The sequence below is a fragment of the Pseudonocardia sp. MH-G8 genome, from assembly GCF_002262885.1.
GTDB lineage: Bacteria > Actinomycetota > Actinomycetes > Mycobacteriales > Pseudonocardiaceae > Pseudonocardia.
On sequence record NZ_NKYF01000012.1, the window covers coordinates 170,257 to 227,265 of the forward strand.

Consider the following 57,009-nt stretch of genomic DNA (forward strand, 5'->3'; position numbering starts at 1 on the left):
GTCAGCAACCCGAACAGCACGAGCTGCAGGACCCCGCCGGCACTGGTGGGTCCCCCTGTCCACCCCGTCGCCATCCCGACCATCGCCAGGCTCATGAGCAGGTGCGACAGCTCCGCGAGCCGGTCGCCGCCCGGCCCGGCCCCGGCGGTGAGCAGCGCGAGGCGCACCAGCGAGTAGGCGCCGGTCACCACGAACACGACGGTGAACACCAGCGACAGCGCGGTCGATGCGAACACGTCCCCTCCTCCTGCTCCCGAGAGGAGAGGTCGTTCGCGGGCACGCGGTGGTTCCCGGGACCCGACCGCCCGCAGGAGCCGGTTCCGCATACGAGGGCATACAGCTGTGTCCGGACATCGTGATGGCGGTCGACCACCTGCTTCCGGCCGTGCTCGCGGCCGAGATACGGAGCCGATGACCTGTGTCGGCCGTCCTGTATCCTCCTGCATACGCGGAGCGATCGGGCGCTCCGGGAAGGCGAGGTGACCGTGGCCGGGGCCGTGCGTGGCGGTAATGCCCTCGATCCCTACGCCCAGCTCAAGGAATCGATCTACCTGGGTGATCTCCAACCCGGCGAGCACCTCGTCGAGACCTCGCTCGCCCAGACCTTCCGGGTCAGTCGCACCCCCATCCGCCAGGCCCTCACCCGGCTCGAGCAGGACGGTCTCGTGCTCCGCACGGCGTCCGGGCTCGTGGTGCGAGACCGTACGCCCGGCGAGGTGCTCGACATCTACGAGGTGCGCATCCTGCTCGAGGCGCAGTGCGGCCGCGCCGCCGCCGAGCGGCGCACCAACAACGACATCATCGCGCTGCACCAGGCCCACCGGCGCTACGTGAACGCCACCGAGCTCGACGCGCGTGGCCGGGTCGCCGCCAACCGGAGCTTCCACAGCATCGTCTGGCAGTCCACCCACCAGCTCGCGCTCATCGACCTGCTCCAGCGGGTCGAGGTGCAGCTGGGTCGCTTCCCGCTCACCACGCTCTCTTACGAGGGGCGCTGGGAGGAGACGGTGGAGCAGCACGCCGAGCTCGTCGCCGCCATCGAGGCGCGCGACGGCGACCGCGCCGCCGAGGTGGCGGGCCGGCACTTCAGCGAGGCGCGCGACATCCGCCTGAAGCTCTGGGAGAACGAGGACTGAGTTCCCGCCTGCCGCCGACCTGCACCGCCGGTCGGCGGCATCGTCATGCCCTTTCCTGCTCGCCGTCCGGGCTCGCCCCGCGGCGCACGGCAGCATCCGAGCGTGTGCAGATGTATACCGAGCTGTTAGGCTCCGCCCACCACGCCGCCGAACGCGGGCGGACCGGAGACGACGACGTTGACGAGTTGGTGAGGTGGATGTCGGTGAGCCGAACCGTTGCGGCAGTGGTCGCCGAGTACCTGGCCGAGGCCGGGGTCTCGCACGTGTTCACCTATCCCGGCGACCCCACGGTGGAGTTCCTCGAGGCGCTGCGGCTGCAAGGCACCGAGATCGTGCTGGGGCGCCGCGAGGGCACCGCCGCGTTCATGGCCGAGGGCATGGCGCAGGCCACCGGAGACCTCGGCGTGTGCGTGTCCACGCTCGGCCCGGGTTCGACGGCGCTGGTCAACGGGGTCGCCGCCGCCCAGTGGGACCGCGTACCGATGCTGGCGATCTCCGGACAGATCGAGGCGGCCCGCGAGCAGTTCTTCACCCACCAGGTCGTGGACCACGGGCGGCTGTTCGGGTCGATCACCAAGTGGGCGGGGAGGCTGGAGACCGCGGCCGTGGGGCCCACGCTCCGCAAGGCGATGCGCACGGCGGTCGCCGAACGTCCGGGCGCCGTGCACCTCACCGTCGGCGGCGACGTCTTCAAGGCCCAGGCCCCGGACGAACCGGTGGCGCTGCCCCCGCTGGAAGCGCGCTCCCTGGGCGTCCAGGTGCACGGGCACGGCGGCGACACCCCGGATCCGGTGGCCCGCCTGGCCCGCAGCCGCAGGCCCGTGATCCTGGCCGGGATCGGCGCCGTGCGGGGCGAGGCGACCAAGGAGCTCGTCGCCCTCGCGGAGACCGTCGGTGCCCCGGTCGTCGTGTCGCCGATGGCCAAGGGCGTGGTGCCCGAGGACCACCCGTACTTCGCGGGCGTGCTCGACATGGCCTGCAACAAGGTCATGTGGGACCTGCTCGCCGCGAGCGACCTCGTGGTGGCCGTCGGCTTCGACGCCGTCGAGCTGATCAAGCCGTGGTCGCTTGCCGTGCCGGTGCTGCACGTCGACGCCGTGCCCAACACCGACCAGGTCTACCAGGCCGACCTCGAGCTGGTCGGTGGCATCGCGGACGTCCTGCGGTGGATGGCCGACGAGTGGCGCGGCGAGCCCCGCACGGACCCCGGCGACGTCGCGGCGCACCGCGCCCGCCTGCGCGAGGTCTACTACTCGGGGCGCGTGACCGATCGCCTCAACCCCACCGACGTCCTCGACGTCGTGCGCGGTGCGATGAACGACGATGCCGTCGTCGCGTGCGACGTCGGTTCGCACAAGCTGCTCGTCGGGCAGGGCTGGGCCACGCCGTCGCCGCGGGGCGTGCTCATGTCCAACGGGCTGTCGTCGATGGGGTTCGGCGTTCCCGCGGCGATCGCGGCCAAGCTGGCCTTCCCGGACCGGCCCGTCGCCGGTCTCGTCGGGGACGGCGGGTTCGCGATGGCCGCTACCGAGATGAGGCTGGCGGCGAGCGTCGGGGCGAACCTCGCGGTGGTCGTGTTCGTCGACGAGAGCCTCAACCGCATCGAGCTCAAGCAGGCGGTGGCCGGCTACCCGAGCACGGCCACCCGGATCGAGGCGACCGACCTGGTGAAGCTCGCGGAGTCGATGGACTGCGACGGCGTGCGCGTCACCTCGGTGGCCGAGCTCGAGCGCGCCACCGCGGGCATCAACGACCTCACCCGCCCACTCGTCGTCGAAGCCGTCATCGACCCCGCCCAGTACGAGGCCCAGTTCTGATGCCCCTTCCCACGCAGGCACTCCTGTTCTCCGACGGCGCGTGGCGCGAGGGCGCGAGCACGCAACCGCTGCACGACAAGTTCGACGGCGCGGAGCTGGCGCAGGTCCACGTCCCGGACCGCGCGCAGGTCGACCGGGCCGTGCGTGCGGTCGCGGCGGCCCAGGCGTCCGTGCGCCAGACCGGGTACGAGCGGGGCGCCGTCCTGATGGCCGCCTCGGCGCTGATGCGGGAGCGGCGCGACCGCCTCGTCGACGCGGTGGTGGCCGACACCGGGTTCACCCTCACCGACGCCGGGCGCGAGGTCGACCGGGCCATTGAGACGTTGCAGCTGTGCGGCGAGGAGGCCAAGCGCCTGGCCGGGCGCATGGTGCCCGTCGAGGGCGGGCCCGGCGTACGCGGCCGGATCGGGTTCACCCTGCGCAAGCCGCTCGGCGTGGTCTGCGCGATCACGCCGTTCAACGCGCCGGTCAACACGGTGTGCCACAAGGTCGGCCCCGCCCTCGCGGCGGGCAACGGCATCGTCCTCAAGCCGGCGCCGGAGACACCGCTGACGGCGGTGCTCCTGGTGGAGCTGCTGCTCGACGCCGGCGTGCCGGAAGGGCTGATCGCGCTGCTGCCCGGGGGCGCCGAGGTCGGTCAGGCGCTGCTCGAGCACCCGGTACCCGCCTTCTACGCCTTCACCGGCAGCACCCGGGTGGGCGAGCACATCGCCCGCATCGTCGGCATCCGCCGCACCCAGCTGGAGCTGGGCAGCCTCGCGAGCACGATCGTCTGCGCGGACGCGGCGCTGGAGGCCGCGGCCGGGCTGTGCGTCAACGCCGCCTTCCGCAAGGCGGGCCAGGTGTGCACCTCGGTGCAGCGGCTCTACGTGCAGCGCGAGGTCATGGCGGAGTTCGGCGCGCTCGTGGCCCGCGGCGTCGCGGACCGGGTCGTGGGTGACCCGCGCCTGCCCGAGACGTTCGTCGGGCCCGTGATCTCGACCGGTGCGGCGGACCGCATCGAGTCCTGGGTGACCGCGGCGGTCGAGGGCGGCGCCGAGCTCGTGCACGGTGGCACGCGCGAGGGCTCGGTGATCACGCCGACGATCCTCGGGAACGTCTCGCGGGACATGACGGTGATGACGAACGAGGTCTTCGGGCCGGTGGTCGTCCTGCGCCCGTTCGACACCCTGGCCGAAGCGGTCGCGGAGGCGAACGACACCCCCTTCGGCCTGGCTGCCGGCGTCTTCACCGCGGACCTCGACAGCGCCCTCACCGCGGCTCAGCAGCTGCGGGTGGGCACGGTGCACATCAACGAGACCTCGAGCAGCCGCGTGGACCTCATGCCGTTCGGCGGGGTCAAGGCCAGCGGCACCGGGGTGGAGGGCCCGCGCTACGCCATCGAGGAGATGACCGAGGAGACGCTGGTGACCGTGGGCCCGGCCCGCCCCTGACACAGGAGGAGATCGCATGACCATCGTCGTCGGGTTCGTCCCCACCCCGGAGGGGCGTGCGGCGCTGGACGCGGCCGCCGTCGAGAGCAGGACGCACGGCGAGTCCGTCCTCCTGGTCAACGCCGTGAGCGGGGACCAGCGCATCGACCGCCGGATGGCCTCGGACGCGGACCTCGCCGCCGCACGTGCGGTGCTCGACGAGGCTGGCGTGCCCTACGAGGTGCGTCAGGAGGTCGGCGCAGGCGACGGCGCCGACGGCGTCCTGCGGGCCGCCGAGCAGGCCGGTGCGGCCGCGATCGTCATCGGCCTGCGCCGCCGCACCGCCACCGGCAAGCTGCTGTTCGGGAGCACCGCCCAGCGGATCCTGCTCGAAGCCGAGTGCCCGGTGCTGGCGGTGAAGGCCCCGCGGGAGTAGCGAGGACGGTCACTTCCCGCGCGGCTCCAGGTGTCGCGGCGGTGGGCCCGCGTAGGCGGCGAGCTGGTCGCGCGGCACCGGGCCCTTGTTGCGGGCCCCCGAGCCCGATTCCTCCCACGCGTGGGCCAGCGCGCCCACGGCGCGGGACAGGACGAACAGGCCGCGGCCGAGCGCGGGCGCGAACCCGAGTTCGGCGTAGATGATCGCCGTGGCGCCGTCGATGTTCATCGGCACCGCCCGCTCCCGGCCCTCGGACAGCTGCCGCTCGATCTCGAGCGCGACCCGCAGGTGCCGCCCCGCGACCACGCCGTCGGTGACGGCCCGGGTCACCGCGCCCACGAGCGGGTCCCGGCGGGGGTCGCGCGGGTGGAACCGGTGCCCGAAGCCAGGGATGTAGCGCAGCCGTCCGCGCACGTCCGCGACAGCGGCGGGGAGGTCGTCGGCGTCCACCAGGTCGGCGAGGAGCTCCATGAGCTGCTCGCCCGCGCCGCCGTGCACGTCGCCGAGCACGTTGATCGCGGACGCCATCGCGTTGTTGACGCCGACCCCGCACGTCATCGCCATGCGGGCGATCGCGATCGATGGCGCCTGCGGTCCGTGGTCGGCGCCCGCGACCAGCGCGCGCTCCAGCAGCCGCGCCTGAGCGGGGGAGGGCAGCTCGCCGCGCAGCAGCAGCCAGATCGTCGACGCGAACGACGCCCCGTCGATGACCTCCTCGACCGGATAGCCGCGGTAGCGGATGCTCCCGGGCTCGATGTCGCTGACGGCCGTCGTCCACCACGTCGAGCGCTCCATTACACCGGACCTCCTGCCGGGACGAGGGCATCGATCTCCGCGGGCGTCCAGCCGAGCTCGGCCAGGATCTCGCGGGTGTGCTCCCCGAGACGCGGTGGAGGGGCGGTGGGCTGCACCGGCGCGCCGTCCACGTGCACCGGACCGCCGAGCACCTGCACGCTGGTCCGCCCGGCGACCGGCAGCGGAAGCTCGGCCACCAGCCCGCGCGCCGCCAACTGCGGGGACTCCAGCGCCTGGGCGACCGTCGCCACCGGCGCGGCGGGCACCCCTGCTGCGGTCAGCAGTGCATCCCACCGGGCCGCCGACCGTGCGAGCAGGGTCTGCTCCAGCTCGGCTTTGAGTGCGGTGCGGTGCTTCTTGCGCTGCTCCCGGGTGGTGAACCGCGCGTCGATCAGCAGATCGGGCCGTCCCAGGACGGCGCACAGCGCCTCGTACTGCTCCTGCTTGTTCGCGGCGATGTTGAGGTGCCCGTCGGCGGTGGCGAAGGTGCCCGACGGCGCCGCGGTGCGGTTCTCGTTGCCCATCGGGACCGGTTCCTGACCGGCGACGAGCTGGTCGGAGACCACCCAGCCCATCGCCGTCAGGCCGGCTTCGAGCATCGACACGTCGAGGTGGGCGCCCTCCCCGGTCCGTTGCCGGCGTACGAGTGCGGCCGCGATGCTCATGGCGGCCGCGAGGCCGCCGAGCGTGTCGCACACGGGCGCGCCGACGCGCAGCGGGGCCGCCTCCGGGGTGCCGGTGACGGACATGAGCCCGGAGAGCCCCTGGACGATCTGGTCGTAGGCGGGCCTGCCGCGCATCGGACCGGTCTGCCCGAACCCGGAGATCGCGCAGTAGACGAGCGACGGGTTGATCCGGCGCAGCTCGTCGGCGCCCAGGCCGAGGCGCTGCATGACGCCGGGGCGGAAGTTCTCCACGACGACCGCGCTGCGCTCGACGAGCCCGCGGAAGGCCGCCTTGCCCCGCTCGTCCTTGAGGTCGAGCGCGATCGAGCGCTTCGCGGCGTTCTGGGCGAGGAAGGAGGCGCCCATGTCCGCGTCGCTGAGCGCGGGGGAGGCGCCGAGCCTGCGGGCCAGATCCCCGCCGTGCGGCGTCTCGACCTTGATGACGTCGGCGCCCATCAGGGCCAGCTGGTAGGCGGCGTACGGCCCGGCGAGGACGTTGGTCAGGTCCAGCACGCGCAGGCCTTCGAGCAGCCCGGTGCCCGGGCCCGAGTTCGGTGTGTCGGTCACAGCAGCCCTTCGACGTGTCCCATGCCCGCATCGGAGACGGTCCGTGCCGCCGCGCGCAGCCCGGCGAGGCCCGCTTCCCGCCGTTCACCGGTGAACCGCGAGCTCGGCCCGGACATCGACAGGGCGGCGAGCACCCGCCCGTCGCGCCGCGAGTGCACGGCGACGGCCGCGGCTGCGGCGCCGATCTCCCGGTCGCCGTCGCTGATCGCGTAGCCGTTCCGGGCAGCCCCGGCCACCCGCTCGCGCAGCCGGCCGCCGTCCAGCTCCGGGTCGGCCGCGACGAGGCGGTCGACGACCTCCGGGTTCGCCGCGAGGAGCACGTACGACGCGGCTCCGGCCGTGAGCGGCATCGGCCTGCCCACCTCGACGACGTTGCGCACGGTCGCGGTGCCCTCCTCCTGGGCGATCGACACCCGCGTGAGGTCCTGGCGGACGTACACGTTGACCGTCTCGCCGTGGCGGTGCACGAGCTCGCGCATCACCTCGGTCGTCTGCTCGTCGACCCGCCACAGCGTGGCCGACAGCCGAACCCACCCGAGCAGCGTCGCGCCCACCGTGTAGTGGCCGTCCGGGGAGATCGCGACGACGCCGCGCTCGACCAGGTCGGCCAGCAGCCGCACCGCGGTGGTCTTGGGGAGGCCGCTGAGCTCGGCGATCTCCTTCAGTCGCAGGTGGGGCCTGCGGTGGTCGAAGAGCTCGAGCAGGTCGAAGGCACGTGCGACCGACCGCACCCGGGGTTCCACGCCGATGAGTGAACCATAGAGTGGTCCATGAGGACCACCACATGGTTCAAAGCGGGTGAACGGGCCCGTGCGGACGCGCGCTGTTGACCGAGCGTGGACACCGTGCAAGCATCTGGCATCCTGTTGTACACAGCTGGCTACACGTGTCCGCAATGATGGCGACGGCGGCACGGCACCAGCGCCCGGACCCGCTCAGCGAAGAGTGCAGGAGGTGTGGCGCATGGAACGCGTGCATACCGGCCCGTCGGCCGGCGAGGCGCCCGCACCACCGCCGTCCGATCCACCGGCGAGCGGTTCGCGGGTCGCGGAGCTCGTGGCCGCCACCGCCGTACTCGTCCTCGGGCTCGGTGCCTTCGTCGGCGCCCTCGCGCTGGGGTACTGGGACCGGGGACCGGGCCCGGGATTCTTCCCGCTGTGGCTCGGGGCGCTCCTCGTGCTGCTCGGCGTGATCTGGGGGGTGCAGGCCGCCCGCGGCAGGAACATCCACGCCGCCGAGCCCGTGCCACCCGGCGGCCGGCTCGCGGTCGGGCTCGTCCTCGGTGGGCTGCTCGTCGCGATCCTGCTGCTCGACGTGGTCGGCTACCAGCTGGCGATCACCGCGCTCGTGCTGTTCCTGCTGCTCGTGGTCGGGCGCAGGCGCTGGCTCGAGTCGGTCGTGGTGGCGCTCGTGGCCGGGTTCGGCATCTACACGGTGTTCGCCAACGTCCTGCAGGTCTACCTGCCGACCGCCTCGGTGCCGTTCCTGTCCCAGTGGGGGTTGTGAGACGTGGACATCTCGCACCTCCTCGCCGGGTTCGCCGCCGTACTGACGGTCGAGAACCTGCTCCTGGTCGTGGCCGGCTGCATGCTGGGCACGCTCATCGGTGTGCTCCCCGGAGTGGGTCCGGTGGCCGGCACCGCCATCCTCATCCCGCTCACGATGGAGCTCGATCCGACCGGCGCCATCATCATGCTGGCGGCGATCTTCTACGGGTCCCAGTACGGCGGCACGATCACGTCGGTCCTGATCAACACGCCGGGTGAGGCGTCCTCGGCCATCACGGTCCTCGACGGCTACGAGATGACGAAGAAGGGCCGCGCCGGCATCGCGCTGGGGATCGCGGCCATCGGCTCGTTCGTCGGTGGCACAATTGCCACGATCGGTCTGGTCATCGCGGCGGCGCCGCTCGCGTCGCTGGGCCTGCGGATCGGGCCGCCGGAGTTCTTCGCGCTGATGATCCTGGGCATGTCCCTGCTCGTGGGGCTCGCCGGGAAGTCGATGACCAAGGCCCTGATCTCCGCGGCCGTCGGCCTCCTCCTCGCGATGGTCGGCATCGACCCCGTCGAGGGTGCGCCCCGGTTCACCTTCGGCATCGCGCACTTCTTCGACGGTGTCGAGTTCGTCGCCGTGCTCGTCGGGTTGTTCGGTCTCGGCGAGATCCTCGCGACGCTCCTCGAGAAGCGCCAGGCCAGCGCCCAGGTCACGGTCGGCAGGCTGCTGCCGGGCCGCCAGGACCTGCGCGACAGCGCCGGCGCCATCGGCCGCGGCAGCCTCATCGGCTTCCTGCTGGGTCTGGTTCCCGGCGTCACCGGATCGGCCAGTTCGCTGCTGGCCTACGGTGCCGAGCGCAAGCTCGGGCGCAACAAGGAGATGCTCGGCAAGGGTGCGATCCAGGGCGTCGCCAGCCCGGAGTCGGCCAACAACGCCCACGCGAACGCCGCTCTGATCCCGCTGTTCACCCTCGGGATCCCGGGTTCGCCCACGATCGCCGTGCTCATGGGCGCGTTCCTCATGAACGGGCTGACGCCGGGACCGACGCTCTTCCAGACCGATGCGCACGTGGCGTGGGCGGTGATCGCCAGCCTGTTCATCGGCAACATCGTCTGCCTCGTCCTCAACCTCCCCCTGATCCGCATCTGGACGATGATCCTCAAGATCCCGCAGCCGTTGCTGACCGCGATCATCATCGTGTTCCTGGTCGTGGGCTCCTACAGCATCAACAACAGCACGGTCGATGTCGTCGTGATGTTCGTGTTCGGGATCCTCGGGCTCGCCTTCCGGCGCCTGGACGTCCCGCTCGCCCCGCTGGTGCTGACGCTGATCCTGGGCCCGTTCATGGAGAACTCCCTGCGGCAGTCGCTCGACATCTCCCGGGGCGACATGACGGTCTTCCTCACCCGTCCGATCTCGCTGGTCCTGCTCCTGGTCGCCGTCGCGATCATCGTCGTCCCGGTCGTGCAGGCCGTGCGTCGGCGAGGCGAGCAGCCCGGCGGCCTCGCGAGCCGTCTGCGCGAGGACGCCGAAGTCTGACCCACGGGTCACCGATGACCCATCACAAGGAGAACCACCGTGCAGAAGCCTCAACGCCTCGCCGCCGCCGTCGCGGGGGTCCTCGCCCTCGCCCTCTCCGGGTGCGCCCAGCAAGGGGGTGGCGGTGCCACCCCCGACGACTGGCCGGCGGGCGAGACGATCACGCTGCTCGTGGGGTACGCCGCGGGTGGCACGACCGATGCGATGGCCCGGTCGCTCGCCGGAACCCTCGAGGAGGAGCTCGACGTCCAGGTCCAGGTGGAGAACCAGGACGGCGCCGGCGGTCAGGTCGCCTACACCGAGCTCGCGAACTCCGAGCCGGACGGGCTGACCATCGGCACCCTGAACTACCCGACGATCCTCACGACGATCCTCGACGAGGAGAAGGGTGCCACCTACACCCTCGACTCCTTCCAGCCGCTGGCCAACCACGTCAACGACCCGCGCATCACGATCGTCCACCCGGACAGCCCCTTCCAGACCGCTCAGAACCTGGTCGATCACGCCACGGCCAACCCGGGGGAGCTGCGGGGAGCCACGTCAGGACTCAGCGGCGGCGGCCACTTCTCGATGATCAAGCTCGAGCAGGCCACCGGGGCCGACTTCACGCCCGTGCACTTCAACACCGGGCAGGCCGACGCCAAGGCCGCGTTCCTCGGGAATCACGTCGACGTCTACTTCGCCTCGATCGGCGACGGCCTCGAGGTGATCAAGTCGGGCGGCGGCCGGGCCGTCGGCGTCATGGACGACGAGCGCAGCTCGCTCCTGCCCGACGTCCCGACCTACGCCGAGCAGGGCATCGACGTCCAGGAGGCGGGGATGCGCGGCTACGCCCTGCCCGCCGGGGTGCCCGAGGAGCGCGTGCAGAAGCTCGCCGGGGCGTTCGAGAAGATCATCACGAGCGAGCAGCACCAGAAGGAGCTCGCCGACCTCGCCCTGCAGTCCGACTTCATGGGCCCTCAGGACTACACGGACTGGCTCAAGGCGCAGGAGCCCGCCGTCACCGAGGTCAACCAGATCTCCAAGTCCGACGGGTGAACGAGCCGATCCGCGTCGTCGTCCTCGACGACTACCTCGACGCCGTCACACGCAGCGCCGACTGGTCGGTGCTGGCGGCGGACGTGGTCACCGTGACGCGGCACATCGCGGACGAGGACGAGCTCGTCGCCGTGCTCCGCGAGGCCGACGTCGTGGTCGCCACGCGCGAACGCACCCGCCTGGGCAGGTCGGTCCTCGAGCGGCTGCCCCGGTTGCGGCTGCTCGTCACCACCGCCATGCGCAACGCTGTGATCGACCTCGACGCCGCCAGCGAGCGCGGTGTCCAGGTCTGCGGCACGCGGGGCAACAAGCGTTCTACTGTCGAGCTGACCTGGGGTCTCGTCCTCGCGCTCCTGCGCGACATCCCGGGCCAGCAGCAGGCCCTGCGCGAGGGGCGCTGGCACACCCGACTGGGCGTGGGGCTCGAGGGCAAGTCGCTCGGCCTGCTCGGCCTGGGCACCACGGGCAGCCAGATGGCGGCCATCGCGCGGGCGTTCGACATGGACGTCCTCGCCTGGAGCGCGAACCTCACCGCGGAACGTGCCGCCGCCTGCGGTGCCCGGCGGGTGGAGCGCGACGAGCTCTTCGCCCGCGCCGACGTGGTGTCGGTCCACCTCGTGCTGTCCGACCGGACCCGGGGCCTGGTCGGGGCCCGCGAACTCGCGCTCATGCGCCCCAGCAGTTACCTGGTCAACACCTCCCGGGCCGGGATCGTCGACCAGGCTGCGCTCGTCACGGCGCTCGAGACCGGCGCCATCGCCGGCGCCGCCGCCGACGTGTTCGAGGTCGAACCCGTTCCCGCGAGCACGCCCCTGCTGGCGGCCCCGCGCACGGTCCTCACCCCGCACATCGGCTACGTGACAGCCGAGGAGTACCGCCTGTTCTACGGCGACGTCGTCGACGACATCGCCGCCTGGCTGGCCGGGTCCCCGGTGCGGACGCTCAACGACCCCGCACCCCCGCACGAGAGGAAGCCGTGACCGTCACCCCCGCCGAGGAGCAGATCGACCTCCGCCGCAGCGTGGAGGCATTCGCCCGCGACGTGCTCGCCCCGGACGCCCTCGCGCGCGCCCACTCACCGGAGTACCCGTGGGACGTCGCGAAGCGGCTCGCCGAGATGGGCCTCCTCGGGATCACCGTGCCCCAGGAGAAGGGCGGCCAGGGTGGGACGCTGCACGACGCCGTCATCGCCATCCAGGCGGTGGCGTCGGCGTGCCCGCGCAGCGCCGACGTCGTCCAGGCGGGCAACTTCGGCCCCCTGCGCACCCTCGCGGAGTACGCCACCGCCGAGCAGCGCGACCGGTTCCTCCGCCCGCTGCTCGGCGGTGAACAGGTGATCTCCCTCGGCATGACCGAGCCGGAGGCCGGCTCCGCGCTCACCGACCTGCGCACCTCGGCCACCCCGAAGGGCGAAGGCTTCGTCCTCGACGGCACCAAGGTCTTCTCCACGCACTCGGCCGAGGCCTCGGTGTTCCTCGTCTACGTCCGGTTCGGCCCGGGCGTCGGCGGGATCGGCTCGGTGCTGGTCGAGCAGGGTGCGGCCGGGTTCAGCCGGGGGAGGCCCTCGGCCTTCATGAACGGCGAGCAGTGGTGCCAGCTCTACTTCGAGGACTGCTACGTCCCCGCCGAGAACGTCCTGCTCGGGCCCGGCGGGTTCAAGAAGCAGATCGCCGGCTTCAACGCCGAGCGCATCGGCAACGCCGCACGCTCGCTCGCCGTGGGGCGCTACGCGTTCGAGGCGGCGCGGCGGCACGCGCTGGAGCGGGAGCAGTTCGGCAGGCCGCTGTGCGAGTTCCAGGGTCTGCAGTGGAAGTTCGCCGAGGCGGCAGTCGACCTCGACGCCGCTCAGCTGCTGCTGGAGCGGGCCGCGACCGAGCTCGAGAACGGGCTCCCGAGGGGCTACGACACCGCCGTCGCGAAGTACGCCGCCAACAAGGCAGGCTTCGCGGCCGCCGACATGGCCGTGCAGGTGATGGGCGGCACCGGCTTCAGCCAGGAGTCGCTCGTCGAGTACTGCTTCCGCCGCACCCGGGGATGGATGATCGCCGGGGGCTCCTCGGAGATCCTCAAGAACCGGATCGCCGAGTCCGTCTTCGACCGCAGGTTCTCCCAGCGCGGGGGGAGCAGGTGACGCGGACGCACGATCTCGCGGCCCTGCGCGGCGCCTTGCTGGCCCCCCGCAGCGTCGCACTGGTCGGCGTCTCCGACGACGTCCGCAAGACCGGGGCCCGGCCCCTGCAGTACCTGCGCCGCGCGGGGTGGGCCGGCACCGTCTACCCCGTCAACCCGAACCGCCCGCTGGTCCAGGGAGAGCGGGCCTGGCCCTCGGTCGAGGCGCTGCCCGAGGTGCCCGAGCACGCCTACGTCCTCGCCGGGCCCGACGCGGCGGTGGAGGTCACCCGCGAGTGCGCCCGGCTCGGCGTCCAGGTCGTGACGATCATGGCCGACGGGTTCGTCGGTCCGGACCCGGCGAGCGTGGCCCGCGCACGTGCGCTGCAGGACATCGTGGCCGCGCACGCCGTGCGGGTGGTGGGGCCGTCCAGCCTCGGTGTGGTCAACGTCCACGAGCGGCTGACCCTCACCGCGAACGCCGCGTTCGGCGAGCCGGACCTGCCCGAAGGCGGCGTGTTCGTCGCCTCCCATTCGGGCAGCGTCATCGGCGCGCTGGTCTCGCGGGGCAAGGAGATGGGCGTCGGCTTCGCCGGGCTGGTCTCGACCGGTGGTGAGGTGGACCTGTCGCTCGGCGAGATCTGCCTGTCGACCCTCGACGACCCCGGCGTCGAGGGGTACGCCCTGTTCCTGGAGTCGCTCGCCGGCGCCGCGAGCCTGCGCGAGTTCGCCGCCGCCGCGGCCGAGCGCGGCAAGCCGGTGCTGGCCTACAAGCTGGGCCGTTCCGACGCCGGCGCCGAGCTCTCGGTCTCGCACACCGGCGCCCTTGCCGGCGACGACGCGGTGGCGAGCGCCTTCCTCGCCGACATCGGGATCGGGCGGGTGGACAGCTTCGAGGCGCTGCTCGAGGGGCAGCAGCTGGTGCGTTCGGTGCCGCTGCGTCCGCGGGCGGCGCGCGCCCCGCGCGTCGGGGTCGTCACCACGACCGGCGGGGGCGGGGCGATGGCCGTCGACCGGCTCGCGGTCGCGGGCGCCGTGCCCCAGCGCCCGAGCGAGGAGACGCGGCGGGCGCTGGCCGAGCGCGGCATCGCCGCCGACCACGGCACGCTCGTGGACCTCACCCTCGCCGGCACGCGCTACGAGGTGATGTCGGCCGCCCTCGAGGTGATGGTCGCCGCCCCGGAGTTCGACGTGGTCGTGGCAGTGCCGGGCTCCTCGGCCCGGTTCCACCCCGACCTCGCGGTGCGCCCGATCGCGGACCGAGCCCACACCGGGGCACCCCTGGCCGCCTTCGTGGTGCCGGAGGCCCCCGAGGCGTTGCGGCTGCTGCGCTCCGCGGGCGTGTCCGCGTTCCGCACACCGGAGTCGTGCGCCGACGCGATCGTCGCGGCCTTCTCCCGCCGCGCCCCCCGCCCCGCCGGGTCGCGGGCACCGGCCGCGATCCCCGGCCTCCCCGACGCGGCCGGGGTGCTCGACGAGGTCGCCTCCTACGCGGTGCTGGACGCCGTCGGCGTGCCGCACGCGCCGTTCACGCTCCTCGCGCCGGGCGGCGACGTCCCGGACGTCGCCGGGCCCAGCGTGGTGAAGGCGGTGTCGGCGCGGCTGCCGCACAAGTCCGACGCCGGCGCCGTGGTCCTCGACGTGCGGGACGCCGACGGCGTCCGCCGCGCGGTGGCGGACATCGGCGCCGCTCTCGCCGCCACCGTCCCGGACGTGGCGCTCGAGACGGTGATGGTCGCGCCGATGGTGCGGGGTCTGGCCGAGGTGCTCGTCGGCTACCGGCGCGATCCCGACGCCGGCCCGATCATCGTCCTCGCCGCCGGGGGCGTGCTCGCCGAGCTCTACCGCGACCGGTCCGTGCGCACCGCCCCGGTCGACCTCGCCACCGCCGAGGAGATGGTGGCGGAGGTGCTGGCCCTGCGGGCGCTGGCCGGGTACCGCGGCGCTGCGCGCGGTGACCTGCCGGCCCTCGCCCGCGCCGTCGTCGGGTTGTCGCAGCTGGCCGCGTCCCCGCGGATCGCCGAGGCCGAGGCCAACCCGGTCATGGTGCTGGCGCAGGGTCGGGGCGTCGTGGCGGTGGACGCACTCGTGCGGATCGAGGAGGAACGGTGAGCGACCGGGAGCTCGTCATCGACGTGCACGGGCACTACACGACCTACCCGCCCCAGGTGGCCGAGTGGCGCTCGCGCCAGGTGCGGGCCTTCGAGAACGGGCAGCCGCTGCCCGACCCCGAGGACCTGGTCGTCACCGACGCCGAGCTCGTCGAGTCCGTGGCGACCCACCAGCTGGCCGGGATGGACGCGCGCGGCATCGACGTCACGCTCTTCTCCCCGCGCGCGAGCCGGATGGCCCACCACGTCGGGAACCTGGAGGTCAGCACCGCGTGGGCACGGGTGTGCAACACGCTCGTCGCCCGGATCTGCGCGCTGTTCCCGGACCGGTTCCAGCCGGTGGCGATGCTGCCCCAGAGCCCCGGCGCACCACCCGCGAGCGTGCTGCCCGAGCTCGAGCGCTGCGTGCGCGAGCACGGCGTCGTCGGGGTGAACCTCAACCCCGACCCGTCCGGCGGTGCGTGGGGCGGTCCGCCGCTGGGCGACCGGGCCTGGTACCCGGTCTACGAGGCCCTCGTCGCGCAGGACCTCCCGGCGATGATCCACGTGAGCGCCAGCGCCAACCCGGCGCTGCAGACCACGGGGGACTGGTACCTCGGCGCGGACACCACCGCCTTCGTGCAGCTGATGCGCTCGGACGTCCTCACCGACTTCCCCGGCCTCAGGTTGATCATTCCCCACGGCGGGGGCGCGGCGGCGTTCCACTGGGGCCGCTTCCGGGGCATGGCGCAGGACCAGGGCCGGCCGCCGCTGGAGGAGCACCTGCTGGGCGGGCTCCTGCTCGACACCTGCGTCTATCACCAGGCCGGCATCGACCTCCTGTTCGGCGTGGTACCCATCGAGAACATCCTGTTCGGCTCGGAAGCGGTGGGCGCGGTACGCGGGATCGACCCCCGGACCGGTCACCACTACGACGACACCCGCCGCTACGTCGACGCCGCGGGCCTCGGGGCCGCGCAGCGCGCGCTCGTCTACGAGGGGAACGCGCGGCGCACCTACCCGCGGCTCGACCGGGCGCTCGGGAGCGGACGCACCGCGACCGCGCGCTGACCCGCGGACGTGTCGAAGGTCGGGAGGGCGACACTGCCTCCCTACTTCCTGGTCACCGCGGTGACCACGATGATGCTCGTGACGGGGATGAACATCCTCGTCCCGGTGCTGCCCGGCTACGCCAGCTCGTTCGGGGTCGGCGCCACCGAGGTGGGCCTCGTCGTCTCCGCCTTCGCCCTCGGCCGGCTGCTGTTCGAGGTGGCGGGCGCCCGGTGGGCCGAACGCGTCGGGCCCCGGGCGGTGTGCGCGGTCGGCGCGCTGGTGATCGCGGCCGCCTCGGTGGTCGGCGGCCTCGTGGAGAGCTTCCCGGTGCTGCTCGCGGCCCGGCTGGTCCAGGGCATCGGCTCGGCGCTGTACATGAGTGCCGCGACCCTGCTCGTCGTCTCGCTCGTGCCGCAGGGATCGGCGGGGCGGTGGATGTCGCTCTACCACGGGATCTTCCTGCTCGGCCTGGCCGTCGGACCGCTCGTGGGCGGCGGTGTAGCGGAGCTGTGGGGCCTGCGGGCACCCTTCTTCGCCTACGGCGCGATGGCCGTCGTCGGCGCGGTGCTGTCCGTCGTCCGCCTGCCCGGCCCGGCGGCGCTGCAGCCCGCCGAGGGCAGCCGTGCGGCCCCCGGCGGCGCGCGGCGTTCCGGGGTCCTCGCCCTGCTCGGGCACCGCGCCTTCGCGATCTCGCTGCTCGTCATCCTGGTGATGTTCATCGTCCGCACCGGGCTCCGGAACACCGCGGTGCCGCTCTACGCGGGCGAGGTGCTCGGGATGACGGCCGGGGGGATCGGCCTGCTCGTCACGGCCGCGGCGGTGGGGCAGATCGTGGTGCTCTGGCACGCGGGCTCGGTCCTCGACGCCCGCGGTCCCCGGTGGGTCCTCGTGGTCAGCCTCGCCGGGGCCGCCGCGAGCGTGCTGCTGTTCACCGTGGCGACGACGCCGCCGGTGCTCGCCGTCTGCATGGTGCTCCTGGGCCTGGTCACCGCCTACTCCACGGCCGCGCCGACCGTCGTGGTGGTGGACGTGGCCGACCCGCGGGCACGCGGCACGGCCATTGGTATCCAGCGCATGGTCACCGACGCAGGCCAGCTGATCGGGCCGGTCCTCGTCGGCCTGGTGCTGGACCACGCGACGTTCCTCGTCGCGTTCGTCACCATCGGTGTGCTGGTGGCGCTCACCGCGGCGTGCACGCTCGCCATGCCGGACACCCGGCGCGCCGATCGCGGCTGAGGAGCGTCAGTCCTGCGGCAGCACGTAGGGAGCGCCGGTGCGGGCGCAGATCTCCCGGAGACGGGCTCGCAGGCTCGCCGGGAGCGGGATCCCGTGCGCCGTCCGATCGGCGCGGGCGCGGCTCTCCGGCTCGCCCGCCACCAGCACCTCGGCGCCGTCGGCGGGCCGGGTGGCGTGCTGGGAGTCGATGATCTGGTCGACGGAGTCGAGGACGTCCCCGGCGTCGCGGAACGCGCCCGGGTCGATCGCCAGGCAGAAGTGCCCGATGTTGTCCGGGCTGCCCTGCTCGCGGGTCGCCGACGCGGTGCCGCCGGACAGCGCCGAGCTGAGGATCTCGACCATGAGCGACAGCCCGTAGCCCTTGTGCCCGCCTCCGGTCGTGCCCGGCCCGCCGAGCGGGGTGAGGCCGCCGCCCAGGCCCTCCCATGCGGCGCGCAGGGCGGCGCCGGCGTCGGTCACCGCGTCGCCGGCCGGGTCGACGAACCAGCCATGCGGGAGCGGCTGGTCGGCGAGGTCGTAGACCTTGATCTTGTTGATCGCCACCGTCGAGGTGGCCATGTCGAGGAGGAAGGGTTCGTGGCGGCGGGCCGGTGCGGCGAAGGCCAGCGGGTTCGTGGACAGCCGCGGCTCCGCGCCGCCAGTTGGCACGACGGCGGTCGTGCGCGCCGAGGTGGTCACGAGCCCCAGCAGGCCCGCCTCGGCCGCCATCGCCGCGTAGTAGCCGGCGGCGCCGAAGTGGTGCGAGTTGACCACCGAGACCGCGGCGAGCCCGGACCGTCCGGCCTTGTCGATCGCGATCCGCATCGCCTCCGCGGCGGCGGGGTGCCCGAAGCCGTGTTGGGCGTCGACGAGCGCGGTCACCGGGCTCTCGCGCAGCACGGTCGGGCGGGCACGCGGGTTCAGGTGCCCGGAGCGGAACAGCCGCTCGTAGCTGACGAACATCGAGATCCCGTGGGAGTCGATCCCCGAGAGGTCGGTGTGGGTCATCGCCTCGGCGGTCACCGCGACCGCGTCCTCGGCGAGGCCCCAGGAGCGCAGGATCTCGCTGATCTGGCGGTGGACGTCGTCGGCGGCGACCCGGTCGCGCATGGCGGCTCCCGTTCGATCTTGTGAGGACACGGCGGTGTGCCTGTGTATACACTACGGGCTGTGTTGGATGCCGGGCTGCGAGAGCCCGGCCCGTCTGCGGGAGCCGATGACGTGACTCACGAGAACGCCGACCTCAGCGCGACCCGGGCCCTCGCCCGCGGTGCGGTCGCCGCGCGCGACCGGCCGCTGCCCGAGCCGGCGGTCCGCGCGGCGCTCGCCGCGATCGTCGATTGGACGGCGGTGACGGTCGGCGGGGCCGTGGCCGAGCCCGCCACCGCACTGCGGCGGGGCCTGCTCACCGGGACGGGCCCGTGCCGGCTGCCGGGCACGCGCGACGGCGCCTCCGCCGAGACCGCGGCCCTCGTCAACGGCACGGCCGCGCACACCCTCGAGCTCGACGACATCTACGCCCCGGGGCTCTACCACCCCGGTGCGCCCACCATCGCGGCCGCGCTCGCGGCGGGGGAGCGCGGCGGCGTCGGCGGAGCGGACCTGGTGCGCGGCGTCGTCATCGGGTACGAGGTGGGCAACCGGGTGGCCGGCACGCTCGGCGCCGCGCACTACCGGTACTGGCACAACACCGGCACGGCGGGAGCCCTCGCCGCGGCCGCCGCGGCCGCCGAGGTGCTGCGGCTCGACGTCGAGCGGTTCGCGCACGCCCTCGCGCTGGCGGCCACCACGGGGGCCGGGCTCCAGCAGACCTTCCGCAGCGACTCGATGGGCAAACCGCTGCACAGCGGCCACGCCGCCCAGGCGGGCACGGTCGCGGCCTTCGCCGCGTCCGCGGGGTTCACCGGCACCCCCTCCGTGCTGGACGGGGAGATCGGGATGGGTGCGGTGATGTCCGACTCGCCGTCGTGGGACGCCGCCGCGGCGCCCTTCGGCCCGGGGTTCCTCGTCGAGAGGACCAGCGTCAAGCCCTACCCCTGCTGCGGGCACGTCTTCGCCGCCATCGACGCCGCGCTGGAGTTGCGGGAGGCGGGTGTGCGCGCCGAGGAGGTCACCAGGATCGAGGCCGAGTCCTACTCGACCGCCTTGACGGTGGCCGGGAACCCCGCCCCGACCACGCCGTTCGAGGCGAAGTTCTCCATCCCGTTCGTCGTCGCGCACGCCCTCGTGCACGGCGAGGTGGCCGCCGGCGCCTTCACCGACGACCGGCTGGCCGACGCGCGCGTCACCGCCGTCATGAACCGGGTGACGTTGCGCCCGGGCGCGGAGTTCGACGAGGCCTTCCCGGCGCGCCGTGGCGCCCGCGTCACCGTCGTCGAGCGCGACGAGCGCGAGCGTGCCGTCACCGTCGCCGACCGCCGCGGCGACCCGGCGAACCCCGTGACCCGCGAGCAGCTCGACGCGAAGTTCCGCTCGCTGGTCGAGCCGGTGCTGGGGGCCGAGCGCGCCGCCGAGCTCCGGGAGCTGCTGTGGGACCTCACGGGTGTCGCGGACGTCCGCTCCCTGCCGCTGGAGCCGGTGTGAACGAGAGCTGGACGGTCTTCGTCACGGCCCCGGCGCTCAGCGAGCCGGGCCTGGGCATGCTCACCGACGCCGGCTGCGAGGTGATCCTGCTGAGCGGCAGCAAGGACGAGGCCGAGGTCGCCGAGACGCTGGCCACGCGGCCCGTCGACGCCGTCCTCTCGCGGACGCTCACCCTCGACGGCGCCGCGATGCGCTCGTGCCCGACCCTGAAGATGATCTCCAAGCACGGTGCCGGTGTGAACAACGTCGACGTCGCCGCGGCCACCGCACTGGGCATCCCCGTCACGTTCACCCCCGGCGCCAATGCCCGGGCGGTCGCGGAGCTGGCGATCGGGCTGATGCTCGCCGCCGCCCGCCGGATCACCTGGTTCGACACGCAGCTCAAGGCCGGGCGCTGGACCCCCGTCCCGGACGGCGTCGAGCTGGCCGGTCGCACCCTCGGCCTGGTCGGGTTCGGGAACGTCGGGAGCAAGGTCGGAGCGCTCGGAACGGCGTTGGGGATGGACGTCGTGGCCTACGACCCGATCCTCACCGGCGCGCCCGACGGTGTGCGCGTGGCGTCGTCCCTGGAGGAGGTGCTCCGGGTCGCCGACGTCCTCAGCCTGCACGTGCCCCTGACCGCAGACACCCGCGACATGATCGGTGGCCGGGAGCTCGACCTGCTCCCCGACGGCGCCATCGTGATCAACACCGCGCGCGGTCCGGTGCTCGACGACGCCGCGCTGGTCGCGGCGCTGCGCGGTGGCAGGCTGCGGGCGGCGGGGATCGACACCCTGGCGCACGAGCCCATCCGGCCCGACGATCCGCTGCGCGCGCTCGAGAACGTGGTCCTCACCCCCCACGTCGGCGGCTCCACCGTCGCCGCCCTGCGGACCGTCAGCGCGATGGCCGCCCGCAACATCCTGACCATGATGCGCGGTGAGCCGGTGGAGGAACGCTTCCAGGTCGACCCCCGCGCCTTCGGCAGCCCCGTGGGGACGACGCGGTGAGCGGGAACGGGCTTCCGCCCGGCTACGCGATCGGCGCGCGCGGGCCGCGCACCGACCCCGCCCTCGTCGCGGCGCTGCGCGCGGTCCCGGTGCCGGTCATCGGTGACTGCATGGGCCGGATCGTCGGCACCAGCCGGCTGCGGCCCTACCACCCCGTCACCGAGCCGGCGATGGCCGGCCCCGCGCTGACCGTGCGGGTGCGGCCGGGGGACAACCTGATGCTGCACAAGGCGATCCTCATGGCCGAACCGGGGGACGTCATCGTCGTCGACGGGGCGGGGGACACCACCCAGGCCCTCATCGGCGGGCTCATGCGGACCACGGCGCTGCACCGCCGCATCGCCGGGTTCGTGATCGACGGCGCGCTGCGGGACGTCGCCGAGTGGGCGGAGGGCGGCATGCCCGCGTTCGCCGCCGGGAACTCGCTGCGCGGCCCGGGCAAGGACGGGCCGGGCGAGATCAACGTGCCCATCACCTGCGCCGGGCTCGTCGTCGCGCCGGGGGACGTCGTGGTGGCCGACGGCGTCATCGCCGTGGCGCCGTCCGAGATCGGGCCGCTCCTCGAGCGCTGCCGCGCCAAGCTGGCCGACGAGGAGCGGGTGCGGCAGCAGAACGCCTCCGGCGCGACCGACGAGGAGCGGATCGACGCCTACCTGCGCAGCCGCGGTGTGGAGCTCTGACGGGTCAGGCGGACCGTAGTGCGATGAGCCCGGCGTCGGTGGACCGGAAGCCACAGGCGTCGAAGTAGAAGGCGCGCAGGTGCTCCTCGAAGTCCACGTGCAGCCATTCGCACCCGGCCTCGCGGGCGGCGTCGGTCGCGCGCGCGACGAGCTGCGTCGCGATGCCGCGACGCTGGTGGTCGGGACGGACCTTCGTGTCGAGCACGAACGCGTGGGCGTCCCCGTCCCAGGCGAGGTTGACGAACCCGACGAGCGCGCCGTCGGGCAGGCGCGCGCTCACCCAGCCCAGGCTGTGCGGGCGGATCCGGTCCCACCAGCCGCGTTGTGGACGGCCCCCGTGGGAGGTGGTGAGGTCGAACAGCTCCGCGTCGGTGACCGGAGCGCGCCAGCGGTAGGAGATGTCGTCGGGCATACGGGCACTGTGGGCCACGGCCTCGTCCTGCGCACCCCTTCGGCGCAGGACGAGGCCGGGTCCGTCCGGCGGCGCGCTCGCCCGTGTCGCCACCCCGCCGGCGGTGCACCGCGATGCCCTCCCGCCGTGCGACCGCGCTGGACACGATGCCGGTGGCCCTCGCCGGGCACGTCCGCTCGGGGGAGTAACCGCCGGTACTCCGGGGGCGGTACCGGTGCGCGCCTACGCGTGCGGGCGGTACTCCTCGAGCAGTGCGCCCAGCCGCGCGACCATGAAGTCGTAGTACACCGACATCTCCCGCAACCGGGCCTGCTGCAGGTCGGCGAGTGCCGTGCCCTCCCGCTCGGCGCGGTGGGCGAGGTCGCGCAGCTGCTCGACCTGCCGGAGCTGGTGCTCGAGGCAGCCGACCCAGGCGTCCGGGCGCCACTCGTGGACGAAGTGCCGGGCACCCGGGGGCTTGAACCGCCGGACCACGCCGTTCGTGATCAGCAGGCGGGTCATCTCCGAGACCGACCCCGCGCTCGCCCCGGTCTCGTCCTGCAGCCGCCGGACGGTCATCGGGTGCGGGCTCAGCAGCAGGACGGCGGCGGTGCGGCCGGCCATGCGCGGCCAGCCCATCGTCTGGCCGAGGACGGTCGCGAAGTCGGCTGCCACGGCGTCGGCGGCCGATTCGGCGCTGCGGGACGGGCTTCGGGTGCCGGGCACGAGCGACATCTTTCACCAGGAACTGAAGTTTCACCATTGACTGAGAGTCGGTGACTGGTCGACAGTACCGACGAGAGGGCGGGTCGCACCGGACACCGCCCACGATCGCGGAGGATCGTACGTGGCCGAGAACGACTGGGACGTGATCGTGATCGGCGCGGGGTCCTCCGGCGCGGTACTGGCCACCCGGCTCGCCGCGGCGGGCCGGCGGGTGCTGCTGCTGGAGGCCGGGCCGGACTACCGCTCGGCGCAGATGCCCGAGGTCTGGCGCTCGCCGAACCCGCTGCGCGCCCTGATCGACCCGGCCGCCGGCGGCAGTCTGATGTGGCCGGACGTGCTCGCGACCAGGACCGACGCGCAGGACGCCGCGTTGTACTGGCGCGGCCGCGGCACCGGCGGCAGCTCCGGGATCAACGGCCAGATCGCGATCCGGCCGCCGATTCAGGACTTCGAGGACTGGGTCCGCTGGGGGTGTGCGGGCTGGTCGCCGCAGGACGTGCTGCCCTACTTCTGCCGCTCCGAGGACGACGAGGAGTTCGGGGACGCCCCGTACCACGGCAGGGGCGGGCCCACCCCGATCTTCCGGATGGCGCAGGAGGCGTGGGGATCGGTGGACACCGCGCTGCGGGCCGCCGCGCTCTCCGCCGGTCACAGCTGGGCGCAGGACGTCAACGCGCCGGGGGCGGTGGGCGTCTCCCCGTACCCGATCAACTCCCGCGACGGGCGGAGGGTCACCGTCAACGACGGGTACCTGGAGCCGGCCCGGGGGAGCGCCTCGCTGACCGTCCGGGGCGACGCCCTCGTCGACCACGTGCTGGTCCGCGACGGCCGGGCGGTGGGCGTGCGGTACCTGGCAGGCGACACCGCGGTGGAGGAGCGCGCCGACCTCGTCGTGCTGAGCGCGGGGGCCGTGCACTCCCCGGCCGTGCTGATGCGCTCGGGCATCGGTCCGGCCGCGCACCTGCGCGCGCTGGGGATCGACGTCGTCGCGGACCTGCCGGTCGGGCAGGGCCTGCAGGACCACCCCCTGGCGGGCGTCGCGATCCCGCTCGACGCCGCCTCCGCGATCAGGACCGCCGACGACCGGCACACCAACGTCTGCGTCCGCTACACGAGCGACGTGCCCGACGCGCAGCCGCTCGACATGATGTTCGTGTCGCTCAACCAGAACGTGCTCGCGATGGAGCGGGCCGATCTCCGCTTCGGCGCGGGCATGTTCGGGGTGTGGGTGAACCAGGCGTGGTCCCGGGGGGAGATCACCCTGGCCTCGAGCGACCCGCGCGCCCAACCGGAGATCCGCGAATCCATGTTGTCGGACGAGCGGGACCGCGCGCGGTTGCGGGCGGGTATCCGGGCGCTGGTCGAGATGGCACGGGGCCCGGAGGTCGCGGCCATCGCGGACGGCTCCGTCGACCGCGTGAACGCCGGGCTGCTGGATGCGCTCGACGACGACGAGCGGCTCGACGACCACCTGCTCGCCACCGCCGCGGACGCCCAGCACGCCACGAGCACGTGCCGGATGGGCGATCCCGGCGACGCCGCCACGGTGGTCGACCCGGCCTGCCGGGTTCTCGGCGTCGACGGGCTGCGCGTGGTCGACGCGTCGATCTTCCCGTCCGTGCCCCGCGCCAACACCAACCTGACCGCCATCATGGTGGGGGAGTTGATGGCCGACCGTCTGGAGCGCGCGTGACCGCCGTAGACCGGGTCAAGCCCGACATCGCGGGCCGGATCCGCGCCGCGGAGGGCGCCCTGCGCGACCTGTCGCACCGGATCCACGCCCACCCCGAGCTCGCGTTCGAGGAGACGCGGGCCAGCGGGTGGGTGGCCGACGCGCTGGCCGACGGCGGTTTCACCGTCGAGCACGGTTGCTACGACCTGCCCACCGCGGTGCGGGCAACGGTCGGGAGCGGCCCCGTCCACGTGGTGGTGTGCGCCGAGTACGACGCACTGCCCGGGATGGGGCACGCGTGCGGGCACAACATCATCGCCGCGGCGGCGGTCGGGGCGGGCCTCGCGCTCGCGCCCGTCGCCGACGACCTGGGGCTCACGGTCACGGTGCTGGGCACCCCGGCCGAGGAGGGCGGGGGCGGGAAGGTCCTGATGATCGACCGCGGCGCCTTCGACGGTGCGCATGCCGCGATGATGGTGCACCCCGCCGCGCACGAGGCGGCGGCGCTGCGCGGGTCGGCGGTCTCGGTCTTCGACGTCGAGTACCGCGGCCGGCCCGCGCACGCGGGGGCGCACCCGGAGCAGGGGGTGAACGCGGCCGACGCGATGACGATCGCGCAGGTCGCCATCGGCCTGCTGCGCCAGCAGACCCGTGACGGCGAGCGGATCCAGGGCATCGTCACCGACGGCGGTCTCGCGCCGAACATCATCCCGGACCGCAACACCGGCAACTGGATCGTCCGTGCCGGCTCGATCGAGGCGCTGGCCCCGCTCAAGGAACGGGTGCTGCGCTGCTTCGAGGCCGGTGCGCTCGGCTCCGGGTGCGAACTCTCGGTGCAGCCCAGCTGCCCCGACTACGCCGACCTCGTGCACGACCAGGAGATGGTGGCGCTCTACCGCCGCAACGCCGAGGCGTTGGGACGCAGGTTCCCGGGCCCGGACGAGGAGCCGATGGTGGGGGCGGCCACCGACATGGGCAACGTGTCGCACCGCGTGCCCTCGATCCACCCGATGCTCGGGCTGGACTGCCTCCCCGCGGTGAACCACCAGCCCGAGTTCGCCGCCGCGTGCGTCACGCCGGTGGCCGACGGCGCTGTGCTCGACGGCGCGATCGCCATGGCCTGGACCGCGGCCGACCTGGGGGCGCTCAGGTCGTGATCGCGTGGGAGTCCATGTCGGCGGCGGTCCACTCCTCGACCTCGTCGAGGTGCACGGCCGCGGCGTCGCGGGCTCCCGCGGCGTCCCGCGCGGCCATCGCGTCGAGGATCTGCAGGTGGCGATGGGTGGAGCCGGCCAGCCGGTGCGGGCCAGTGGCCCCGAGGATCCGCAGCCACTGCACGAACGGCTCCACCGAGGCGCGTGCGGCGATCAGCCGCTCGTTGCCGGTGGCCGCCACGATCTCGCGGTGCAGGCGCATGTCGCTGGCGAAGAAGGGCTCGTAGTCGCCCGTATCCGCGGCGGCGAGCGCCTCGACGGCCTCGGCGCGCAGCTCGGCGATCTGGGACTCCGGCATGCGGCCGGTCGCGAGCCCGGTGGCGACCCACTCGATGCCCTTGCGCAGCTGGCACACCTCGTGGACGTCGGTGAGGCCCGGACGCGCGACGAAGGTGCCCGAGCGCGGGCGCGTCTCGATCAGCCTGTCGTGCTCGAGACGCGCCAGCGCGTCGCGCACCGGGGTGCGGGAGACGCCGAACTCCGCCGCCACCGCCTGCGGGTCCAGGCGCGAACCGGGAGCGAACGCGCCGCTCGTGATGCGCTCGCAGAGGATCCGGTACAGCTGGTCGGCGATCGACTCGACCATCAGGGCGGCGCGGGCGGGCTCGACGGTCACGGCGGTCCCCCTGTTCTCAGTATGTGATGTCTAGTCGATGAGGTTAGCGGCACGCAGCGCGGTGGCGATCCGCGCGCGCTCGGCCTCGCTCGCCGGCCGGAACGGCTGGCGGGGCAGACCGCCGTCGCGGCCCTGCAACTGCAGCGCCGCCTTGAGGGTGGCCGGCAGGTTCGGGCCGTTGATGGCGCGCCACACCGTCAGGATGCGTTCGTGCAGCTCGAGGGCCAGCGCGTGGTCGCCCGCCTGCACCGCGTCCCAGAGCTGCACCGACAGCGCAGGGGTGACCGTCGGGATCGCGGCGAGCGCGCCGTGGGCACCCATGACGAACGCGGGGTAGTGCAGGTCGTCGAGCGCGGCGAGGATCCGGTAGCGGTCGCGGACGCGGTGCAGCAGGTCGGCGAGCAGGTGGATGTCCCCACCGCTCTGCTTGATCGCGACCAGCTGGGGCACCTGGTGCATCTGCTCGATCGTGTCGACGGGGACGAGGGCCCACGGCACCACGTTGTAGAGCACGAGCGGCAGCTCGGTGGCAGCGCCGATCAGCCGGAAGTGCTCCACGGTCTCCTCGGGGGAGGGGGCGAAGACGTAGTGCACGGGCGTCACCTGCAGGGCGTCGACGCCGGCGTCCTTGAGGGCGAGGCCGTAGCGGATGGCCTGCGCGGTGGAGTTCTGGATGACGCCGCCGATGACGGGCACGCGACCGCCGACCTCCTCGACGACCACCCGGCAGATCGCGGCGCTCTCCTCGAGCGACAACGTCTGGCCCTCGCCGGTGCTCCCGCAGGCGCAGATCGCGGTGACGCCCGCCCCGAGGAGGTACTTCACCTCTGCCCGCAGGAGCTCGAGGTCCACCTCGTCGCGTTCGTCGAACGGGGTGACGACGGTCGAGATCATCCCGTGCAGGTCCAGGTCCTTCATCGTTCTCCTCGGGTTGCAGGTGCGCGATCTGGTGTCTGATACATTAGCCGTCAGATTTCACAGACGCCAGTCGGTACGAGGGAGTGCCATGAACGACAACTCGGGGTCCACGGGTGGGACCCCCGTCAAGCGGGTCGTGTGGGCCAGTGCCCTCGGCACCACGGTCGAGTACTACGACTTCACGCTCTACGCCACGACGGCGGCGCTCGTCTTCAACGAGGTCTTCTTCCCCGCGGGCGACCCGCTCGTGGGCACGCTGGCCGCGTTCGCGACGTTCTTCGTCGGCTACCTCGCCCGCCCGCTGGGCGGGCTGATCTTCGGGCACTTCGGCGACAAGCTGGGCCGCAAGAACGTCCTGATCATCACGATGGTGATGATGGGGATGGGCACCTTCGCCATCGGCCTGCTGCCCTCCTACGAGACGATCGGCGTCGCTGCGCCGCTGCTGCTCGTGCTGATCCGGTTGATCCAGGGCCTCGGCATGGGTGGGGAGTACGGCGGCGGCGTGCTGATGGCGCTGGAGTACAGCCCGCGGCGGCGGCAGGGCTTCTTCACCTCGCTCGTGCACATCGGAACGCCGGCCGGCGTCCTGCTCCCGGTGGGCCTGGTGACCCTGCTCGACGCGACGCTGCCCGCCGGCGCGTACGACGCGTGGGCCTGGCGGCTGCCCTTCCTCGCCAGCATCCTGCTGATCCTCGTCGGCGTGTACATCCGGCTGCGCGTGAGCGAGAGCCCGGAGTTCGTCAAGGCGCGGGCCGAGCGCGAGGTGCAGAGCCTGCCGGCCAAGGAGGTGTTCGCGCGGCACGGGGTGAAGGTCGTGATGTCGATCATCGCCAAGATCGCCGAGAGCGGGCTGTTCAACGTCTACTACGTGGTCGCGATCGCCTACATCACCACCGAGCTCGGGCTGCCGCGCGAACCGGTACTGCTCGCGGTGCTGATCGCCTGCCTGCTGGAGTGCGGCACGCTCCCGTTGTTCGGAGCGCTGTCGGACCGGGTCGGCCGCCGCCGGGTCTACATCGGCGGCGCGGTGTTCCAGATCCTGCTCGCGGTGCCGTTCTTCCTGATGGTGCAGACCGGCGACTTCTGGCTCACCACGCTCGCGATGTCGCTCGGGCTCGCGGTCGGCCACGGTGCGATGTACGGGGCCCAGGCCGCGCTCTTCGCCAACCTCTACCCGGTGGCCGTGCGCTACACCGGTCTGTCGGTCACCCAGCAGATCGGCGCCACCCTGGGCGGCGGCCTCGCGCCGCTGGTCGGCACCGCCCTGCTCGCCGCCGGCGGCGGGCACTGGACGTGGCTGGTGTTCTACGCGATCGGGATCGCGGTGCTCTCCTCGCTCGCAGCCACCCGATTGGGCGCGGGCGAGGCCCGCTACCGTCCCGTCGGGCCCGACTCCCCGGTCGAGAAGGCCCCGTCCCTGGACAAGGAGAGCCTCTGATGTCGGTGCTGTTCCTCCCGCCCGGGGACGACCCGGTCCCGGCCGCGTTGCGCGGGTTCGCCCGTGCGCACGCCGACCTCGTCACGCTGCACGACGACCCCGTGCACCTGACCGCCCGGCACCGGGCCGAGGGCCGGCGGGTCGGGCTCGTCTCCGGTGGCGGGTCCGGGCACGAGCCGATGCACGCGGGATTCCTCGGCCGCGGGATGCTCGACGCGGTGGCGCCGGGCAAGGTGTTCGCGTCGCCGCACAACCGGCAGGTCCTGGAGGCCAGCCGCGCCGCCGCCGGAACCGACGGCGTGATCCACGTCGTGAAGAACTACACGGGCGACCGGATCAACTTCGCGATCGCCGCCGAGCGGCTGCGCCACGACGGGATCGAGGTCCGGCGCGTCCTCGTCGACGACGACCTGGCCACCGAGAGCGCGGACACCGCCACCGGGCGCCGGGGCACCGGTGCCACGGTGATCGTGGAGAAGCTGCTCGGCGCGGCCGCGGACGAGGGCCTGGGGCTCGACGAGCTGGCCGGGCTGGGGTGCGAGTTCGCCGGCGCCTCGCGCTCGCTCGCCGTCGCGGCCCGGGCGCAGTCGTCGCTGCACACCGGCGAGCCCTCCTTCGACCTCGACCCCGCCGACCTCGAGTACGGGGTCGGCATTCACGGCGAGCGGGCGGCGAAGTCGGTGGCCCGGCCACCGCTGCCCGAGCTCGTGGACCGGATGCTCGACGAGCTGACCGCCGGACTGCCCGCCGGCCCGGACGAGCTGCTCGTGCTCGTCAACGGGCTCGGTGGCACCTCGCTGCTGGAGCTCTACGGCGTGCACGACCTCGTGGCCGAGGGCCTGGGCTCCCGCGGGCTGACGGTCGCGGGCGCGCTGGTGGGCACGTTCGTGCCCGCGATCGACATGGCGGGCTTCTCGGTGACGCTGACGCGCGCGCAGCCGCGGTGGCTGCCGTGGTGGGCCGCGCCGACGCAGACCCCCGCTTTCCCGCGCACCACCTCGGAGGCCCGATGAACACCGCCGACATCCTGCGCGCGTACGCCGACGACGTCACCGACGCGCACGCTGCGCTCACCGACCTGGACCGCCACAGCGGCGACGGCGACTTCGGCGACAACCTGCGCGGCGGCCTGCGCCGCGCGGTCGCGGTGCGGGAGGAGCGTCCGGACACCGACGCGCTCGCCGTGCTGGGGGAGGTGTTCCTCGACGAGGTCGGCGGTACCTCCGGACCGCTGTTCGGGCTGCTGTTCACCGAGCTCGCCCACGCGGTGGCCGATGACCCCGAGGGCGGCTGGGCCACTGGCGCGGCGGCCGGGTTGGCGGCGATCCAGCGCGTCGGCGAGGCGCAGGTCGGGGACCGCACGCTCGTCGACGCGCTCGCCCCGGCGGTGACGGCGCTCCAGACGGATCCGGCCGACCTCGCCGGCGCCGCCCGGGCCGCCGTCGAGGGTGCCCGCGACACCGCGGCGCTGCAGGCCCGGATGGGGCGGGCGAGCTACGTGGGGGAGCGGGCGAAGGGGGCCCCGGACCCGGGTGCCGTCGGCACCGCCCTGTTCTTCCGGGCGCTCGCGCGGGTCGCGGTGCCGGACGCCGAGGTGCCCTCTCCGCTGGAGGCCGCGCCGACCATCGGCAACCCGTAGGACGTCATCATCGGATTCGAATGCCGTTGACCTGTGCCGCACCCCTGCCGGGTTGGTAGGAAGATCGTTCATCGATCCGGGAGGTGCGGATGGAGTACGGCCCCTGGTCACTGCTGACCGATGCCGGCCTGATCGGCGCCCTGCTGCTGGGCGGGACGCTGGTCCGCCGGTGGGTGGTGCCCGCGCAGCGGCTCCTGCTGCCCGCGAGCGTCATCGCGGGGTTCCTCGGGCTGCTGCTCGGCCCGGAGGTGCTGGGGCTGCTGCCCTTCTCCGACCAGCTCGGCACCTACGCCTCGGTGCTGATCGCCGTGATCTTCGCGTGCCTGCCGTTCAGCGACGAGGCCGGCGCGCGCGGGTTCGGCCGGTCCACCGCGGCGTTCTCGTCCTACTCGATGGCGATGTACGCGCTGCAGGTCGGGCTCGGGATGGTGCTCGCCTACGTCCTGTTCGTGCCGGTCTTCGGCACGCCGGAGGGGTTCGGCCTGCTGTTGTTCGGCGGCTGGGCGGGCGGGTTCGGCTCGGCGGCCGCGATCGGCAGCGTCTTCGAACAGGCCGGGTGGCAGGAGGCCAGCTCGCTGGCGTTCACGTCGGCGACGGTGGGGTTGCTCGTCGGCGTCGTCGGCGGGATCATCTGGGCCAACTGGGGAGCCCGGCGTGGCCACGCCTCGGGCGTCGGGCGGTTCGCCGACCTCCCGGAATCGCTGCGCTGCGGGCTCGTGCGCGACCCGGAGCGGCGCGGGTCGATCGGCTCGGCCACCACGTCGGCGTCCGCGATCGAGCCGCTGGGCCTGCAGATCTGCATGATCGCGGCCGTCGCCGCGGCCGCGTACGGGATCGCGGAGCTCTCCACGGCGATCTACCCGCAGTTCTCCCCGCCGGTGTTCGCGCTCGCCTTCATCGTCGGGCTGCTGGTGAAGCTGGTCCTGCGGCGCACGCCGGCCTGGTCCTACGTGGACGCGCGCACCATGAAGAGCCTTTCCGGCGTGGCCACCGATGTGCTCATCGTGTGCGGCATCGCCTCGATCGTCCCGCGGTTCGTCGCGGACTACTGGCTGCCGCTGGCCGTGCTGTCCGTGATCGGACTGGCGTTCTGCCTGGTGATGTTCCGCTGGGTCGCCCCGGCGCTGATGCACGGCGCGTGGTTCGAGAAGGCGATCTTCACCTGGGGCTGGGCCACCGGCGCCGTCGCCACATCGATCGCCCTGCTGCGGATGGTCGACCCGGAGCTGGAGAGCGGCACCCTCGAGGAGTTCGGGATCGCCTACCTGCCGGTCGCGCCGCTGGAGACCGCGAGCGTGGCGCTGACCCCGCTGATCGTGATCGTCGGCGCGGGCTGGGCGATCGCCTCGGGCTGGACGGCGCTGGGGCTCGTCGCCCTTGCGCTGCCGTTCCTCATGGGTTGGGCGCGTCCGCGCCGCACGACCGCACGGGCAGGAGAGGAGAGAGCCGCATGAGCGGGAACACGGACGCCGACGTCGCCGTCGTCGGACTCGGCGCGATGGGCGCGATGACGGCCTGGCAGCTGGCCGCGTCCGGCGCGAACGTCCTGGGGTTCGAGCAGTACGGCATCGCCCACGACCGCGGGGCCGCGGGTGGTGAGTCCCGGCTGTTCCGCATGGCCTACCACGAGGGTCCGGAGTACGTGCCCCTGCTGCGGCGGGCGCGGGAGCTGTGGCTGGAGCTGATGCAGGCCTCGGGCAGGCCGCTGTTCACCCCGACCGGGTGCCTCTCGATCGGGGTGCCCGACCTCGCACCGATGCAGAACGTGCGGCGCTCGGTGCTCGAGCACGGCCTGGATCACGAGGTGCTGGAGAGCGACGAGCTGGCCGCGCGCCACCCGCAGCACCGGTTGCACGAGGGCGAGATCGGCATCATGGACGCGGCGGGCGGGATGCTGCGCCCCGAACTGAGCGTGCTGAGCGCCGTGGAGCAGGCCCGGGCCCGCGGTGCGCGGCTGCACGAGCGCACGCCGGTACGCGCGATCGAGCCCGGCGACGGCGTGGCCACGGTCGTCACCGACGACGCGCGGTACCGGGTGCGGCGCGTCGTCGTCGCGGCCGGGCCGTGGGCGGGCCGATTGGTGCCGAACCTGGGGATCACCGTGAAGCCGATCGTGCTCACCTGGTTCGTCCCCGACGCCGTGCGGGACTACCTCCCGGACCGGTTCCCGGCGTTCATCCGCGACACCGACGGCGTGCACCTGTTCGGTTGCCCGGTGCTCGACGGGGTCTCGGTGAAGTGCGGCTTCGCCGACGTGTGGGCTCCCCTCGACGGACCCGAGTCGCTGACCCGCGACCTGCCGGAGACAGCGCTCCGGCCCCTCACCGAGGCGGTGCGCCGCTTCCTGCCCGGCCTGCACCCCGACCCGATCCGCCACGGCGTCTACATGGACGGCTACACCGCCGACCGCACCGCGCTGGTCGGCGCGCTCCCCGATGCGCCGTCGGTGGTCGTGCTGGCCGGGTTCTCCGGTCACGGGTTCAAGCTGGCGCCGGTCGTCGGCCGGGCCGCGGCCGACCTGGCCCTCGACGGCGGCACGGACCTGGACGTCGCGCGCATGGACCCGACCCGCTTCGCCGCGACCCACTGATCCCGCGAGTCGGGGTCTGGCCGCACGGGTGTCGCGGTCAGGCGGCGGCGCGCACGGCGTCGCGGAACGCGGTGCCGATCGGCGAGGGCGCCGTGGCGCTGAGGATCACCGACAGGGGCGTGACCGCGAGGGGGTCGGTCAGCGAGCGGTGCACGAGCCCGTCGATCCGCAGCCGTGTCGTCGACTCCGGGACGATGGCCACGGCCAGCCCGCAGGCCACGATCCCGGAGATGGACTGGTCGTTGCCCGCCTCCTGGGTGATCCGCGGGGAGAACCCGGCGCGGACGCAGGCGCTGATGATCGTGTCGTGGGCGACGGGAGCGAGGTCGCGCGGGAAGCAGACCACCTCGTCGCCCGCGAGGTCCGCGAGGTCGACGGCGGGGCGGTCGGCGAGCCGGTGTTCCGCCGGGAGCAGGCAGTGCAGCGGCTCGTCGGTGAGCCGGACGAGGTCGAGGTCGTCGCCGCCGTCGAACATCCGGCAGATCCCGACGTCGATCGCGCCGTCGCGCAGCGCGCCGGCCTGAGCGCGCTGACCCATCTCGCGCACGACCGGCACCGCCTCCGGGTGGGCCGCGAGGAACGGCGGCAGTACCCGTGGGAGCAGACCGGAAACGGCGGAGGCGATGCACCCGATGCGCAGCGAGGTGCGCTCGGGCCCACCCCGCCCGACCGCCGCGTGCAGGACCTTCGCCCGCGCGAGGAGCTCGCGGGCCTCGGGCACGAGCGTGGCGCCCGCGGCGGTCAGGCGCAGGCGGCGGTGGCTGCGGTCGAACAGGGTGACGCCGAGCCGGCGTTCCGTCCTGGTGATCGCCTGGCTCAGCGCGGGCTGGGCCATCTGCAGGTCGCGTGCCGCCTCGGTGATGCTCAACCGCTCCGCGACGGCCAGGAAGTACTGCAGCTGGCGCAGCTCGACCACCGGTGCCTCCTCGCCCGTCGGGAACCGAACCTATCTCCCGGTTCCGGCGCCCGGCCCGGCCCGCGCCGCCCGCCTGACGCGTCCGCGTGCCGGAGGTACTTCGCACACCCAGCCTCCACTTCGCACAAGGCGGGCGGTGTGCCAAGTGACTGCTGGGTGTGCGAAGTGAGCGCTTACCCCACGGTGGCGAGCAGTCCTTGCGCCTTCCGGCTGCCTGGGGCCTCGGTGCTCGCCGCCATCTCCGCCACGGTGTCCAGGAGCAGCGCGTTGACCGGGGTGGGCACCTCGTGTGCGCGGCCGAGCGCGACGATCTCGCCGTTGAGGTACTCCGCCTCGACCGAGCCTGCGCCGCGGCGCAGGCTCTGCCAGGTCGAGCCGCCCTGCCGTGCCGCGCCGTCCACGGGCTCCTCCGTGATGAACCCGCCGCGGCGGGTGCGCTCCTCCTCGCGCGACTGCACGTCGATCCCCGCGGCCGCGAGGCACCGTTCGCCCTCAGCACGGGCGAGGTCGGCGAGCTCGCGCAGGTCCGGGTCGTCCGGGCCGCACGCCGCCTCGGCGGCGTTGCCGAGGTTCAGCAGCAGCTTGCGGTACTTCGCGCGCATGATCGCGGGGTCCGTGCGCGCGCTGAAACCGGCGGCCGTGAGGTCGGCGGCGACGACCTCGGTGACCGCGTCGACCCCCTCCGGACAGCGGCCGATGTCGAGGATGCCCGGCACCGGTGTCGAGTAGGCCACGACCCGGCCGGGCGTGAGGTGCTCGGCAGGCAGCACCACGCACATCGCCTGCACCGACGCGAACCGGTCCGCGGCGAACCGCTCGTTGGCCACGCCGTTCTGCGCGCACACGACGGGGACGGCCGGCGCGACCGCTCGCAGCGCGTCGAGCAGCACCACCGTGTCCTGGGTCTTCGTGCAGAGCAGGGCGACGTCGCCGTCCTGCCACCCGATCTCGTCCACGCCGCCGGCGGCGGGCAGCCGCAGCGTGCGCGAGCGTCCCGGCTCGTCGAGGGTCAGCCCGGACTCCCGCAGGGCGTCGAGGTGCGCTCCGCGCGCCACGAGCACGACATCCCGTCCCGCCTCGGCCAGCCGGGCCCCGATGGTGCCGCCGATGGCGCCTGCTCCGATCACCACGTACCTCATGGACCCAGCTTCTCAGGCCGTACTGTCCGTCCACGAAGACCGGTGGACCCATGGTCGATCGGACCTCCCATCGGCGGGAGCTGCGCACGTGGACGCATCCTCGGACACGCCCGGACGGCTGCCGGTCGACGCCGTCGTGCGGCTGCTCGCGGCAGCGTCGGCCGAGCACGGCGAGCGGGACGGCGATCTCGGCGCGCTGATCGCAGATCTGGACCTCTCCGCCGATGACGCCGCGCGGGTCGGCGACGGCGTGCGCCGCCTGCGGGCCGGCTCGGAGCGGTGGCGCCGGCGCGGGCAGGAGCTCGCCGCGCTGTTCTCCAGCGCGCGGGAACTGGCCCAGCTGCGCGACGTCGACCAGCTCCTGGAGCGCCTGGTGGAGCGGGCGCACGACCTGGTCGGCACCGACGTCACCTACCTGTCCGATTTCGACACGGGCAGCCGGGAGCTGCGCGTGCGCACCACGCTGGGCACGGTGGCGCCGTCGTTCCCGGGGCTGCGGGTCCCTCCGGGAATGGGCCTGGCCAGCCTGGTGGTGGAGAGCCGCAGCCCGCGGTGGACCTCGCGCTACGCCGGCATGACCCAGGCCCCGCACGAGGAGGGCATCGACGCGGCGGTCGCCGCCGAGGGCCTCGTGTCGCTGCTCGGGGTGCCCCTGCTGGCCGGGGACGACGTGATCGGTGTGCTGTTCGCGGCCAACCGGGTGGAGCACGCGTTCTCCCCGGAGGAGATCTCGCTGCTCTCGGCGTTCGCCGACCACGCCGCGGTCGTGCTGCAGACCGCGCGGCTGCTGGCCCGCACGCAGGAGGCGGCGCAGGAGACGCACCGGGCCTACGGCGAGCTGGCGCGCCACGTCGAGGCCATGGAACGGGCCAGCGACGTGCACACCGACCTCACCGCCCTCGTGCTGCAGGGCGGGGACGCGGCGGACGTCGCGGCGGCGCTCGGGCGCGCGCTGCGGTGCGGGGTCACGATCGTCGACGACGGGCTGCGCCCGGGTGGCGGGGACGCCGCACCGGCCTGGATCGACGATCACCGGGACGCGCTGCGGGCGGCGGTCGAGGACAGCCGCCGCAGCGGCCGGTGCGTTCCGCTGCACGGTGAGCGCGCGGGTGTCGTCGTGGCCGTGGTCGCGGGCCGGACGTTCCTGGGAGCGCTGGTCCTGGAGCCGGGCGCCGTCGAGTTCGGGGCGGTGGAGCACCGCACGGCCGAGCGGGCCGCCCAGATCACCGCGTTGTTGAGCCTGAAGCAGGACGCGCTGGTCGAGGCGGAGCAGCGGGTGCGGGGGGACCTGCTCGCCGACATGCTCTCCGACGATTCTCGACGCAGGACGGGGGTCGCGCAACGCGCGCAGGCCCGCGGTGTGCGCGTCGACGCGTTGCGCTCGGTGGTGGTGCTGCCGGTGTCCGTCGAGGACCGCCGACGCGCGGCGCGGGCAGCCGGGCGGGCGGTGGCGCCGGGCGGGCTGGTCGGCGAGCACGCCGACCGGGTCGTCGTGCTCGGCACGCCGTCGGACCCGGCCGCCGTGGCCGCCTCGGTCCGGTCCGCCGTGCGCGAGGTGCTCGGCGCTCCGGTGCTCGCGGTGGCCGCCCGCCTCGACCGCGGTGCCCTCGATGTGCGCGAACAGGTGGAGGCCGCGGCGGCCTGCGCGCGCGTCCTGCCCTCGATCGGCCTGACCGACGTGGCCGTGACCACCGACGAGTACCTGCCCTACGCGGCGCTGTTCGGCCCGGGAGAGGCGCGCGTCGCGGCGTTCGTGCGCGCGGTGCTCGGACCCGTCCAGGACCGGGACGACGGACGCGGCGGTGCCCTCCTCGAGACGCTGTCGGCCTACCTGGACCACCGGTGCAGCCCGGTGGCCACCGCGCGGGCGCTGCACGTGCACAAGAACACCGTGATCCAGCGGCTCGACCGGGTCTCCGAGCTCCTCGGCGAGGGCTGGCAGGAGCCAGACCGGCTGTTCCGGATCGGCGTGGCGGTACGCCTGGCCCGCATGTCCGCACCGAGCGAGTAGTGGTCCGACGGACCACACCGGGCCGTCGGATCCTGGACCGTCAGTCCATGCTGCGCGCGGGTGGCCCCCGCTACGGTCCCGGCACATCGCAGGGAGGGAGCCCATGTCGCACACCAGCCGTATCCCCGGCCTCCGGGATCTGCCGGTCGAGGCCCGGCGCACGCTCGTCGCCGAGTCCGCCGGCATCGACCCGCAGCGGGTCGCCGCGTTCGCCCCGGAGCACGGCATGGGGATCGGGCTCGCCGACCACATGATCGAGAACGTCGTCGGTGTGCTGGGTGTGCCGCTGGGCGTCGCCACGAACTTCGTCGTCAACGGCCGCGAGGTGCTCGTGCCGATGGCGAGCGAGGAGGCCTCCGTCGTGGCCGCGGCGTCGAACGCGGCGAAGGTCGCGCGCGTCCACGGGGGGTTCTCCACCTCCTCGACCGAGGCGATCATGCAGGCCCAGGTGCAGGTGATCGGGGTCCGTGATCCGGAGGCCGGCCGCCTGCGGCTGCTCGAGGCCCGTCAGGAGCTCATCGAGCTGGCCAACGCCCAGGATCCCCAGCTGGTCCGCTTGGGCGGCGGGGTCCGCGACATCGCCGTGCGCGTGGTCGGATCCCGTGCCGGGACCTACGTCGTCGCGCACCTGCAGGTCGACGTCCGCGACGCGATGGGCGCCAACGCGGTGAACACGATGGCCGAAGCCGTCGCCGACCGGGCCGGGCAGATCGCGGGCGGTCGCACGCTCCTGCGGATCCTGACCAACAAGGCCGACCTGCGCCTCTCCCGCGCGCGTGCCGTGTTCGACGCCGAGACGCTCGGCGGCGCCGCGGTCGTGGACGACATCGTGCACGCCGCCGCGCTGGCCGAGGCGGATCCCTACCGCGCCGCCACCCACAACAAGGGGATCATGAACGGGATCTCTGCGGTCGTGCTGGCCACCGGCAACGACACGCGCGCGGTGGAAGCCGGTGCGCATTCGCACGCGATCTCGTCCGGCGGGCGCTACACCTCGCTCTCGCGCTTCGAGGAGGACGCCGACGGCAACCTCGTCGGCACGCTGGAGGTGCCGATGCCCGTCGGGCTCGTCGGCGGCGCCACGAAGCTGCACCCGGTGGCGCAGGCCGCGATCGCGCTGCTCGGCGTCACCACCGCCGCCGAGCTCGCCGAGATCATCGTGGCCGTCGGGCTGGCGCAGAACCTCGGCGCGGTGCGGGCACTGGCCACCGAGGGCATCCAGCGCGGTCACATGTCCCTGCACGCGCGCAACGTCGCCTCCACCGCCGGTGCCACCGCCGCGGAGGTCCCCGCAGTGGTGGCCCGGCTGGTCGCCGACCGGATGGTCCGCGCCGACCACGCCGAGCGGGTGCTCGCCGAGCTGCGGTCGGGGTCGGCGTCATGACCGAGCGTCCGGACCAGCTCGCCGAGGTATGGGGCGACGTCGTCGACGTCGTCCACCTCCGCTGGTCGGTCGTCCTGGGCTGTGCACTCGGCCTGCCCTCCTACCTCCTCGCGGCGCTGTTCTTCGGGCAGTTCGCTCCGCCCCAGCTCGCCAAGACCTACGCGCTGCTGGTCGGGCTCGTCGCGTGCCTGGTGGCCGGCGCGATCTGCGCCCGCCTCTTCGCGCCGAAGCGCGCCCTCGTCGAGGAACCCACCGACGACGGCGCGCGGGAGGAGGCGATCCGCGAGCTCATCGCCGAGTCCGGCGAGCTCGGGAGCATCGACGACCTCCCCGAGGCGACCCGCCAGGAGCTGCGCGACCTGGCCATCGAGGACCTGTTCACCGGACCGCCCGACCAGGACGCGGCCGCGCCCGCACCGCAGGTGCCGGACCAGGAGGCGGTCCGACGATGATCTCGACCATTCTCGTCGCGCTCGGGATGGGTCTGCTCGGCGCCGTCGTGTTCTCGGCCATCGGCCTCGTCTCCGGCACCGACGAGACGGCGACCCTGGCCCCGCTCACGCTGCTGGTCGTGCTGGTCGGGGTCCCCGCACCCGGCGTGCTCGCCTTCTTCCTCGCCGGTGCCGTCTCCAAGCACATGACGCACATGATCCCCACTGCGCTGCTCGGCATCCCCGGGGACACGATGGCGGTGCCGTTGCTGCGGGAGGCGAACCTGCTGCGCAGGCTCGGGGTGCCGCACATCGCGCTGCACAAGGCGATCTCCGGCGCCGCGATCGCCGCGTTCATCGCGGTCCCCGTGGCCGTCGGCGCGGCGGCGCTGATCGCGCCGTTCGCCGATCAGGTCACCGCCGTCGCGCCGTACGTGTTCCCGGCCGCCGCGGCGCTCATCGCCTACTTCTCGCGGGGACGCTGGGCCGCGGTCGCGGGCCTCGTCCCGATGGTGCTGGTCATCGCCGCGCTCCAGGCGTTCGTCACGCCCCTGAACGGCTCGTCGCTGAGCATCAGCTTCTTCCTCGGCATCGCGATCGGGCCACTGGTGGCCGACCTGTTCCGGCTCTCCTCACCGTTCGCCCGGGAGTCGATGCGCGAGCAGACCCGCCGCACCTTCTTCCTCGCCCCCGACGTCAAGAGCTGGAAGGGCTGGTTCCCCAACCCGCTCAAGGTCCTGGACCGGTCGCAGAAGACCACCACCGGCGCGAGCGCCGTGGTCTCCAGCCTGACGTTCGTGCTCAGCCCGGTCGCGATGACGGTGGTGCTGGGCGAGGCGGTGGGCGCCCGCACCAAGCACGCCTACCACCGGCTGACCACGATGATGGCGGTCAAGAACGGCGTCACGGAGTCCACCTACATCGCCGAGACGCTCATCCCGCTCGTCGCGATCGGGCTCCCGCTCAGCCCGGTCGCCGCCGGGCCGGCGGCCCCGCTGTTCAACGCGCCGCCGGTGTACACGATCGACGCCGCTTCGGGGGAGTCGCACAACCTGCACGACCTGCTGTCGCCGTGGGAGTTCCTCGGCTACGGCATGCTCGCCGTCCTCCTCGGCGTGGTGGTCGCCTACCCGTTCTCGATGAACTACGCGCGCACCGCCGCCGCCTGGGTGGTGCGCCGGCTGAGCCAGGAAGCGGTCATCGGCACGTTCGCGGGCCTCATCCTCGTGATCTCCGTGTACGAGGGCGGGATCCTCGGCCTGCTCGTCGCCGTCACCGTGGGCATCTTCGGCGGGCTCATGAACAAGCTGCTCGGCATGCACGCCGGCGTGCAGTTCATGGCCTACTACACCGCCGCGCTGTTCGTCCCGACGCTCCTCGGCTAGATCTGCTGCTGCCGATTCGGCCCGCTCCGCGGGCGCTGCCGGCCGGGAGGCGGTGCGCGGTGATCGGCCTGATCAGTACCTGAGGGCGGGCGCTTCGGCAGTGGCGTGCTGGTCGAAGTGATCATGGTCTGTGATCGGTGCGAACAGTGCGTGGGTGCTGTCGCGGTGACGGTCAGGTGCTTCTCGCAACGATCACGACCGGGCATCCGCGGCCCGATTCGGCAACGCCCCCGATCGGGCCGTTCCGCACCGGCCCGGTGACCACCGGAAATCGGCCGGCAACCCCCCTCGCCGCGATCGCCGCGATCGCCGCACGCCGGGCCTGATCACGCGATGGCGTTCGCCCGCGACACACGTGGACCGCGCCACCGTGCTCGCCGCACTCAGGCCCCGACTCGCGCGGGGAGCGCCGCGACTTGCGGGGGTGGTGCCGCGACTCGCGGGGGAGTGGCTCGACTCGTGCGGGGTGGCGCTCGACTCGTGTGTTTGACCTTCTCTACGAGCGCGGCCTACTCTTCGACCATATGCGCAAGCTGTGAGCATATGCTCAAGGAAGAGTGAGAGCGTGCCCCTGCCGAACGTCGACAAACAACGCCTGCTGGTCCGTGCCGCGGTCATGTACTACGCGGAGGGCAAGACCCAGCTGGAGATCGCCCGTCACCTCGGGGTGAGCCGGGCCACCGCCGGACGCCTCGTCGCCCAGGCGCGCGCGTCGGGCATCGTGCGGATCGAGATCGTCTCGGGGATCACCCGGCAGGTGGAGACCGAGCTCGCGCTCGAGTCCGCCTACGGCCTCGAGGAGGTCGTCGTCGTCGACCCCGCCGACACCGACGGCGCGGGCAATGTGGACCTCGGGCAGGGCTGCGCGGACATCCTCGCCCGCCGCCTCGAGCCCGGGAACGTCATCGGGCTGGGCTGGAGCTCCAACCCCAACGAGTGGATCGCGCGCACCGCGGAGGTGCTGCAGACGTTGCGGCGCACTGCGGGTGAGGTCCTCGACGTCACCGTCGTGCAGCTCGCCGGCGCGGCCCCGAGCGACCCGACGCGGGTCAACCCGATGCGCACCGTCTCCGCGGTGGCCGACGCGCTGGGCGCCCACGAGATCCTCATCGCCTCCCCGCTGTACGTCGACAACGCCGCCACCGTGGCCAGCCTGCGCGCCGACCGCGGCATCAGCACCGCCTTCGACACCGCGGCGCGCGCCGACATCTGCATGTTCGGGGTCGGGCACGTGACCCCGACGACCCCGCTGTTCGCCAACGGCTACCTCGACGACGCGAGCCTGCGCCGGCTGCAGGAGCAGGGCGCCGTCGGCGACGCGGTGGGCCGGTTCTTCGACGCCGCCGGCCGTCCGGTCGGGGGCGACCTCGCCGAGCGGACGCTCTCCGTGGACCTCGACGCCCTCCGCTCGCGCCCGCTGCGGGTGGCCGCCGCCGCCGGCCCCGAACGCGTCACGGCGTTGAGAGCCGCGCTCTCGGGCGGCCTCGCGAACGCCGTCGTCACCGACACCCCGACCGCGCAGGCCCTCCTCGCGGCCGCGCCGGGGCGCCGGCCCGAACCCCTCCCCCCGCACCCCGGAAGGACCACACCGTGAACCGACCCGCGATCACGGGCGCTCGCCGGATCGTCATGCTCCTCGCCGGATTCCTGGCCGTCGCCCTCGCCTCCGCCTGCTCCCTCAACGGGCCCGTGACCGACGCGACGGACGGACCGGCGACCGCGACGCCGGCCGGCGCCGAGCAGACGCCCTACCTGCAGGGCCCGCTCACCGTCGGCATCGCCGCGCGGGAGATCGTCAACGACTACAACCGCGACATCGTCGCCGGCGCGGAGGAGGCGTTCCGCGCCGCGGGCGCGACCGTGACCACGACGAACGGCGGCGGCGACGCCACCCGCCACATCAACAACATCCAGACGCTGGTGAACTCAGGAGTCAACGTCCTGCTCATCGAGCTCGGCGACCCCGCGCAGCTCGGCCCGGTGGTGGCGCAGGCGCGGAGCAAGGGCGTGGTCGTCGTCACCGCGGGCGTCGGCTCCACCGTCCCCGGTGCGGTCACCGACGTCGGCGGCGACGAGTCGCTGATGGCCGAGATGATGAGCCGCTCCTTGCTGGACGCGATGAACTACCGCGGCGACCTCTACGCCTTCTGGGTGCCCGGCGCGCCGCTGCTCGAGACGCGGCTGCGGGTGCTGCAGGCCATGGTGGAGGACTACCCGGACGTCACCCTGCACCTGCAGCCCTCGGACTTCAGCCCCGCGCGGGTGCAGTCGCAGATGCAGGCGATCCTCACCTCGAACCCGGACCAGGGGTCGATCGCCGGGGTGTGGGGTGCCTTCGACCAGATGACCTCGGGCGCCGTGCAGGCGATCCAGCAGGCGAACCGGCCGGAGATCGCCGTCGCCTCGATCGACGGCGACCGCGCCACCTTCCCGATGCTCTACGCCCCCAACAGCCCGTTCGTCGCCACCGTCGTGCAGAACGCCCAGCTCATCGGGCAGCTCGCGGCACAGGCCGCGCTCGACGCGCGGGACGGGAAGGAGGTGGCGCCCAACATCTTCACCACCGCGTGGGTCGCCACCCGTCACAACGGGATCGCCGCCGCCGAGCGGCGCTACGGGCCCGGCATCTGGGAGCAGACCAAGCTCGACAAGGCCGAGATCATCGGGCAGTGGCCCCAGACGCAGGACGTGGTGGTCATGCAACCCGTCTCCCCGCGCGGCTGAGGGGGACGACGACATGTCAGAGCTCCTCGACCACGAACCCGCCGGCACCGGCGGCGCCGAGATCGCCGCCGCCGTGCGCGGTGCCGTCGTCCGGTTCGGGCCGACCACCGTCCTGCACGGCGTCGACCTGGAACTCCTCGCCGGTGAGGTGCACGCCCTCGTCGGGCAGAACGGCGCCGGCAAGTCCACGCTCGTGAAGGCGCTGATGGGCGTGAACCCGCTGGCCGCGGGGCACGTCGAGGTCGGCGGGCAACGCGTCGACCTGTCCGGTCCCGAGGATGCGCGCGCACTCGGGCTCGAGATCGTCTACCAGGACCAGCCGCTGGCCCCGCGGATGACGGTCGCGGAGAACATGTTCCTCGGCCGTGAGCGCGTTCGCGCCGGGGTCGTCCTCGATCGCGCCGGGATGCACCGGCGGGCGCGGCAGGTGCTGGAGCGGGTCGGGGCCGACTGCGCCCCCGACGACATCGTCGGCGACCTCACGCCGACGCAGCGCGTGCAGGTGTCGATCGCCGCCGCGCTGGCCGCCGAGCCCCGGGTCCTCGTCCTCGACGAGCCCACCGCGGCACTGGGTGCTGCCGAGTCCGCATCCGTCTTCGACCTCATCCGCGCCGCCCGCGCGGACGGCGTCGCGGTTCTCTACATCTCCCACCGGCTGCACGAGATCACCGCGCTCGCCGACCGGGTCACCGTCCTGCGCGACGGCAGCCGCACGAGCGTGGCGCCCGCGGCGGGCCTGTCGACCCAGGACATCATCGCGGCGATGGTCGGGCGCGACCTCGACGCGTTGTTCCCCGACGTGCCCCACACCCCGGGGGACCCGCTGCTCGAGGTGCGGCACCTGCGCTCGGGCGAGCTGGTGCGCGACATGGACCTGTCGGTGCGGGCCGGGGAGATCGTCGGGCTCGCCGGGCTCGTGGGATCGGGCGCCAGCGAGACCCTGCTGGCCCTGTTCGGGGACCGGCGCGCCACCGGTGACGTGCGCCTCGACGGAGCCGACCTGGCCCCGTCCAGCCCGCTCGCCGCCGTCCGCCGCGGCGTCGCGCTCGTGCCGGAGGAGCGGCGGACCGAGGCCCTGTTCCCCGGGCTGTCGGTCCGCACCAACCTCACCGCGTCGAGCCTGGGCGCCCACTCCCGCGGCGGCGTCCTCTCCGGGGGCCGTGAGCGGCGCACGGCCGAGGACCTCGTCGAACGGCTCGGCATTGTGCCGCGCTCACCGGCGTCCGACGTCGCGACCCTGTCCGGGGGCAACCAGCAGAAGGTCGTGGTCGGGCGCTGGCTCGCCCGCGGCGGGCGCCTGTACCTGGTGGACGAACCCACCGCGGGCGTCGACGTGGCGGCGAAGGCGGAGATCTACCGCCACCTCGGTGAGCTCGCGGCAGGCGGTGCCGCCGTCCTCGTGGTGTCCTCGGACTTCGAGGAGCTCATCGGCCTCTGCGACCGGATCCTGGTGGTGCGCGACGGCGTGGTGGCCGAGGAGGTCGGCCGCGGCGAGGTGGACGAGAAGGAGCTGACCGAGCGCGCCGCCGGAGCGGAGGATCGCGAGGTGCCGGCCGCGGTGGCGAGCGCCCCGGCGCCGGCCGCGCGCCGGCCGGCCTGGCTGCGCCAGGCCGGCGTGGGCATCGCCATGCTCGCGGTCGTGGCGGCGCTCGTCGCCGGGTCGCCCGGGTTCCTGCTCTCCTCCGGGTTCTGGGACGTGCTCCGGCAGGCGGGCACGCCGATGCTGCTGGCGGCGGCGCTCGCCGTCGCCCTCGGAGCCGGGGCGTTCGACCTCTCCGTCGGTGCGGTGGCCCAGCTCGCCGCCACCGTGTCGGCCACCCTCGTGGTCGCGGGCGTCCCCACCCCACTGGTGCTCGTGGCGGGGATCGTCGCGGGAGCGGTGATCGGCGCGATCAACGGGGGAGTGACGGTGCTGCTGCGGGTGCCGTCCTTCGTCGCGACCCTGGGGATGCTCTTCCTCCTCGTGGGGATCACGCTGGGCATCAACGGCGGCCTCGCGGTGCCCGCGGCGGCCCGCTCGTTCCTGCTGCTGGGCCAGGGCTTCGTCGGACCGGTGCCCGCGATCGTCATCACGGCCGTCGTCGTCATCGCCGTCGCAACCGTGGTGTGGCGGTTCACCCCGACGGGCCTGCGGCTGCGCGCCATCGGCGACGACGAGCGCACCACCCGGCTGCGCGGGGTGCGCACCGGGTGGGTCACCGTCAACGCGCTGGCGATCTCCGGCGCCCTGAGCGGGCTCGCCGGCGTGCTGCTGGCCTCCTACGCCAGCGGCGCGACCGCGCGCGACGCCTCGCTGGAGCTGCTGGTCTCCGCGCTGGCCGCCGCGTTCCTCGGTTCGGCGCTCACCCGCACGTTCCTCTTCGACCCGGCCACCGCGGCCGTCGGTTCCCTCTTCGTCACGGCCACCGGCGCCGGGCTCATCGCCAACGGACTCTCCGACGAGTGGCTCGGTGGGGTGCAGGGCGTGGTGCTCCTGCTGGCGGTGCTCGTCGCGGTCGCCAGACGCCGCGCCCTCGGACAGGTGGTGATCTTCTGATGAGTGCCCCGACCCTGTCCCGGCCGTCCCGCCTGGACCCCCTCCGGTCGTACTCCACGGTCCTCGGGATGATCGTGGTGGTGGTGGCCGTGGCGGTCGCCCGGCCGCTGTTCGTCGACCCGCGCAACCTCGCGGCCGTGGCCGTGGACGCCACCGTCCTCGTCGTCCTCGCGGTCGGCCTGAGCGTGCTCATGTCGATGAAGGGCCTCGACCTCTCGATCGCGGCCACCGCCGACCTCGCGGGCTACCTGGCCGCCCGCGCCCTGCTCGACGGGCAGGGCACCCCGGCGGCGGTGCTGATCGCGGTGGCCGTCGGGCTGGCGGTCGGCGTCGTCAACGGTGTGCTCGCCGGGTACCTCGGCGTTCCCGCCATCGTCGCGACGCTCGGGTTGAACCTCGTGCTCACCGCCGTCGCGCTCATCGTGTCCGACAACGGCACGCCCCAGCAGCTCTTCACAGCGCCGATCGACCTCGTGAAGCCGCTGCTGGTGTTCGGCAGCGACTCGTGGGGGCCGATCCGCCTGCTGCTGCTCGCCGCCGCCGTCGTGGTCGCCGTGGCCTGGTTCGCGACGACCCGCACCACCTGGGGCCGCCGGATCGAGCTCGTGGACTCCGGCGCGCGCGCCGCGACACTGGCGGGCACCCCGGTGCGGGCGACGTTCGCGTCCGGGTTCGTGCTCTGCGGCCTGCTGGCCGGGGTCGGCGGGCTCATGCTCACCGCGCGCACCGGGCTGGCCGTGCCCGGCTCGGCCCAGCCGTTCCTGCTCGACGCGTTCACCGCCGTCTACCTCGGGGCGACAGCGTCGCCGCGCGGGCGCATCAGCGTGCTGTGGACCGTGCTCGGCGCCGTGTTCGTCACCCTGCTCGCCAACGGGCTGGTACTGCTGGGCCTCGGCGCGCCGTGGCGCTACGGCCTCAACGGCGCGCTCATCCTGCTCGCGCTCGCGCTCGGCGTCCTGCGGCGCCGCGCGACGCGCTGAATCCGGACGGAAGGACCTGACATGCCACTCACCCTCGATGCCCACAACCACGTCGGCGTGCGCCACGGCGCCAGCCAGACCGGTGCGGAGCTGCTCGCCCGCATCGAGTCCGCCGGCGTCGACCGGGCCTGCGCGTTCCCCTTCGTGGAGGGCGTGTTCAGCAACGACGACGTGGACGCCGCCCGGGCAGCGGACCCCGACCGGATCGTCCCGTTCCTCGCGGTGAACCCGTGGCAGCGCGACGAGGCGGTCGCCGAGATCCACCGCCGCGCCGACAAGGGCTACCGCGGGCTGAAGCTGCACCCCACCATCCACGGGTACCACCTCTCGGACCTGGGGCTGGTCGGGCCGGTGCTCGACGCCGTCCGCGAGCGCGGCCTGGTGGTCATCTGCCACGGCGCCTCCGACCTCTACAACGCGCCGCCGGAGTTCGCACGGGTCTGCCGCGCCTACCCGGAGGTGCCGTTCCTCATGGCGCACAGCGGCACGTTCTGGTCGCACGACCAGGCGGTGGAGATCGCCGGGGAGACACCCAACCTGTACCTGGAGACCGCGCGCGTCCCCGTGTTCGAGGTGGCGACGTCGGTCAAGGAGATCGGGCCGGAGAAGGTCATCTGGGGCACCGACTCACCCTTCGTCGACTACACCTTCGAGTTCGAGAAGATGGCCAGGGCCGCGGGTTCCGAGGATGCCCGGCAGATGGTCTGCGGCGGCAACCTCGCACGCCTGCTCGGGCTCGACTGAGCCGCCGGACGCACAGGAGAAGGAGAAAGCATGCCGCTCACCACGGGTCCGGACGTCGCCACTCCGGCATACGACAGATCCCGGATCACCACCGGCATCGTCCACTTCGGCCTCGGCAACTTCCACCGCGCCCACCAGGCGATGTTCGTCGACCGGCTGATGAGCCGCGGCGAGGCCCTGGACTGGGGGATCTGCGGGGTCGGGGTGCTGCCCGGCGACGCGCGGATGCGCGACGTGCTGGCCGCCCAGGACCACCTGTACACGCTGGTGCTCAAGCACGGGGACGGGAGCACTGAGCCTCGCGTGATCGGCTCGGTGCACGACTACCTGTTCGCCCCCGACGACCCGGAGGCCGTCCTGGCGGTGCTGGCGGCGCCGACGACGCGCATCGTGTCGCTCACCGTCACCGAGGGCGGCTACTTCATCGACCGCACCACCGGCGAGTTCGACGCGAGCGACCCCGGCGTGCAGCGGGATCTGCGGAACCCGCACGAGCCGGCCACGGTGTTCGGCCTGATCACCGAGGGGCTGGCCCGGCGGCGCGCCGCCGGCACGCCCGCGTTCACCGTGATGAGCTGCGACAACCTGCCCGGCAACGGCGAGGTGACCCGACGCGTGGTCACCGCCTACGCCGAGCTGGTCGACCCGGAGCTGGCCGCGTGGATCGCCGCCGAAGTGGCCTTCCCCAACTCCATGGTCGACCGGATCACGCCCGTCACCACCGACGAGGACCGCACGCTGGTGCGCGACGGGTACGGCATCGACGACGGCTGGCCGGTCGTGGCGGAGCCGTTCGTGCAGTGGGTGCTCGAGGACCACTTCCCGGCGGGCCGCCCGGCCTTCGAGGAGGTCGGGGTCCAGGTCGTCGACGACGTGGTGCCCTACGAGCTGATGAAGCTGCGGCTGCTCAACGCGAGCCACCAGGGCCTGGCCTACCCGGGGCTGCTGACCGGGCACACGTTCGCGCACGAGGCGGCCACCGACCCGCTGATCGTCGCCTTCCTCGCCGGGTACATGGCCGAGGCCCGCCCGACGCTGCCCGCCGTGCCGGGCATCGACCTGGACGCCTACGTCGCGGAGCTGTTCGAGCGGTTCGCCAACCCGGCGGTCGCCGACACGCTCGCGCGGCTGGCCACGGACGCGTCCGACCGGATCCCGAAGTTCGTGCTCCCCGCGGTCCGCGACAACATCGCCGCGGGCCGGCCGGTGGACTTCGGCGCGGCGCTCGTCGCCACGTGGGCGCGGTACTCCGAGGGCACAGACGAGGCCGGGCGCCCGGTCCCGATCAACGACGCCCTGCACGAACGCCTGGCCCCGCTGGCCGCGCGCGAGCGCACCGAGCCGCTGGCCTTCCTCGGCGCCACGGACGTGTTCGGCGACCTGGCCGGGCAGCCCGCGTTCACCGAGCCGTACCTGCGCGCGCTGCGCACCTTGCAGGAGGAGGGGACGGCCGCGCTGCTCACCCGCCTGTCCGCCTGACGCCGCGTCGCTGCGCCCCGGTCGCCGTCAGCGGTGTCGGGCCGCGAGCTGTGCGAAGTCGTCGAGCGCCCGGAGGGTCTCGGCCTCGGGGAGGGTGTCGAGCGAGAGGGTGATCTCGTCGACGCCCGCCTCGGCGAACCCGATCAGCGCCGCGGGGTCGGGAGGCGCGGCGAACACGGTGATCGGCACGTTCTCGCGGCCCTGCTCGGCCAGCCACGCGAAGATGGGGTCGAAGTCGACGTGGGCGCCGTGGAACTCGGCCTCGTCGGACGTCCAGATGGCCTTGAGCGCCGCGAGCTGCTCGTCCATGCGGGCACCCCGGGTCGCGGGGTCCGTGCCGTGGTTGCGCATCTCCTCGCGGTTCCACCCGATGCCGACGCCGAACGCGGTCCTGCCGTCGGCGACGAGGTCGAGGCTGGCCACCTGCTTGGCGGTGTGGATGACGTCGCGCTGCGGGAGCAGCACGATCCCGGTGCCGAGCACGAGCCGGGAGGTGACCGCCGCGGCGGCGGTGAGGGCGACGAACGGGTCGAGGGTCCGGTAGTAGATCCGGGGCAGCTCGCCCCCACCCGGGTGCGGGGTCTCGCGGCTCGCCGGGATGTGGGAGTGCTCGGCGATGAACAGCGAGCCGAAGCCCCGCTCCTCGAGCGCCCGTCCCAACGCGTCCGGCCGGATTCCTTCGTCGGTGATGAACGTGGCGGTGCCGAACCTCATGAGGGCGACGTACCCGCCCGGAGCCCGGGCACACCATGATCGGTGGCGGCGGTTCCCGTCGGCTCAGGCGGCGTAGTCGGGCACCTGCACCGCCGCCCCTCCCGTCATCGCGGACGCGTGGGCGCAGATCCCCGGCGCGGTCCAGGCCGCGGCACGGCGGGCGTCGATGAGGGGTGGGCGCGCGTCCACGACGCTGCGCACGAACTCGTCGACGAGGAACGGGTGCGAGCCGCCGTGGTCGGCGCCCACGTTGACCTCGCCCGGCATACCCGGCAGCCGCACGGCGGTGGGCCGCACGAACGGTCGCAGCGGTTCGGGCAGCCGCTCGGGACGGTCCGGCGGGGCCAGCGCGCTCGAGGTGACCCGGTTGCCGCGCCGGTCCGCTGCGGCTCCGGTCATGTCGAACACCGTCAGCTCGCCCTCGTTGTCGATCGGCCACTCGATGCCGCGGTGCTCGCCGTAGATCGAGAAGCCCTCGATGTAGCTGCGCGCGGTCTGGGAGAACGACATCTGGATGTCGGCGAGCACGTCACTGCCGCGCAGCCGGAACAGCCCCATCTCGGTGGGGAAGGGGTTGTCGAAGCCGCCGGTGCGGCGGGTCTCGGCGAGCCGCCCGGCGCCCTGGCACTGCACGCTCGCCACGGTGGTGCCGAGCAGGTGCAGGATCGGCGAGAGCGCGTGCGTCACGTAGTGCATGGGCGGGAAGCCCTGCCAGTACGTCGGGAATCCGTCGAGGTTCTGGATGTGGTAGCCGCGGTAGAGCGTGAGCTCGCCCAGCTCGCCCGCGCGGTGCATCTGCTCGACCGCGAGGTACTCGCGGGCGAAGACGGTGGTCTCCATCATCATGTAGGTCCGGCCCGACGCCTCCTGCGCCGCGATGATGCGGTCGAGATCCTCGAGCGTGGTGGCCATCGGCACGGCGCAGGCCACGTGCTTGCCCGCCTCCAGCGCGGCGACGGTCAGGTCCGCGTGGGTGTGCACCGGTGCGAAGACGTGCACGGCGTCGATCCGCGGGTCGGCGAGGGCGTCGCTGATGTCGCTGTACCCGGAGGAGAGCCGGTACCGGTCGGCCACCGCCTCGCGTCGCTCGCGGTCGGGCTCCACGAGCACCACCCTCGCCACGTCGGGATGGCTGAGGTAGATCGGGACGAACTCCGCGCCGAAGCCCAGGCCGGCGACGGCGACGGTCAGGCCGGTGCTCACGACAGCGCCACCTGCTCCTCCTCGCCGGTCAGGAACGTGACGCCGCCGGTCACGAAGTTCTCCAGGTCGGCGCTCGCGGCCACACCCTCCGGGGAGGCGAGGATCGCGTCCATGGCCGCCTCGTCCGGGGCGTACAGCTCGGCGACGAGGATGTAGTCGGGGTGCCCCTCGAGCCACTGGAGGTTCCAGCCCGTCAGGCCCCGCATCCGCCGGGCGATCGGGACGTGGGTGTCCATGTAGTAGGACCGGAACGCGCCGGGGTCGGTGGGCGTGCCGTACAGGATCGTCATGCGGTACATCCGCGTCAGCTCGCTTCCGTGGTGGGGGGCAGTGCGATCCGCAGGTAGGAGCTCATGTGGTCGACCATGGCGACCTCGGTGGGCAGCCGCTCCATGCTGGAGGCCCCGAGGAACCCGTGGACGCCGGGGACGTCGCGGATCACCTCGCCCGCCTCGGCGGGGGAGTGGATCGGCCCGCCGTGGCAGACGACGAGCACGTCGGGGTTCTTCGCCCGGGCGGCGGCGGCGAGCTCGGCGACCCTGTCCTTCGCCTCGGCGAGCGGGAGCGCGGTCTGCGCCCCGATCATCCCGGAGGTGGTGAGCCCCATGTGCGGGACGACGACGTCGGCGCCGGCCTCGGCCATGGCGGCCGCCTCGTCCGGGTTGGCCACGTAGGTGCAGGTGAACAGGTCCAGCGCGTGGGCCGCGGCGATCATGTCCACCTCCTTGTCGAAGCCCAGCCCGGTCTCCTCGAGGTTGGCGCGGATGATCCCGTCGAACAGGCAGACGGTCGGGTAGTTCTGCACGCCGGAGAAGCCGGCCTCGGCGACCTGGCGCAGGAACTGCGGCATCAGCCGGAACGGGTCGGTGCCGCACACTCCGGCGAGCACCGGCAGGTCCCGCACCACCGGCAGCACCTCGGCGCCCATCTCCATCACGATCGCGTTCGCGTCGCCGTAGGGCATGAGGCCTGCCATCGAGCTGCGCCCGGCCATGCGGAACCGGCCGGAGTTGTAGATGACGACGAAGTCGAGACCGGCGGCCTCGGCGCACTTGGCCGACAGGCCGGTGCCGGCGCCGCCGCCGATGATCGGTCGCCCCTGCGCCACCTTCGCGCGCAGGCGGGTGACGAGCTCGGAACGGGTGGACATGGAAGATCACGTGCCTTTCGTCGTACTGGAGAGGGCGCGGTCCGTCGCCGCGCCGAGGTGGCGGGCGAACTCCGGGTCGTTGACGGCGACGTCGTGGACGTGCAGCGGGATCCGCGGGTCGAGGGCACGCTGCAGGGAGTCGATCAGCGCCGCGTCGGCGTCCGGGTCGTGGAACGGGCCGCCGGGGGCGGAGATCTGGGAGAAGCCGCGCCGCGGCACGTGCACCTCGGTGAACCCGCGCGCGCCGGCGAGCTTGCCGGCGATGATCCGGCCGAGCTCCGCGTTCTCGGCCGGGGAGGTGCGCATGAGCGTCACCGACGGGTTGTGCGCGAGCAGCCGCCGACCGGCGTGCTCGGCGGGCACGGTGTCGCGCGGGCCGAAGTTCACCATGTCCAGCGCGCCGACGCTGACGACCTGGGGCACGCCGTGCGCGGCGGCCGCCTCCAGCCGGTGCGGGCCCGCGGTGCAGACCCCGCCCACCAGCTCGTCGGCCAGCTCGGTGGTGGTGACGTCGGCGACGGCGGCGAACAGGCCGGAGGCGGTCATGGCCTCGAAGGCGCGCCCGCCGGTGCCGGTGCAGTGGAAGACGTGCGTCTCGTTGCCCCGGCTCTGCAGGTGTTCGCCCACGGCCTGCACGCAGGTGGTGGTGACCCCGAACATCGTGGCGCCGACCGCCGGTCTTGCGAGGTCCGGGGCCGGCACCGGCGGCCCGGTGACCATGCCGGCCACGGCGTCGGCGGCGCGGGCCAACACGGGTGTGCTGACCGAGTTCAGCCCGGCGATGTCGACGACCGGGTAGATCATCATCAGGTCGCTGGTGCCGACGTAGGGGCGCGTGTCCCCGGCGACGATCGTGGAGACCAGCACCTTCGGGACGCCGATCGGCAGCGCGGGGGCGACCTGGCTCATCACGTAGCCCGCGTTCGAGCCGCCGAGCACGAGGACGCCCGCCACGCGGCCCTCGCCGTGCAGCCGGCGGACCACCGCGGCGGCGCCGCGCGCCATGGAGGAGACGGCCTCGCTCCGGTCGGCCGCGGCGGCCAGCGTGTCGTGGTCGGCGCCGGCCGCCGCCGCCACCGTGCGGCGATCGACGTCGGGCTCGATGCCGGGCGGGTGCAGCACCGACGTGTCGACAAGCAGGCAGGCCACCCCGGCGGCGACGAGCCGGTCGCGCACGAACCCGTACTCCGCGTGTTTGGTGTCGAGCGCGCCGACGAGCACGACGTTCACTTGACCGCGCCCAGGGAGAGCCCGCTGATCAGCCGCTTCTGGGACACCGCGAACACCACCACGAGCGGCAGCGAGGTGATCACGGCCAGCGCCATCAGGCTGTTCCAGTTGGCCGCGTAGGTGGTGTTCTGCGAGGCGAGCAGGCCGCTCACGGGCAGCACGACCCCTGGCGGCAGGAAGTTGACCGCGTAGACGAACTCGCCCCAGGCGTTGATGAAGATGACGCTCGCGACGGTGAACACGCCGTTGCGCATCATCGGCACCGTGATCGAGCGGAACGAGCGCCACTGCCCGGCGCCGTCGATCACCGCGGCCTCGTACAGCGCGTCCGGCACAGACTGCGCGAACGGACGCAGGAGCATGATCGCGAACGGCAGCATCACCGCGACGTCGGCGAGGATCAGCCCGGGGAGGGTGTTGAGGACCCCCCACTGCGCGAGCACGCTGAACAGCGGGATCACCGTCATCGGCTGCGGGATCATCTGCAGCACGAGCAGCGCGGCGAGCGCGATCGCGATGATCCGCGACGCCGTCTCGTCCAACCGGCGCGCCGCGGCGAAGGCCGCCGGCACCGCCAGCGCCACCACGACGACCGTGACGACCACGCTGATCTGCACCGAGGTGACGATCGCGGCCGCGCCCTCGTCGATGATCTCGCCGTAGGTGGCGAGGGTGGGGGCGAACACCAGCCCGTTCGGGTTCTGCAGGACCTGCGTCTCGCTCTTGAACGAGGTGAGCACGATCCAGGCGAGCGGCAGCAGGTAGAGAAGGCCGAGCGCGACCTTGATGACGGCGAACACGGCCCGGGTCGGTGCACTGGTCATTGCGGGACCTCCGCGTTGATGCGACGCACGTACGGCACCGCGCAGACGGCGACGACGACCATCGACAGCACGGCGACGGTGGCGCCGGTGCTCATGTCGAACTGGGTGAACGCGGTGTAGTACGACAGCACCGGCAAGGTGTTGGTGGAGGAGCCGGGGCCACCCTCGGTGAGCACGTAGAAGAAGTCGAAGCTCTTGAACGCGTAGATCACCGTGAGGATCGCGAGGATCCACATGGTCGGGCGCAGGAGCGGCGCCACGATGCGCGCCCGCGTCATCCAGTAGCCGGCGCCGTCGATGGCGGCGGCCTCGATGACCTCCTTCGGGACGGCGAGCATCGCGCCGCGCAGGATCAGCGTGGCGAACGGCAGCGACGACCAGGCCACGACGCCGGACACCGTCCACAGCGCCGCCACGGGCGAGCTGAGCCAGGGCACCGGCCCGACGCCGACCGTCGCGAGCACGGCGTTGAGCCCGCCGGAGTCGTCGAGCAGGAACTTCCAGACGCTGCCCGCGACCAGCGGTGGCAGCGCCCAGACGAACACCATCAGCCCGAGCACGAGGTTGCTGAGGCGGCCGGGCTCGGCGAGCACCGAAGCGCTGACGAAGCCCAGCGCCAGGTTCGACACCACCAGCACCGCGCAGAGGGCCACGGTGCGCCACAGCGCGTCCCACGTCTCGGAGCTCTGCACGGCGTCGGCGAAGTTGTCGAGGCCGACGAACGACCAGCCGCCGACGATGTTGCTCGGTCCGACGTCGCTGACCGACATCTGGAACAGCACGGCGAGCGGGTAGAGGGCCATCGCGACCAGCACGACCGCGGCCGGCACCCCGAAGCCGAGCGGGGTGAGCGAGGACCGCGTGCGGCGCCGGGGAGGTGGGTCGCCGCGGTGTGCGGTGACGCCGGTGGGGGTGGTGACGACCTGGCTCATGCGCATCCTCCGCCGCCCTGCTCCCGGGCCTCGCCGATGTCGTCGATCGCGGCGCGCGCCCCGTCCTCGGGCGTCTGCTCGCCGGAGATCACCGAGCTGACCGCGGTGCCCAGCGCCTTCTGCATCGCGGCGGTGTTGGGGTTGTTCGGCCATTCCGCCGCGTCGCGGGTGGCCGCGGCGAACGGTGCCACCATGGCGTCGTCCTGCAGCGCGGGTGCCGCCGCGGCCTGCTCGTGCAGCGGGATCGACCCGGCCGCCGCGTACACGGCCTCGCCGCTCTCCGGCGACATCAGCTGCTGCAGGAACTTCCACGCGAGGTCGGGGTGCTGCGACTTCGAGCCGATCGCGAAGCCCTCCCCGCCGGGGAACACCTGGCTGCGCCCGCCGGTCGGCGCCGGGTACCGGGCGGTCCCGTAGCGGAACCCGGCCTCCTCGACGTTGCCCAGCTGCCAGTTGCCGTTGAGGGCGAAGGCGTAGCGGCCGGTCATGAACTGCTGCCACGAGGCGTTCTGGTCCCAGGTGGCCGCCGCGCGGGGCAGCGTGTCCGCCGCGCGCCACCGCCCGATCCGCTCGAACGCCGCCGTCACCTGGCCGGCCTGCTCTGCCAGGTTGCAGTAGCCGACGTCGAGGCCCAGCAGTTGCGGGGCGAAGAGCCATGCCCCCTCGACGTCGGCGGCTCCGGAGAGCGCGACGCCTTCGTACTTCCCGCCGGCCTTCACCGTCTCCATCGCGGCCTGCAGCTCGTCGAGCGTGGTCGGGGGAGCGAGGCCGTACTCGTCGAGGATGTCCTGGTTGTAGTAGAGGCCGATCAGGTTCGTGTAGGACATGAGGTTGAAGATCCGGCCCTCGTCCTCCCACGTCGCGGTGTCGGGGAAGCGGTCCTTGTCGGCGAAGGACTCCCAGTACGGCGTCAGGTCGCGCATCACGCCGCCGGAGACGAGGGTCGGGAAGTCCACCACGATGTTGTTGGTGAACAGGTCCGGCGTGCTGCCGGTGGCGACCGACGCGAGCAGCTTCTGGTCCTGCTGGCTGCCCACGACCTGCACCAGCTCGATCTGCACGCCGGGGTTGTCCTGCTCGAAGCGCTGCGCCTCGCCCTCCAGCCACTCCAGCTGCGTGCCGTCGTAGTACTGCCAGAAGGTCAGCACGGTCGTGCCCGGGCTGCTCGCCGCGACGCTCGAGATCGCGCATCCCGACGTGGTCATGAGCACTGCCAGAGCGAGCGCCAGCAGGCGCAGGGGTGTTCGTGTCATCCGGACCTCCACGGCGGCGTGGTCGTCGCCGGCAGCCTAGGCAGGGTTATGTCGGTACACAAGATAATTATGGCGATTGTCGACATAATGTCCGGACGTTAGGTTGGACGGGCAGACCGAGCGGGGAGGTGGGGATGGCGATGTCCGAGCGCGGCGGCACGCCGACACCCGCGTCCGTGGAGGGGGCCGGCCAGCTCCTGCAGCTCATCCGCACCGGGCACGCCCGCACGGTCACCCAGGTGGCCGCGGCGATGGGGGTGGCGCGCTCGACCACCCTGCAGCGGCTGGAGCACCTGCAGCACCTCGACCTGGTGCGCAGCGAGCTGCGCACCGAGGGGTCTCGCGGCCGGCCCGCCGCCGTCCTCACGTTCCACCCGCGGGCCGGCGTCGTGCTCGCCGCTCACCTCGGCCTCACCGGCGCGCGCGCCGCTGCCACCGACCTGGACGGGCAGGTGCTCGCCGACCGCTTCGTCACCGTCGACGTCGCGCAGGGTCCCCGAGCGCTGCTCGACCTGCTGCAGCGCACGTTCGACGAGTTGGCCCACGAAGCGGGCGGCACCGTCGTCGGCCTGGGCGTGGGGACGCCCTCCACGTTCGAGCTCAAGGCCTACGCCCGCGGCCACGGCCTGTCGGCGCTCGACTGGGACCGCGACCACTTCCGGGACGTGCTGGCCGAGCACCACCAGGTCCCGGTGCTGCTCGACCTGGACGTCAACATGCTCGCGCTGGCCGAGCACCGCGCGTCGTGGCCGGACGCCGAGGTGCTCGTGTGCGTCAAGGCGGGCACGCTGATCGACGCCTCGGTCGTCGTGCACGGCGTGCCGGTGCGCGGCGCCAACAGGCTCGCGGGCGAGCTCGGGCACATCAAGGTGGTCGGCGCCGACGACCCGTGCGCCTGCGGCAGCGCCGGATGCCTGGACGCCGTCGCCAGCGGGAGCGCGCTGGTGCGGCAGATGGTGGCCGCGGGCCACCAGGTCGACCACGTCTCGCAGGTGGTGCAGCGGGCAGAGGACGGGGACCCGGAGGCGGCGCACCTCGTCCGGCGCTCCGGGAGGCGGATCGGTGAGGTCCTGTCGTCGGTGGTGAACCTGCTGAACCCCGCCGGCATCTCCATGTGGGGCTACCTCACCGAGTCCGAGTCCCTGCTCG

Annotated in this window: 52 protein-coding genes (2 of these 52 cut by a window edge); 33 read left to right on the forward strand and 19 right to left on the reverse strand. The window is 73.3% G+C overall.

The window, feature by feature from the left end:
• Positions 1–236, reverse strand: the beginning of a protein-coding gene (locus tag CFP66_RS25560; protein ID WP_158228210.1) for a DUF5134 domain-containing protein. It extends 475 nt beyond the left edge of the window; the window shows 236 of its 711 coding nt (coding positions 1–236); its start codon is at positions 234–236; its stop codon lies off the left edge, out of view.
• A gap of 243 nt (positions 237–479) precedes the next feature.
• On the opposite strand from CFP66_RS25560, the gene CFP66_RS25565 reads away from it, so the two are divergent.
• The 4 genes from CFP66_RS25565 (at position 480) to CFP66_RS25580 (ending at position 4,801) form a co-directional block, all read left to right on the forward strand.
• On the forward strand, positions 480–1,136 hold the full coding sequence (locus tag CFP66_RS25565; protein WP_094927701.1) for a GntR family transcriptional regulator: 657 nt from the start codon (positions 480–482) through the stop codon (positions 1,134–1,136).
• A 203-nt stretch (positions 1,137–1,339) separates the two neighbouring features.
• The gene (locus CFP66_RS25570; RefSeq protein ID WP_158228211.1) at positions 1,340–2,953 is read left to right on the forward strand and encodes a thiamine pyrophosphate-binding protein; all 1,614 of its coding nucleotides are present in this window, start codon (positions 1,340–1,342) and stop codon (positions 2,951–2,953) included.
• A complete protein-coding gene (locus CFP66_RS25575; RefSeq protein ID WP_094927703.1) occupies positions 2,953–4,386 on the forward strand; it encodes an aldehyde dehydrogenase family protein in 1,434 nt (477 codons plus the stop codon). Before CFP66_RS25570 ends, CFP66_RS25575 begins: the two co-directional genes overlap by 1 nt.
• A gap of 16 nt (positions 4,387–4,402) precedes the next feature.
• Positions 4,403–4,801, forward strand: coding sequence for a universal stress protein (locus CFP66_RS25580; RefSeq protein ID WP_094927704.1), 399 nt, complete (start codon positions 4,403–4,405; stop codon positions 4,799–4,801).
• A gap of 9 nt (positions 4,802–4,810) precedes the next feature.
• Here CFP66_RS25580 and CFP66_RS25585 read toward each other — a convergent pair whose 3' ends face one another.
• Genes CFP66_RS25585 through CFP66_RS25595 form a run of 3 tightly spaced genes read right to left on the reverse strand, consistent with a single transcriptional unit; the run spans position 4,811 to position 7,571 of the window.
• Positions 4,811–5,596 (reverse strand): citryl-CoA lyase, encoded by a 786-nt coding sequence (locus tag CFP66_RS25585; RefSeq protein WP_094927705.1) that lies wholly within the window; start codon positions 5,594–5,596, stop codon positions 4,811–4,813.
• The gene (locus CFP66_RS25590; protein ID WP_094927706.1) at positions 5,596–6,828 is read right to left on the reverse strand and encodes a CaiB/BaiF CoA-transferase family protein; all 1,233 of its coding nucleotides are present in this window, start codon (positions 6,826–6,828) and stop codon (positions 5,596–5,598) included. Before CFP66_RS25590 ends, CFP66_RS25585 begins: the two co-directional genes overlap by 1 nt.
• Positions 6,825–7,571: an IclR family transcriptional regulator gene (locus CFP66_RS25595; protein ID WP_158228212.1), complete on the reverse strand. Its 747-nt coding sequence runs from the start codon at positions 7,569–7,571 to the stop codon at positions 6,825–6,827. Before CFP66_RS25595 ends, CFP66_RS25590 begins: the two co-directional genes overlap by 4 nt.
• Positions 7,572–7,791: 220 nt before the next feature.
• Here CFP66_RS25595 and CFP66_RS25600 point away from each other — a divergent pair, with 220 nt between their 5' ends.
• Genes CFP66_RS25600 through CFP66_RS25635 form a run of 8 tightly spaced genes read left to right on the forward strand, consistent with a single transcriptional unit; the run spans position 7,792 to position 17,387 of the window.
• Positions 7,792–8,334, forward strand: a complete 543-nt coding sequence (locus CFP66_RS25600; RefSeq protein ID WP_094927708.1) for a tripartite tricarboxylate transporter TctB family protein — start codon at positions 7,792–7,794, stop codon at positions 8,332–8,334.
• Positions 8,335–8,337: 3 nt separating this feature from the next.
• Positions 8,338–9,861, forward strand: a complete 1,524-nt coding sequence (locus CFP66_RS25605) for a tripartite tricarboxylate transporter permease (protein ID WP_094927709.1) — start codon at positions 8,338–8,340, stop codon at positions 9,859–9,861.
• Between the two features lie 39 nt (positions 9,862–9,900).
• A complete protein-coding gene (locus CFP66_RS25610; protein WP_094927710.1) occupies positions 9,901–10,899 on the forward strand; it encodes a tripartite tricarboxylate transporter substrate binding protein in 999 nt (332 codons plus the stop codon).
• Complete coding sequence (locus CFP66_RS25615) at positions 10,896–11,879, forward strand: D-2-hydroxyacid dehydrogenase family protein (protein WP_233159710.1); 984 nt, start codon at positions 10,896–10,898, stop codon at positions 11,877–11,879. The genes CFP66_RS25610 and CFP66_RS25615 overlap by 4 nt, the downstream gene beginning before the upstream one ends.
• Positions 11,876–13,030: an acyl-CoA dehydrogenase family protein gene (locus tag CFP66_RS25620; RefSeq protein WP_198961663.1), complete on the forward strand. Its 1,155-nt coding sequence runs from the start codon at positions 11,876–11,878 to the stop codon at positions 13,028–13,030. Before CFP66_RS25615 ends, CFP66_RS25620 begins: the two co-directional genes overlap by 4 nt.
• Entirely contained in the window at positions 13,027–15,120 is a 2,094-nt protein-coding gene (locus CFP66_RS25625; RefSeq protein ID WP_233159711.1) for an acetate--CoA ligase family protein, read from the forward strand. Before CFP66_RS25620 ends, CFP66_RS25625 begins: the two co-directional genes overlap by 4 nt.
• Positions 15,117–16,169 (forward strand): amidohydrolase family protein, encoded by a 1,053-nt coding sequence (locus tag CFP66_RS25630; protein ID WP_094927712.1) that lies wholly within the window; start codon positions 15,117–15,119, stop codon positions 16,167–16,169. The genes CFP66_RS25625 and CFP66_RS25630 overlap by 4 nt, the downstream gene beginning before the upstream one ends.
• A 9-nt stretch (positions 16,170–16,178) precedes the next feature.
• Positions 16,179–17,387 carry an MFS transporter gene (locus CFP66_RS25635; RefSeq protein ID WP_094927713.1) on the forward strand — a complete coding sequence of 403 codons (1,209 nt, stop codon included), beginning with the start codon at positions 16,179–16,181 and terminating at the stop codon, positions 17,385–17,387.
• A gap of 6 nt (positions 17,388–17,393) precedes the next feature.
• Here CFP66_RS25635 and CFP66_RS25640 read toward each other — a convergent pair whose 3' ends face one another.
• A complete protein-coding gene (locus CFP66_RS25640; protein WP_094927714.1) occupies positions 17,394–18,476 on the reverse strand; it encodes an Ldh family oxidoreductase in 1,083 nt (360 codons plus the stop codon).
• Positions 18,477–18,587: 111 nt separating this feature from the next.
• On the opposite strand from CFP66_RS25640, the gene CFP66_RS25645 reads away from it, so the two are divergent.
• The 3 genes from CFP66_RS25645 to CFP66_RS25655 are packed head-to-tail and all read left to right on the forward strand — an operon-like array spanning position 18,588 to position 21,618.
• Positions 18,588–19,949 (forward strand): MmgE/PrpD family protein, encoded by a 1,362-nt coding sequence (locus CFP66_RS25645; protein WP_158228213.1) that lies wholly within the window; start codon positions 18,588–18,590, stop codon positions 19,947–19,949.
• Positions 19,946–20,938, forward strand: coding sequence for a hydroxyacid dehydrogenase (locus tag CFP66_RS25650; RefSeq protein WP_198961664.1), 993 nt, complete (start codon positions 19,946–19,948; stop codon positions 20,936–20,938). Before CFP66_RS25645 ends, CFP66_RS25650 begins: the two co-directional genes overlap by 4 nt.
• Entirely contained in the window at positions 20,935–21,618 is a 684-nt protein-coding gene (locus CFP66_RS25655) for an RraA family protein (RefSeq protein ID WP_094927716.1), read from the forward strand. The genes CFP66_RS25650 and CFP66_RS25655 overlap by 4 nt, the downstream gene beginning before the upstream one ends.
• Positions 21,619–21,622: 4 nt before the next feature.
• Here the strand turns inward: CFP66_RS25655 and CFP66_RS25660 are convergent, their stop codons facing one another.
• Together CFP66_RS25660 and CFP66_RS25665 are read right to left on the reverse strand one after the other, a co-directional pair.
• On the reverse strand, positions 21,623–22,030 hold the full coding sequence (locus CFP66_RS25660) for a GNAT family N-acetyltransferase (RefSeq protein ID WP_094927717.1): 408 nt from the start codon (positions 22,028–22,030) through the stop codon (positions 21,623–21,625).
• 222 nt (positions 22,031–22,252) lie between these two features.
• Positions 22,253–22,735 carry a GbsR/MarR family transcriptional regulator gene (locus tag CFP66_RS25665; protein ID WP_233159712.1) on the reverse strand — a complete coding sequence of 161 codons (483 nt, stop codon included), beginning with the start codon at positions 22,733–22,735 and terminating at the stop codon, positions 22,253–22,255.
• Positions 22,736–22,856: 121 nt separating this feature from the next.
• Between CFP66_RS25665 and CFP66_RS25670 the strand changes: the two genes are divergently transcribed.
• Positions 22,857–24,428 carry a GMC family oxidoreductase gene (locus CFP66_RS25670; RefSeq protein WP_094927719.1) on the forward strand — a complete coding sequence of 524 codons (1,572 nt, stop codon included), beginning with the start codon at positions 22,857–22,859 and terminating at the stop codon, positions 24,426–24,428.
• Complete coding sequence (locus CFP66_RS25675; RefSeq protein WP_094927720.1) at positions 24,425–25,564, forward strand: M20 family metallopeptidase; 1,140 nt, start codon at positions 24,425–24,427, stop codon at positions 25,562–25,564. Before CFP66_RS25670 ends, CFP66_RS25675 begins: the two co-directional genes overlap by 4 nt.
• On the opposite strand, the gene CFP66_RS25680 is transcribed toward CFP66_RS25675, so the two are convergent.
• The gene (locus tag CFP66_RS25680; RefSeq protein ID WP_198961665.1) at positions 25,554–26,237 is read right to left on the reverse strand and encodes a GntR family transcriptional regulator; all 684 of its coding nucleotides are present in this window, start codon (positions 26,235–26,237) and stop codon (positions 25,554–25,556) included. The genes CFP66_RS25675 and CFP66_RS25680 overlap by 11 nt on opposite strands.
• 30 nt (positions 26,238–26,267) lie before the next feature.
• Positions 26,268–27,155 carry a dihydrodipicolinate synthase family protein gene (locus tag CFP66_RS25685; RefSeq protein WP_094927721.1) on the reverse strand — a complete coding sequence of 296 codons (888 nt, stop codon included), beginning with the start codon at positions 27,153–27,155 and terminating at the stop codon, positions 26,268–26,270.
• Between the two features lie 88 nt (positions 27,156–27,243).
• Between CFP66_RS25685 and CFP66_RS25690 the strand changes: the two genes are divergently transcribed.
• The 5 genes from CFP66_RS25690 (at position 27,244) to solA (ending at position 32,825) form a co-directional block, all read left to right on the forward strand.
• The gene (locus CFP66_RS25690) at positions 27,244–28,596 is read left to right on the forward strand and encodes an MFS transporter (protein ID WP_094927722.1); all 1,353 of its coding nucleotides are present in this window, start codon (positions 27,244–27,246) and stop codon (positions 28,594–28,596) included.
• On the forward strand, positions 28,596–29,609 hold the full coding sequence (locus CFP66_RS25695) for a dihydroxyacetone kinase subunit DhaK (RefSeq protein ID WP_094927723.1): 1,014 nt from the start codon (positions 28,596–28,598) through the stop codon (positions 29,607–29,609). Before CFP66_RS25690 ends, CFP66_RS25695 begins: the two co-directional genes overlap by 1 nt.
• Entirely contained in the window at positions 29,606–30,235 is a 630-nt protein-coding gene (locus CFP66_RS25700; RefSeq protein ID WP_094927775.1) for a DAK2 domain-containing protein, read from the forward strand. The genes CFP66_RS25695 and CFP66_RS25700 overlap by 4 nt, the downstream gene beginning before the upstream one ends.
• Positions 30,236–30,324: 89 nt before the next feature.
• Positions 30,325–31,689, forward strand: coding sequence for a sodium/glutamate symporter (locus tag CFP66_RS25705; RefSeq protein WP_094927776.1), 1,365 nt, complete (start codon positions 30,325–30,327; stop codon positions 31,687–31,689).
• Positions 31,686–32,825: an N-methyl-L-tryptophan oxidase gene (gene solA / locus CFP66_RS25710; protein ID WP_094927724.1), complete on the forward strand. Its 1,140-nt coding sequence runs from the start codon at positions 31,686–31,688 to the stop codon at positions 32,823–32,825. The genes CFP66_RS25705 and solA overlap by 4 nt, the downstream gene beginning before the upstream one ends.
• Before the next feature lie 37 nt (positions 32,826–32,862).
• Here solA and CFP66_RS25715 read toward each other — a convergent pair whose 3' ends face one another.
• Together CFP66_RS25715 and CFP66_RS25720 are read right to left on the reverse strand one after the other, a co-directional pair.
• Positions 32,863–33,741, reverse strand: coding sequence for a LysR family transcriptional regulator (locus tag CFP66_RS25715; protein WP_094927725.1), 879 nt, complete (start codon positions 33,739–33,741; stop codon positions 32,863–32,865).
• Between the two features lie 173 nt (positions 33,742–33,914).
• Positions 33,915–34,880: a ketopantoate reductase family protein gene (locus tag CFP66_RS25720; protein WP_094927726.1), complete on the reverse strand. Its 966-nt coding sequence runs from the start codon at positions 34,878–34,880 to the stop codon at positions 33,915–33,917.
• Positions 34,881–34,968: 88 nt separating this feature from the next.
• Between CFP66_RS25720 and CFP66_RS25725 the strand changes: the two genes are divergently transcribed.
• The 10 genes from CFP66_RS25725 (at position 34,969) to CFP66_RS25770 (ending at position 48,554) form a co-directional block, all read left to right on the forward strand.
• Positions 34,969–36,891: a helix-turn-helix domain-containing protein gene (locus CFP66_RS25725; protein ID WP_233159713.1), complete on the forward strand. Its 1,923-nt coding sequence runs from the start codon at positions 34,969–34,971 to the stop codon at positions 36,889–36,891.
• A gap of 103 nt (positions 36,892–36,994) precedes the next feature.
• Positions 36,995–38,275, forward strand: coding sequence for a hydroxymethylglutaryl-CoA reductase, degradative (locus CFP66_RS25730; protein WP_094927727.1), 1,281 nt, complete (start codon positions 36,995–36,997; stop codon positions 38,273–38,275).
• Positions 38,272–38,727 (forward strand): hypothetical protein, encoded by a 456-nt coding sequence (locus tag CFP66_RS25735; RefSeq protein ID WP_094927728.1) that lies wholly within the window; start codon positions 38,272–38,274, stop codon positions 38,725–38,727. Before CFP66_RS25730 ends, CFP66_RS25735 begins: the two co-directional genes overlap by 4 nt.
• Positions 38,724–40,091 carry a tripartite tricarboxylate transporter permease gene (locus CFP66_RS25740; protein WP_094927729.1) on the forward strand — a complete coding sequence of 456 codons (1,368 nt, stop codon included), beginning with the start codon at positions 38,724–38,726 and terminating at the stop codon, positions 40,089–40,091. The genes CFP66_RS25735 and CFP66_RS25740 overlap by 4 nt, the downstream gene beginning before the upstream one ends.
• Positions 40,092–40,656: 565 nt before the next feature.
• Complete coding sequence (locus CFP66_RS25745; protein ID WP_094927730.1) at positions 40,657–41,685, forward strand: sugar-binding transcriptional regulator; 1,029 nt, start codon at positions 40,657–40,659, stop codon at positions 41,683–41,685.
• Positions 41,682–42,815 (forward strand): substrate-binding domain-containing protein, encoded by a 1,134-nt coding sequence (locus CFP66_RS25750; RefSeq protein ID WP_094927731.1) that lies wholly within the window; start codon positions 41,682–41,684, stop codon positions 42,813–42,815. The genes CFP66_RS25745 and CFP66_RS25750 overlap by 4 nt, the downstream gene beginning before the upstream one ends.
• A 13-nt stretch (positions 42,816–42,828) precedes the next feature.
• Complete coding sequence (locus tag CFP66_RS25755; protein WP_094927732.1) at positions 42,829–45,351, forward strand: ATP-binding cassette domain-containing protein; 2,523 nt, start codon at positions 42,829–42,831, stop codon at positions 45,349–45,351.
• Positions 45,351–46,331 carry an ABC transporter permease gene (locus CFP66_RS25760; RefSeq protein WP_094927733.1) on the forward strand — a complete coding sequence of 327 codons (981 nt, stop codon included), beginning with the start codon at positions 45,351–45,353 and terminating at the stop codon, positions 46,329–46,331. The genes CFP66_RS25755 and CFP66_RS25760 overlap by 1 nt, the downstream gene beginning before the upstream one ends.
• A 21-nt stretch (positions 46,332–46,352) precedes the next feature.
• Complete coding sequence (locus tag CFP66_RS25765; RefSeq protein WP_094927734.1) at positions 46,353–47,075, forward strand: amidohydrolase family protein; 723 nt, start codon at positions 46,353–46,355, stop codon at positions 47,073–47,075.
• A gap of 30 nt (positions 47,076–47,105) precedes the next feature.
• The gene (locus tag CFP66_RS25770) at positions 47,106–48,554 is read left to right on the forward strand and encodes a mannitol dehydrogenase family protein (protein WP_094927735.1); all 1,449 of its coding nucleotides are present in this window, start codon (positions 47,106–47,108) and stop codon (positions 48,552–48,554) included.
• Between the two features lie 27 nt (positions 48,555–48,581).
• On the opposite strand, the gene CFP66_RS25775 is transcribed toward CFP66_RS25770, so the two are convergent.
• From CFP66_RS25775 to CFP66_RS25810, 8 genes are all read right to left on the reverse strand, one after another.
• Positions 48,582–49,268 (reverse strand): TIGR03619 family F420-dependent LLM class oxidoreductase, encoded by a 687-nt coding sequence (locus CFP66_RS25775; protein WP_094927736.1) that lies wholly within the window; start codon positions 49,266–49,268, stop codon positions 48,582–48,584.
• Positions 49,269–49,331: 63 nt separating this feature from the next.
• On the reverse strand, positions 49,332–50,471 hold the full coding sequence (locus tag CFP66_RS25780) for a Gfo/Idh/MocA family protein (protein ID WP_094927737.1): 1,140 nt from the start codon (positions 50,469–50,471) through the stop codon (positions 49,332–49,334).
• Positions 50,468–50,761 (reverse strand): EthD family reductase, encoded by a 294-nt coding sequence (locus tag CFP66_RS25785; protein ID WP_233159714.1) that lies wholly within the window; start codon positions 50,759–50,761, stop codon positions 50,468–50,470. Before CFP66_RS25785 ends, CFP66_RS25780 begins: the two co-directional genes overlap by 4 nt.
• Before the next feature lie 14 nt (positions 50,762–50,775).
• Complete coding sequence (locus CFP66_RS25790) at positions 50,776–51,621, reverse strand: phosphoenolpyruvate hydrolase family protein (RefSeq protein ID WP_094927739.1); 846 nt, start codon at positions 51,619–51,621, stop codon at positions 50,776–50,778.
• A gap of 6 nt (positions 51,622–51,627) precedes the next feature.
• Positions 51,628–52,851, reverse strand: a complete 1,224-nt coding sequence (locus CFP66_RS25795; RefSeq protein ID WP_094927740.1) for a Tm-1-like ATP-binding domain-containing protein — start codon at positions 52,849–52,851, stop codon at positions 51,628–51,630.
• Complete coding sequence (locus CFP66_RS25800; protein ID WP_094927741.1) at positions 52,848–53,675, reverse strand: carbohydrate ABC transporter permease; 828 nt, start codon at positions 53,673–53,675, stop codon at positions 52,848–52,850. The genes CFP66_RS25795 and CFP66_RS25800 overlap by 4 nt, the downstream gene beginning before the upstream one ends.
• Entirely contained in the window at positions 53,672–54,607 is a 936-nt protein-coding gene (locus CFP66_RS25805; RefSeq protein WP_158228214.1) for a carbohydrate ABC transporter permease, read from the reverse strand. The genes CFP66_RS25800 and CFP66_RS25805 overlap by 4 nt, the downstream gene beginning before the upstream one ends.
• Complete coding sequence (locus CFP66_RS25810; protein ID WP_143517380.1) at positions 54,604–55,860, reverse strand: sugar ABC transporter substrate-binding protein; 1,257 nt, start codon at positions 55,858–55,860, stop codon at positions 54,604–54,606. Before CFP66_RS25810 ends, CFP66_RS25805 begins: the two co-directional genes overlap by 4 nt.
• Before the next feature lie 134 nt (positions 55,861–55,994).
• Between CFP66_RS25810 and CFP66_RS25815 the strand changes: the two genes are divergently transcribed.
• On the forward strand, positions 55,995–57,009 hold the 5' portion of the coding sequence (locus CFP66_RS25815; protein WP_094927744.1) for an ROK family transcriptional regulator. The gene runs 194 nt beyond the window's last position; 1,015 of the gene's 1,209 nt are visible here — the first part of the coding sequence; its start codon is at positions 55,995–55,997; its stop codon lies beyond the right edge, outside the window.

Excerpts from the sequence above, each read along its gene's own strand:
- CFP66_RS25575 (WP_094927703.1), top strand. The coding sequence starts at position 2,953 with ATGCCCCTTCCCACGCAGGCACTCCTGTTCTCCGACGGCGCGTGGCGC.
- CFP66_RS25580 (WP_094927704.1), top strand. The coding sequence starts at position 4,403 with ATGACCATCGTCGTCGGGTTCGTCCCCACCCCGGAGGGGCGTGCGGCG.
- CFP66_RS25585 (WP_094927705.1), bottom strand. The coding sequence starts at position 5,596 with ATGGAGCGCTCGACGTGGTGGACGACGGCCGTCAGCGACATCGAGCCC.
- CFP66_RS25600 (WP_094927708.1), top strand. The coding sequence starts at position 7,792 with ATGGAACGCGTGCATACCGGCCCGTCGGCCGGCGAGGCGCCCGCACCA.
- CFP66_RS25640 (WP_094927714.1), bottom strand. The coding sequence starts at position 18,476 with ATGCGCGACCGGGTCGCCGCCGACGACGTCCACCGCCAGATCAGCGAG.
- CFP66_RS25660 (WP_094927717.1), bottom strand. The coding sequence starts at position 22,030 with ATGCCCGACGACATCTCCTACCGCTGGCGCGCTCCGGTCACCGACGCG.
- CFP66_RS25685 (WP_094927721.1), bottom strand. The coding sequence starts at position 27,155 with ATGAAGGACCTGGACCTGCACGGGATGATCTCGACCGTCGTCACCCCG.
- CFP66_RS25690 (WP_094927722.1), top strand. The coding sequence starts at position 27,244 with ATGAACGACAACTCGGGGTCCACGGGTGGGACCCCCGTCAAGCGGGTC.
- CFP66_RS25695 (WP_094927723.1), top strand. The coding sequence starts at position 28,596 with ATGTCGGTGCTGTTCCTCCCGCCCGGGGACGACCCGGTCCCGGCCGCG.
- CFP66_RS25700 (WP_094927775.1), top strand. The coding sequence starts at position 29,606 with ATGAACACCGCCGACATCCTGCGCGCGTACGCCGACGACGTCACCGAC.
- CFP66_RS25705 (WP_094927776.1), top strand. The coding sequence starts at position 30,325 with ATGGAGTACGGCCCCTGGTCACTGCTGACCGATGCCGGCCTGATCGGC.
- solA (WP_094927724.1), top strand. The coding sequence starts at position 31,686 with ATGAGCGGGAACACGGACGCCGACGTCGCCGTCGTCGGACTCGGCGCG.
- CFP66_RS25720 (WP_094927726.1), bottom strand. The coding sequence starts at position 34,880 with ATGAGGTACGTGGTGATCGGAGCAGGCGCCATCGGCGGCACCATCGGG.
- CFP66_RS25730 (WP_094927727.1), top strand. The coding sequence starts at position 36,995 with ATGTCGCACACCAGCCGTATCCCCGGCCTCCGGGATCTGCCGGTCGAG.
- CFP66_RS25735 (WP_094927728.1), top strand. The coding sequence starts at position 38,272 with ATGACCGAGCGTCCGGACCAGCTCGCCGAGGTATGGGGCGACGTCGTC.
- CFP66_RS25740 (WP_094927729.1), top strand. The coding sequence starts at position 38,724 with ATGATCTCGACCATTCTCGTCGCGCTCGGGATGGGTCTGCTCGGCGCC.
- CFP66_RS25755 (WP_094927732.1), top strand. The coding sequence starts at position 42,829 with ATGTCAGAGCTCCTCGACCACGAACCCGCCGGCACCGGCGGCGCCGAG.
- CFP66_RS25760 (WP_094927733.1), top strand. The coding sequence starts at position 45,351 with ATGAGTGCCCCGACCCTGTCCCGGCCGTCCCGCCTGGACCCCCTCCGG.
- CFP66_RS25765 (WP_094927734.1), top strand. The coding sequence starts at position 46,353 with ATGCCACTCACCCTCGATGCCCACAACCACGTCGGCGTGCGCCACGGC.
- CFP66_RS25770 (WP_094927735.1), top strand. The coding sequence starts at position 47,106 with ATGCCGCTCACCACGGGTCCGGACGTCGCCACTCCGGCATACGACAGA.
- CFP66_RS25775 (WP_094927736.1), bottom strand. The coding sequence starts at position 49,268 with ATGAGGTTCGGCACCGCCACGTTCATCACCGACGAAGGAATCCGGCCG.
- CFP66_RS25785 (WP_233159714.1), bottom strand. The coding sequence starts at position 50,761 with ATGACGATCCTGTACGGCACGCCCACCGACCCCGGCGCGTTCCGGTCC.
- CFP66_RS25790 (WP_094927739.1), bottom strand. The coding sequence starts at position 51,621 with ATGTCCACCCGTTCCGAGCTCGTCACCCGCCTGCGCGCGAAGGTGGCG.
- CFP66_RS25800 (WP_094927741.1), bottom strand. The coding sequence starts at position 53,675 with ATGACCAGTGCACCGACCCGGGCCGTGTTCGCCGTCATCAAGGTCGCG.
- CFP66_RS25805 (WP_158228214.1), bottom strand. The coding sequence starts at position 54,607 with ATGAGCCAGGTCGTCACCACCCCCACCGGCGTCACCGCACACCGCGGC.
- CFP66_RS25810 (WP_143517380.1), bottom strand. The coding sequence starts at position 55,860 with ATGACACGAACACCCCTGCGCCTGCTGGCGCTCGCTCTGGCAGTGCTC.